This is a genomic window from Paenarthrobacter sp. NEAU-H11, from assembly GCF_050573415.1.
In the GTDB taxonomy this organism is placed as follows: Bacteria; Actinomycetota; Actinomycetes; order Actinomycetales; family Micrococcaceae; genus Arthrobacter.
Genome location: NZ_JBNZGA010000021.1, coordinates 1 through 55,600, shown reverse-complemented (window position 1 = coordinate 55,600; position 55,600 = coordinate 1). Strand labels below are relative to the sequence as shown.

54 protein-coding genes (1 of these 54 cut by a window edge) are annotated in these 55,600 nt (G+C 67.1%); 15 read left to right on the top strand and 39 right to left on the bottom strand.

Annotation, left to right across the window (positions count from 1 at the left end; all coding sequences use genetic code 11):
- Both ACQ3DC_RS19510 and ACQ3DC_RS19505 read left to right on the top strand, forming a co-directional pair.
- Positions 1–3,069, top strand: the 3' portion of a protein-coding gene (locus ACQ3DC_RS19510) for a Pls/PosA family non-ribosomal peptide synthetase (RefSeq protein ID WP_430752993.1). The gene continues 852 nt to the left of window position 1, outside the view; 3,069 of the gene's 3,921 nt are visible here — the last part of the coding sequence; its start codon lies beyond the left edge, outside the window; it ends in the stop codon at positions 3,067–3,069.
- A 34-nt stretch (positions 3,070–3,103) separates the two neighbouring features.
- Complete coding sequence (locus ACQ3DC_RS19505; protein ID WP_430752986.1) at positions 3,104–4,486, top strand: M1 family metallopeptidase; 1,383 nt, start codon at positions 3,104–3,106, stop codon at positions 4,484–4,486.
- Here ACQ3DC_RS19505 and ACQ3DC_RS19500 read toward each other — a convergent pair.
- From ACQ3DC_RS19500 to pheS, 3 genes are read right to left on the bottom strand one after another with little or no spacing between them, the layout of a single operon-like run.
- Positions 4,483–5,151 carry a 4'-phosphopantetheinyl transferase family protein gene (locus tag ACQ3DC_RS19500; RefSeq protein ID WP_321215886.1) on the bottom strand — a complete coding sequence of 223 codons (669 nt, stop codon included), beginning with the start codon at positions 5,149–5,151 and terminating at the stop codon, positions 4,483–4,485. The genes ACQ3DC_RS19505 and ACQ3DC_RS19500 overlap by 4 nt on opposite strands.
- Before the next feature lie 20 nt (positions 5,152–5,171).
- Entirely contained in the window at positions 5,172–7,715 is a 2,544-nt protein-coding gene (gene pheT / locus ACQ3DC_RS19495) for a phenylalanine--tRNA ligase subunit beta (protein ID WP_430752985.1), read from the bottom strand.
- 2 nt (positions 7,716–7,717) lie between these two features.
- Positions 7,718–8,779 (bottom strand): phenylalanine--tRNA ligase subunit alpha, encoded by a 1,062-nt coding sequence (gene pheS, locus ACQ3DC_RS19490; protein ID WP_430752984.1) that lies wholly within the window; start codon positions 8,777–8,779, stop codon positions 7,718–7,720.
- Between the two features lie 197 nt (positions 8,780–8,976).
- On the opposite strand from pheS, the gene ACQ3DC_RS19485 reads away from it, so the two are divergent.
- From ACQ3DC_RS19485 to ACQ3DC_RS19475, 3 genes are all read left to right on the top strand, one after another.
- The gene (locus tag ACQ3DC_RS19485; RefSeq protein WP_430752983.1) at positions 8,977–9,456 is read left to right on the top strand and encodes a hypothetical protein; all 480 of its coding nucleotides are present in this window, start codon (positions 8,977–8,979) and stop codon (positions 9,454–9,456) included.
- A 3-nt stretch (positions 9,457–9,459) separates the two neighbouring features.
- On the top strand, positions 9,460–10,203 hold the full coding sequence (locus tag ACQ3DC_RS19480; RefSeq protein ID WP_430752982.1) for an SIMPL domain-containing protein: 744 nt from the start codon (positions 9,460–9,462) through the stop codon (positions 10,201–10,203).
- Between the two features lie 70 nt (positions 10,204–10,273).
- Positions 10,274–11,407 (top strand): Rv2578c family radical SAM protein, encoded by a 1,134-nt coding sequence (locus ACQ3DC_RS19475; protein WP_430752981.1) that lies wholly within the window; start codon positions 10,274–10,276, stop codon positions 11,405–11,407.
- On the opposite strand, the gene ACQ3DC_RS19470 is transcribed toward ACQ3DC_RS19475, so the two are convergent.
- Positions 11,404–11,853 (bottom strand): (deoxy)nucleoside triphosphate pyrophosphohydrolase, encoded by a 450-nt coding sequence (locus ACQ3DC_RS19470; RefSeq protein ID WP_323057588.1) that lies wholly within the window; start codon positions 11,851–11,853, stop codon positions 11,404–11,406. The two genes, ACQ3DC_RS19475 and ACQ3DC_RS19470, sit on opposite strands and share 4 nt — an antisense overlap.
- 160 nt (positions 11,854–12,013) lie before the next feature.
- On the opposite strand from ACQ3DC_RS19470, the gene ACQ3DC_RS19465 reads away from it, so the two are divergent.
- Entirely contained in the window at positions 12,014–13,222 is a 1,209-nt protein-coding gene (locus tag ACQ3DC_RS19465) for an MFS transporter (protein WP_157238567.1), read from the top strand.
- Between the two features lie 58 nt (positions 13,223–13,280).
- Here the strand turns inward: ACQ3DC_RS19465 and ACQ3DC_RS19460 are convergent, their stop codons facing one another.
- Entirely contained in the window at positions 13,281–14,240 is a 960-nt protein-coding gene (locus ACQ3DC_RS19460; protein ID WP_323057589.1) for a cation diffusion facilitator family transporter, read from the bottom strand.
- Between the two features lie 196 nt (positions 14,241–14,436).
- On the opposite strand from ACQ3DC_RS19460, the gene ACQ3DC_RS19455 reads away from it, so the two are divergent.
- Complete coding sequence (locus ACQ3DC_RS19455; protein ID WP_066274925.1) at positions 14,437–14,712, top strand: GlsB/YeaQ/YmgE family stress response membrane protein; 276 nt, start codon at positions 14,437–14,439, stop codon at positions 14,710–14,712.
- A gap of 183 nt (positions 14,713–14,895) precedes the next feature.
- On the opposite strand, the gene ACQ3DC_RS19450 is transcribed toward ACQ3DC_RS19455, so the two are convergent.
- From ACQ3DC_RS19450 to infC, 4 genes are all read right to left on the bottom strand, one after another.
- Positions 14,896–15,807 carry a TrmH family RNA methyltransferase gene (locus ACQ3DC_RS19450; RefSeq protein WP_430752980.1) on the bottom strand — a complete coding sequence of 304 codons (912 nt, stop codon included), beginning with the start codon at positions 15,805–15,807 and terminating at the stop codon, positions 14,896–14,898.
- Between the two features lie 62 nt (positions 15,808–15,869).
- The gene (gene rplT, locus ACQ3DC_RS19445) at positions 15,870–16,256 is read right to left on the bottom strand and encodes a 50S ribosomal protein L20 (RefSeq protein WP_066274920.1); all 387 of its coding nucleotides are present in this window, start codon (positions 16,254–16,256) and stop codon (positions 15,870–15,872) included.
- Positions 16,257–16,374: 118 nt separating this feature from the next.
- Positions 16,375–16,569 (bottom strand): 50S ribosomal protein L35, encoded by a 195-nt coding sequence (gene rpmI / locus ACQ3DC_RS19440; protein ID WP_009358635.1) that lies wholly within the window; start codon positions 16,567–16,569, stop codon positions 16,375–16,377.
- A 118-nt stretch (positions 16,570–16,687) separates the two neighbouring features.
- Positions 16,688–17,710, bottom strand: a complete 1,023-nt coding sequence (gene infC / locus ACQ3DC_RS19435; RefSeq protein WP_430752979.1) for a translation initiation factor IF-3 — start codon at positions 17,708–17,710, stop codon at positions 16,688–16,690.
- A gap of 385 nt (positions 17,711–18,095) precedes the next feature.
- Between infC and ACQ3DC_RS19430 the strand changes: the two genes are divergently transcribed.
- The gene (locus ACQ3DC_RS19430; protein WP_157238571.1) at positions 18,096–18,482 is read left to right on the top strand and encodes a DUF1844 domain-containing protein; all 387 of its coding nucleotides are present in this window, start codon (positions 18,096–18,098) and stop codon (positions 18,480–18,482) included.
- Positions 18,483–18,648: 166 nt separating this feature from the next.
- On the opposite strand, the gene ACQ3DC_RS19425 is transcribed toward ACQ3DC_RS19430, so the two are convergent.
- The 8 genes from ACQ3DC_RS19425 to ACQ3DC_RS19390 form a co-directional block, all read right to left on the bottom strand.
- Positions 18,649–19,935: an MFS transporter gene (locus ACQ3DC_RS19425; RefSeq protein WP_430752978.1), complete on the bottom strand. Its 1,287-nt coding sequence runs from the start codon at positions 19,933–19,935 to the stop codon at positions 18,649–18,651.
- Between the two features lie 53 nt (positions 19,936–19,988).
- Complete coding sequence (locus ACQ3DC_RS19420) at positions 19,989–20,870, bottom strand: SseB family protein (protein ID WP_430752977.1); 882 nt, start codon at positions 20,868–20,870, stop codon at positions 19,989–19,991.
- A 10-nt stretch (positions 20,871–20,880) separates the two neighbouring features.
- On the bottom strand, positions 20,881–21,627 hold the full coding sequence (priA, locus tag ACQ3DC_RS19415) for a bifunctional 1-(5-phosphoribosyl)-5-((5-phosphoribosylamino)methylideneamino)imidazole-4-carboxamide isomerase/phosphoribosylanthranilate isomerase PriA (protein ID WP_157238574.1): 747 nt from the start codon (positions 21,625–21,627) through the stop codon (positions 20,881–20,883).
- 40 nt (positions 21,628–21,667) lie between these two features.
- Positions 21,668–21,826, bottom strand: coding sequence for a hypothetical protein (locus tag ACQ3DC_RS19410; protein WP_197432389.1), 159 nt, complete (start codon positions 21,824–21,826; stop codon positions 21,668–21,670).
- Positions 21,827–22,612 (bottom strand): imidazole glycerol phosphate synthase subunit HisH, encoded by a 786-nt coding sequence (hisH, locus tag ACQ3DC_RS19405; protein ID WP_321215877.1) that lies wholly within the window; start codon positions 22,610–22,612, stop codon positions 21,827–21,829.
- A complete protein-coding gene (gene hisB, locus ACQ3DC_RS19400; RefSeq protein WP_066274905.1) occupies positions 22,609–23,235 on the bottom strand; it encodes an imidazoleglycerol-phosphate dehydratase HisB in 627 nt (208 codons plus the stop codon). The genes hisH and hisB overlap by 4 nt, the downstream gene beginning before the upstream one ends.
- A 59-nt stretch (positions 23,236–23,294) precedes the next feature.
- On the bottom strand, positions 23,295–24,413 hold the full coding sequence (locus ACQ3DC_RS19395; RefSeq protein WP_321215876.1) for a histidinol-phosphate transaminase: 1,119 nt from the start codon (positions 24,411–24,413) through the stop codon (positions 23,295–23,297).
- A gap of 105 nt (positions 24,414–24,518) precedes the next feature.
- Entirely contained in the window at positions 24,519–24,935 is a 417-nt protein-coding gene (locus ACQ3DC_RS19390; protein ID WP_430752976.1) for a LysM peptidoglycan-binding domain-containing protein, read from the bottom strand.
- Positions 24,936–25,260: 325 nt separating this feature from the next.
- Between ACQ3DC_RS19390 and lexA the strand changes: the two genes are divergently transcribed.
- A complete protein-coding gene (gene lexA / locus ACQ3DC_RS19385; RefSeq protein ID WP_321215875.1) occupies positions 25,261–25,995 on the top strand; it encodes a transcriptional repressor LexA in 735 nt (244 codons plus the stop codon).
- A 33-nt stretch (positions 25,996–26,028) separates the two neighbouring features.
- Here the strand turns inward: lexA and ACQ3DC_RS19380 are convergent, their stop codons facing one another.
- Both ACQ3DC_RS19380 and hflX read right to left on the bottom strand, forming a co-directional pair.
- The gene (locus ACQ3DC_RS19380; protein ID WP_157238577.1) at positions 26,029–28,086 is read right to left on the bottom strand and encodes an ATP-dependent DNA helicase; all 2,058 of its coding nucleotides are present in this window, start codon (positions 28,084–28,086) and stop codon (positions 26,029–26,031) included.
- Positions 28,079–29,662 (bottom strand): GTPase HflX, encoded by a 1,584-nt coding sequence (hflX, locus tag ACQ3DC_RS19375; protein WP_157238578.1) that lies wholly within the window; start codon positions 29,660–29,662, stop codon positions 28,079–28,081. Before hflX ends, ACQ3DC_RS19380 begins: the two co-directional genes overlap by 8 nt.
- 433 nt (positions 29,663–30,095) lie before the next feature.
- On the opposite strand from hflX, the gene ACQ3DC_RS19370 reads away from it, so the two are divergent.
- Positions 30,096–30,719: a class I SAM-dependent methyltransferase gene (locus tag ACQ3DC_RS19370; RefSeq protein WP_421092808.1), complete on the top strand. Its 624-nt coding sequence runs from the start codon at positions 30,096–30,098 to the stop codon at positions 30,717–30,719.
- Here ACQ3DC_RS19370 and dapF read toward each other — a convergent pair.
- The 6 genes from dapF to ACQ3DC_RS19340 form a co-directional block, all read right to left on the bottom strand.
- Positions 30,691–31,635, bottom strand: coding sequence for a diaminopimelate epimerase (dapF, locus tag ACQ3DC_RS19365; RefSeq protein WP_430752975.1), 945 nt, complete (start codon positions 31,633–31,635; stop codon positions 30,691–30,693). The genes ACQ3DC_RS19370 and dapF overlap by 29 nt on opposite strands.
- A gap of 32 nt (positions 31,636–31,667) precedes the next feature.
- Positions 31,668–32,576, bottom strand: coding sequence for a tRNA (adenosine(37)-N6)-dimethylallyltransferase MiaA (gene miaA, locus ACQ3DC_RS19360; RefSeq protein WP_370460358.1), 909 nt, complete (start codon positions 32,574–32,576; stop codon positions 31,668–31,670).
- 3 nt (positions 32,577–32,579) lie between these two features.
- On the bottom strand, positions 32,580–34,139 hold the full coding sequence (gene miaB, locus ACQ3DC_RS19355) for a tRNA (N6-isopentenyl adenosine(37)-C2)-methylthiotransferase MiaB (protein ID WP_430752974.1): 1,560 nt from the start codon (positions 34,137–34,139) through the stop codon (positions 32,580–32,582).
- Between the two features lie 18 nt (positions 34,140–34,157).
- Entirely contained in the window at positions 34,158–34,649 is a 492-nt protein-coding gene (locus ACQ3DC_RS19350; RefSeq protein WP_321215871.1) for a regulatory protein RecX, read from the bottom strand.
- A gap of 135 nt (positions 34,650–34,784) precedes the next feature.
- Complete coding sequence (gene recA, locus ACQ3DC_RS19345) at positions 34,785–35,840, bottom strand: recombinase RecA (RefSeq protein WP_066274884.1); 1,056 nt, start codon at positions 35,838–35,840, stop codon at positions 34,785–34,787.
- Positions 35,841–36,030: 190 nt separating this feature from the next.
- On the bottom strand, positions 36,031–36,255 hold the full coding sequence (locus ACQ3DC_RS19340; protein WP_321215870.1) for a DUF3046 domain-containing protein: 225 nt from the start codon (positions 36,253–36,255) through the stop codon (positions 36,031–36,033).
- A gap of 40 nt (positions 36,256–36,295) precedes the next feature.
- Between ACQ3DC_RS19340 and ACQ3DC_RS19335 the strand changes: the two genes are divergently transcribed.
- Entirely contained in the window at positions 36,296–36,829 is a 534-nt protein-coding gene (locus ACQ3DC_RS19335; protein WP_157238581.1) for a MarR family winged helix-turn-helix transcriptional regulator, read from the top strand.
- Between the two features lie 78 nt (positions 36,830–36,907).
- On the opposite strand, the gene ACQ3DC_RS19330 is transcribed toward ACQ3DC_RS19335, so the two are convergent.
- From ACQ3DC_RS19330 to ACQ3DC_RS19300, 7 genes are all read right to left on the bottom strand, one after another.
- Complete coding sequence (locus tag ACQ3DC_RS19330; RefSeq protein WP_043793869.1) at positions 36,908–37,360, bottom strand: helix-turn-helix domain-containing protein; 453 nt, start codon at positions 37,358–37,360, stop codon at positions 36,908–36,910.
- A gap of 167 nt (positions 37,361–37,527) precedes the next feature.
- A complete protein-coding gene (locus ACQ3DC_RS19325) occupies positions 37,528–38,007 on the bottom strand; it encodes a CinA family protein (protein WP_157238582.1) in 480 nt (159 codons plus the stop codon).
- On the bottom strand, positions 38,004–38,648 hold the full coding sequence (gene pgsA, locus ACQ3DC_RS19320) for a CDP-diacylglycerol--glycerol-3-phosphate 3-phosphatidyltransferase (RefSeq protein ID WP_321215869.1): 645 nt from the start codon (positions 38,646–38,648) through the stop codon (positions 38,004–38,006). Before pgsA ends, ACQ3DC_RS19325 begins: the two co-directional genes overlap by 4 nt.
- A gap of 23 nt (positions 38,649–38,671) precedes the next feature.
- Positions 38,672–41,590 carry a DNA translocase FtsK gene (locus ACQ3DC_RS19315; RefSeq protein ID WP_430752973.1) on the bottom strand — a complete coding sequence of 973 codons (2,919 nt, stop codon included), beginning with the start codon at positions 41,588–41,590 and terminating at the stop codon, positions 38,672–38,674.
- Between the two features lie 134 nt (positions 41,591–41,724).
- Positions 41,725–43,416 carry a ribonuclease J gene (locus ACQ3DC_RS19310; RefSeq protein ID WP_157238584.1) on the bottom strand — a complete coding sequence of 564 codons (1,692 nt, stop codon included), beginning with the start codon at positions 43,414–43,416 and terminating at the stop codon, positions 41,725–41,727.
- A gap of 41 nt (positions 43,417–43,457) precedes the next feature.
- A complete protein-coding gene (gene dapA / locus ACQ3DC_RS19305; protein WP_157238585.1) occupies positions 43,458–44,366 on the bottom strand; it encodes a 4-hydroxy-tetrahydrodipicolinate synthase in 909 nt (302 codons plus the stop codon).
- Positions 44,367–44,504: 138 nt separating this feature from the next.
- Positions 44,505–44,864 (bottom strand): hypothetical protein, encoded by a 360-nt coding sequence (locus tag ACQ3DC_RS19300; RefSeq protein WP_370460360.1) that lies wholly within the window; start codon positions 44,862–44,864, stop codon positions 44,505–44,507.
- Between the two features lie 84 nt (positions 44,865–44,948).
- Between ACQ3DC_RS19300 and ACQ3DC_RS19295 the strand changes: the two genes are divergently transcribed.
- On the top strand, positions 44,949–46,184 hold the full coding sequence (locus tag ACQ3DC_RS19295; RefSeq protein WP_323057599.1) for a heparan-alpha-glucosaminide N-acetyltransferase domain-containing protein: 1,236 nt from the start codon (positions 44,949–44,951) through the stop codon (positions 46,182–46,184).
- A gap of 54 nt (positions 46,185–46,238) precedes the next feature.
- On the opposite strand, the gene ACQ3DC_RS19290 is transcribed toward ACQ3DC_RS19295, so the two are convergent.
- From ACQ3DC_RS19290 to ACQ3DC_RS19260, 7 genes are all read right to left on the bottom strand, one after another.
- Complete coding sequence (locus ACQ3DC_RS19290; protein WP_421092803.1) at positions 46,239–46,718, bottom strand: hypothetical protein; 480 nt, start codon at positions 46,716–46,718, stop codon at positions 46,239–46,241.
- 3 nt (positions 46,719–46,721) lie between these two features.
- The gene (gene dapB / locus ACQ3DC_RS19285; protein WP_421092802.1) at positions 46,722–47,492 is read right to left on the bottom strand and encodes a 4-hydroxy-tetrahydrodipicolinate reductase; all 771 of its coding nucleotides are present in this window, start codon (positions 47,490–47,492) and stop codon (positions 46,722–46,724) included.
- Between the two features lie 96 nt (positions 47,493–47,588).
- Positions 47,589–48,062, bottom strand: a complete 474-nt coding sequence (locus ACQ3DC_RS19280) for a molybdenum cofactor biosynthesis protein MoaE (protein ID WP_321215865.1) — start codon at positions 48,060–48,062, stop codon at positions 47,589–47,591.
- Positions 48,052–48,582 carry a MogA/MoaB family molybdenum cofactor biosynthesis protein gene (locus tag ACQ3DC_RS19275; RefSeq protein ID WP_321215864.1) on the bottom strand — a complete coding sequence of 177 codons (531 nt, stop codon included), beginning with the start codon at positions 48,580–48,582 and terminating at the stop codon, positions 48,052–48,054. The genes ACQ3DC_RS19280 and ACQ3DC_RS19275 overlap by 11 nt, the downstream gene beginning before the upstream one ends.
- Complete coding sequence (gene moaC / locus ACQ3DC_RS19270) at positions 48,579–49,073, bottom strand: cyclic pyranopterin monophosphate synthase MoaC (RefSeq protein ID WP_321215863.1); 495 nt, start codon at positions 49,071–49,073, stop codon at positions 48,579–48,581. The genes ACQ3DC_RS19275 and moaC overlap by 4 nt, the downstream gene beginning before the upstream one ends.
- Positions 49,061–50,338, bottom strand: coding sequence for a molybdopterin molybdotransferase MoeA (locus tag ACQ3DC_RS19265; RefSeq protein ID WP_430752972.1), 1,278 nt, complete (start codon positions 50,336–50,338; stop codon positions 49,061–49,063). The genes moaC and ACQ3DC_RS19265 overlap by 13 nt, the downstream gene beginning before the upstream one ends.
- A 23-nt stretch (positions 50,339–50,361) precedes the next feature.
- Positions 50,362–51,921 carry a molybdopterin-dependent oxidoreductase gene (locus ACQ3DC_RS19260; protein ID WP_430752992.1) on the bottom strand — a complete coding sequence of 520 codons (1,560 nt, stop codon included), beginning with the start codon at positions 51,919–51,921 and terminating at the stop codon, positions 50,362–50,364.
- Between the two features lie 255 nt (positions 51,922–52,176).
- Between ACQ3DC_RS19260 and moaA the strand changes: the two genes are divergently transcribed.
- From moaA to ACQ3DC_RS19245, 3 genes are all read left to right on the top strand, one after another.
- Positions 52,177–53,310, top strand: a complete 1,134-nt coding sequence (gene moaA, locus ACQ3DC_RS19255) for a GTP 3',8-cyclase MoaA (protein ID WP_430752971.1) — start codon at positions 52,177–52,179, stop codon at positions 53,308–53,310.
- Positions 53,311–53,315: 5 nt separating this feature from the next.
- Entirely contained in the window at positions 53,316–53,582 is a 267-nt protein-coding gene (locus ACQ3DC_RS19250) for a MoaD/ThiS family protein (RefSeq protein WP_157238589.1), read from the top strand.
- Positions 53,583–53,883: 301 nt separating this feature from the next.
- The gene (locus ACQ3DC_RS19245; protein WP_430752970.1) at positions 53,884–55,512 is read left to right on the top strand and encodes an HNH endonuclease; all 1,629 of its coding nucleotides are present in this window, start codon (positions 53,884–53,886) and stop codon (positions 55,510–55,512) included.
- Positions 55,513–55,600: the final 88 nt, after the last annotated feature.

Genomic DNA, 55,600 nt, shown 5'->3' with positions numbered 1-55,600 from the left:
GTTGACGGCAGGGAAGTGTGGAACACGTATGGCCCCACCGAGGCCACCGTGGTGGCCTGCGCTGCACCGCTGGGCGGGCCGGGTCCGGTGCGGATCGGCCGTCCGCTGGATGGCTGGGACCTGGCTGTGGTGGACGAGGGCGGGATTCCCGTTCCCGAGGGAGGCGTCGGCGAACTCATCATCGGCGGCGTAGGGCTTGCCCGCTACCTTGACGCGGCCAAGGATGCCGACAAGTACGCGTCGTTTCCCACGCTCGGCTGGGACCGCGCCTACCGCTCGGGGGACCTCGTCCGCTACGAAGCCGAGGGCCTCATCTTCATGGGCCGTGCCGATGAGCAGGTCAAGCTGGGTGGCCGCAGGATCGAACTCGGCGAAGTCGACGCAGCCCTGCAGGCCCTGCCGGGCATCGCGGGCGCTGCTGCCGCCGTCCGGACGACGGCGGCGGGGAACCAGATCCTGGTGGGGTACCTTGCGCCGGCGGGACCTCCTGGGCCCGACCTGGCCGCCGCCCGCAAGCTCCTCGCTGACAGCCTTCCGGCCGCGCTGATTCCGCTGCTGGCCGTCGTCGACTCCCTGCCCACCAAGACCAGCGGCAAGGTGGACCGCCATGCCCTGCCCTGGCCGCTCACCGGCAGCGGCGCCGACGAAGCAGGCCAGGCCCCGCTGAACCTTCCCGATGACGCCCAGTGGATCGTTGAGCAGTGGGGCGCGGTCCTTGGCAGTAACGCAACCAGCCTCGACGCGGATTTCTTTGCGGCCGGGGGCGGGTCCCTTGCCGCCGCGCAGCTCGTCTCTGCGCTGCGGGTCCGCTACCCCACCATCACAGTGGCAGACATCTACGCGACGCCGCGCGTCGGGGCCCTGATCGATGTGGCCCGGCAGTCACTGCCGGACGGCACTCCCGCCGGCCCTGCCGAGGTCCGAACTGTCCGGCCCACGGCCCGGAAGTCGCAGGTTTTCCAGACGTTGATGGGCGTCCCGCTGCACATCCTCGTGGGCATGCGGTGGCTGACCTACCTGATGGCGGCCAATAACCTGCTGGCAGGACTGGCCGGCTTCACCGCCGCAGCCACGGTGTCCTGGTGGTGGGTGGGTGCGTCCTGGCTGGTGTTCGTCAGCCCTGCCGGTCGCATGCTCCTCTCCGTCGCAGCAGCCCGGATCCTGCTCCGGAACGTCAAGCCGGGCACCTATCCCAGATCGGGGAAAGTCCATCTCCGGCTCTGGCTGGCTGAGCAGATCCAGGACCTTGCGGGAGCGGTCAGCCTGGCGAGCGCACCCTGGGTGCCGTACTACGCCCGCGCCCTCGGCGCGAAGATCGGGAGCAACGTTAACCTGCACTCGCTGCCGCCGGTGACCGGGCTCCTGTCGCTGGGCACCGGAGCCAACGTGGAGCCCGAAGTCGACCTTTCGGGATGGTGGATCGACGGTGACAGCGTGCACATCGGAGCCATCCGGATCGGCGCAGGCGCCACCGTGGGGGCCCGGAGCACCCTGATGCCCGGCGCCAGCATCGGCGCCGGCGGCCAGGTGGAGCCCGGTTCGGCGGTCCTGGGCAAGGTCAAGGCGGGCCAGGTTGTGGCCGGCTCGCCGGCAGAACGCCGGGGCAAGGCGAAACAGAACTGGCCGGCCCAGCCGGACACCGGCGCCATGCTTGCCCGGCTCTGGTTTACCGCCTTCGCGGCCGCCAGCGCACTGCTGGCCATGATCCCCTACCTTTCCGCAGGCGCTGCCTGCCTGGTGGCCTTCCTGTTCATCAGGGGCCACAGCTCCCTGTCCGAGGCCTGGCTTCCCCTGCTGGCCTCCCTGCCCCTTGCCGCCCTGGCCTGGTTCAGCGCCAACCTGCTGCTGGTCCTGGGAACCACCCGACTGCTCGGGCTGGGCCTGCGTGAAGGCTACTACCGCGTGCGGAGCCGGATCGGCTGGCAGATCTGGGCTACCGAGCGTGTGCTGGACCTGGCCCGGGACCTCCTGTTTCCCGTCTACGCCAGCCTCTTCACGCCCGTCTGGCTTCGCCTGCTGGGAGCAAAAGTCGGCAAGAACGTCGAGGCCTCCACCGTGCTGCTGGTTCCCAAGATGACCACCGTGGGAGAGGGCGCGTTCCTGGCGGATGACACGATGGTGGCCTCCTACGAGCTTGGCGGCGGCTGGTTGCGGATCGCCCCGGCCAAGATCGGCAAGCGCTCCTTCCTGGGCAACTCGGGCATGACGGGAGCCGGCCGTAGTGTTCCCAAGAACTCGCTGGTGGCCGTGCTGTCCGCGACGCCGTCCAAGGCCAAGTCCGGAACCTCCTGGCTGGGCAGCCCTCCTGTCCGGCTGCGGCGCACGGCCATCGCCTCGGACAGTTCGCTCACCTACCGGCCGCCTCCCAGGCTGAAGCTGGCACGTGCGTTGTGGGAGGCCTGCCGGTTCGTTCCCGTGGCGCTCACTGTGGGCCTTGCCGCGGGCGTGCTGCTGGCCCTGGACTGGCTCGCCGCATCCTTCAACTACGCCGCGGCGGCCCTGCTGGGAGGCATAGTGATGCTGCTGGCCGGTGCCGTGGCCGCGGCCAGTGCCGTGGTTGCCAAATGGCTGCTCATCGGCCGTATCAGGGCCGGGGAACACCCGCTGTGGAGCTCGTTCATCTGGCGGAACGAAGTGGTGGATACGTTCATAGAAATGGTCAGCGCGCCGTGGTTCGCCCGGGCCGCCACCGGCACGCCGGCCCTTGTGTGGTGGTTGCGCGGACTGGGCGCCAGGATCGGCCCCGGAACATGGTGCGAGAGCTACTGGCTGCCGGAAGCCGACCTTGTCACCCTGGGAGCGAACTCCACGGTCAACCGCGGCTGCGTGGTGCAAACGCACCTGTTCCACGACCGCATCATGAGCATCGGCCCTGTTACGCTCGAAGACGGCGCAACGATGGGACCGCACGGTGTCATCCTCCCGCAGGCGCGCATCGGCCACGGCGGAACGGTGGGACCGGCTTCCCTGGTCATGCGCGGGGAAACGGTTCCGGCCGGAACCTACTGGATGGGCAACCCCGTCAGTCCATGGGCCGGCCCCGGCGTTCCTGCACCCCGCCCGAAGTAAGTACCCGCCACGTTTGTGATTGAGGCCCGCGTCCATGAGTCTTCCTGAACCAGCAACCTCCGGACCTGCCGCCGGGACAGCCATCCCGGGAGTGCTGTCCGACCCCTACATGCCGGGCCACGGTAGCGACTCGTACCGCGTGTCCCGCTACGAAGTGGACCTCGACTACCGGATGGCCGCCAACCGGCTCAGCGGCCGTGCCGTCATTCACGCCACGGCGGCCCGGCAGGCGTCCGCCGTCGTCCTGGACCTGGCAGGCCTTCGCGCCGTTAAGGTGCAGCTGAACGGGCGGCGCGTGCGGAGGTTCTCGCAGCGCGCTGAACAACTGGTGGTCCAGCTGGACGCCGGCCTCGCCGTCGGCGAAACGTTCACCCTAGACGTCCGTTATGAGGGCAATCCTGCGCCGCGCCGCGGGCTGTGGGGCGAGGTGGGCTGGGAGGAACTGACCGACGGCGTGCTGGTGGCTGGCCAGCCCAACGGCGCACCGTCCTGGTTTCCGTGCAACGACCATCCGCGGAGCAAGGCAAGCTACCGGATCACGGTAACTACCGACGCCAATTACCGTGCCGTCTGCAACGGCCGGCTGGTAGGGCACAGCACCAGGGCCAGCCGGGAGACCTGGACCTACGAGCAGGAGGAGCCCATGGCCACCTACCTGGCCACGGTCCAGATCGGGCGGTATGAATCCCTGGTCCTTGACCCGGGTGACGCCCCGGGAGGCGTGCTCCAGACCGCGGCCGTCCCGCCCGCACTGGCAGGGGCTGCCCGCCAGGGGCTGCGCCTCCAGCCCGACATGATGCGCACCTTCGTCACGTGCTTTGGGCCTTACCCATTTTCCGAGTACACGGTTGTGGTGGCCGACGATGTCCTGGAAATTCCGCTGGAAGCCCAGACCATGGCCATTCTGGGCCGCAACCACCTCAGCCTGGACTGGGATGCCCAGCGCCTGATCGCCCATGAACTCTCGCACCAGTGGTTCGGAAACTCCCTGACAGTCCGCGGGTGGCACGACATTTGGCTGCACGAGGGGTTTGCCTGCTACGCCGAATGGATCTGGTCCGAGGCGGCCGGGGTGATGACCGCCCAGGACAGGGCGGCCGCGGCCTGGCGCAGGCTTTCCGCCGCCGGGCAGGACCTGCTCATCGGCGACCCCGGACCGGCCCTGATGTTTGACGACCGTGTCTATAAGCGCGGGGCCTTGGCGCTGCATGCACTGCGCATGCATTGCGGGGACCTTGCGTTCTTCACCCTGTTGCAGGAATGGACCAGGACCCACCGCCACGGCTCGGTCTCAACGGCCGACTTCATCCTGATGGCGAACGGCGTAGCGGGCAGCGACGCCGAAGCAGTGCTCCACCCCTGGCTCTTCGAGCTCGCGCTCCCGCCGTTGCCTGCCCCGCGAAGCCGGCGGGGTTAGCCCAAGGCGACGGCGGCGACCAGCGACGCCGGCAGCCCCGTAGCAGCAGACGGCAGGTCCTGTACTCCAGGTTCCTCCAACGCGGCGACCGTGCGGGGATCCACCCGAAGCCCCTCGCCGGTCATTTTGAGCCAGGCCTCCTTCCGGCTCCAGAGCCGGGCACGTTCGCGCAGGAGCGCCTTTCCTTCCAGCCCCGCGAGGGTGAGCTCCTCCGAGCGGGACAACGCCACGGCGTCGAACCCCTCGAAGCCGAGCCGTTCCGGATTTTCGGCGTCCACCCCCAGCCGTTCTCCCCTGCCCGGCGACGTAACCGCGGCGAGCAGCACCCAGTTGCCGGTCCTGGCCATGCTCAGCAACAGGGGCAAGCGCCGGCCCCGGTGCGTGAAGCCCGGCCGGCCGTGGGAGAGTCCGGGTCCGGAGCCGCATTGGGGACAGGAGTAGGAGGACCGCAGCTGCGATGCCGGCAGATCGAGCACGTCGCCCGCAAAACGGCGCAGCGCTGCCCTGCCGGCCAGGAAACGCTGCGCAGCAGCCGGCTCCAGGGCCGCGGCCCGCAGTTCCTCTGCACGTTCAGGGACGAACCCTTCCGGGCCGTCCTGATGCGCCTGCGGGCAGCGGACATCAGTTGTGATATCCACTGCCCGCAGGGCCAGCCTGGCGTCCATGGGACCTGGGTACAGCCCGCCTAGCGCTGGACCGCGCCGAAGCGCTCAGCGGCCAGGGCCACGGCGCTCTCGCGTGCGGCCGACGCCTCGTCCGCCGTCAGGGTGCGGTCGTCGGCACGGAACCGGAGTCCGAAAGCCAGGGACTTCTTGCCTTCCTCGATCCCCTTGCCGGCATAGACGTCGAAGAGCGCAACGTCCTCCAGCAGTTCACCGGCACCCTCGCGGAGGGCGGCCAGCACGTCATCCGCCGGGACCCCGGCGGGAACCACCAGCGCCACGTCCTGGGTAGCCACCGGGAACGTGGAGATGTGCCGCGCCACGATGACATCAGGCGCGGCCTCGAACAGCGCGTCGGCGTTGAGCTCCAGTGCAACGGAGCGTGCAGGCATGTCGGAAGCCGCCAGCAGCTTGGGGTGCAGTTCTCCTGCATAGCCCACTACTTCGCCCGTGCGCAGGGACAACCGGGCGGCACGGCCCGGGTGGAACGCCTGGTGCGCACCCTGGCTGACCACAATGTCCACGCCTAGGACGTCCCCGGCGAGGCGGGCGATGTCCAGCGCGTCAGCCCAGTCCCACGGCCGCGGCGTGTGGCCTGCGGCGGCGGGCGAATCATGGCCCGTGAGGACTGCGGCGAGGTGGAACGGCTGGGCGGGAACGCCGTCGTACAGCGCGTCCAGCACCTCATCGGCAGGCTTGGCTCCGAGCGGCGGGATGGAGTCCGTGCCCATTACCTCTGCCGGCAGGAACACCAGGCCCGATTCGAAGAGTGCCAGGTCCCGGAATCCACGGGAGTGGTTCCGCTTTGCCACCTCAATCAGCCCCGGCAGGATGGAAGTGCGCAGGAAGCCCTGCTCCTCACTGATCGGGTTGGCCAGCTTGACCGCGGTCCGGACGGCCCCCTCTTCAGGCACGCCGAAGGTGTCATTGGACGCCTTGGATACGAAGGGGTAGGCCAGGACTTCGGTGAGGCCGGCATCAGCCAGCGCCTGGATAAGGCGGCGGCGCTGCTGCTGCACGCGCGTCAGGCCGCGGCCGGGAGGCGCCACAGGCAGCGTCGCGGGAATCTGGTCGTAACCCACCAGCCGGGCGATCTCCTCGGAGAGGTCCTCCTTGGTCTCCAGGTCGTGGCGCCAGCTGGGGGCCGTCACGGTCCAGCCGCCGTCGCTCTTCTCCACGGCTGCGCCCAGGTCCTCCAAGGAGGTGACAATCTGCTCTTCGGTGAAGTCGATGCCGATCCGTGCGGCCGCGAAGGCTGCCGGAAGTTCTATCGCCACGGAGTCAGGGGCGGTGCCGACGTCGGTTCCCGCCTCGTCTGCCGTGCCGCCTGCGAGTTCCACGAGGAGGTCAACCACCCGCTGGGCGGCGATGCCGGCCACCTGCCAGTCAACGCCGCGCTCGAAGCGCTTGGACGCCTCGGACGGCAGTTTGTGGCGACGGCGGGAACGGGAGATGGATACCTCGTCGAAGTGCGCCGCCTCCACCAGGATGTTCGTGGTGTCATCGGATACCTCGGTGTCGGCTCCGCCCATCACGCCGGCGATGCCGATGGCGCCGGAGTCATCGGTGATCAGCAGGTCCTCGGCATCGAGGGTGCGTACCTTGTCATCGAGGGTGGTGATCTTCTCGCCGGCCGCGGCACGGCGCACCACAATGTCCCCGGACAGCTTGTCCAGGTCGTAGCAGTGCGTGGGCTGGCCGAGTTCCAGCATCACGTAGTTGGAGATGTCCACCGGCAGGGAGATGGAGCGGATGCCGGCCAGCCGGAGCCGGGACACCATCCACGGCGGGGTGGGCCTGGTGGCGTCGACGCCGCGGACGGTCCGTGCCACGAAGCGGTCGCAGCCGGCGTTCCCGTAGATGGGCGCATCGTCGTTGAGCTTGACGCCATACCCGCCGGAGAGCTCCGCAGGAGCGTTGACGCGGGACGCGGGATCCGTGAAGGTGGTCCCCGTGGCGTGCGCGTATTCGCGGGCAACCCCGCGGATGGAGAAGGCGTAGCCGCGGTCCGGGGTGACATTGATTTCCGCGGCTTCGTCATAGAGGCCCAGCAGTTCCATGGCGTCGGTGCCCACCTCGGGGTCCAGCCCGATGCGGGACAGCACCAGGATGCCGTCGTGGTCCTCGCCGATGCCCAGTTCGCGGACGGAGGCGATCATGCCGGCGGAAAGGTGGCCGTAGGTCTTGCGCGCGGAGATGTGGAAATCGCCCGGCAGCACGGCGCCCGGCAACGTGACCACCACTTTGTCGCCCTCTACGAAGTTATGGGCGCCGCAGATGATGCCCTGCACGCCGGAGGGGTCGATGCCCTTGCCGGTGAGCGTCTGCTCCTGCCCCTCGGGGACAACGCGGACCTGGCACCAGTTGATGGTCTTGCCGTTGGTTTGCGGTTCTTTCACCAGGCTCAGGACCTGGCCCACCACGATCGGGCCCTTGAGGGTGTCCGTGGGACGGTGGACGTCCTCTTCCTCAAAGCCCACCTTGACCAGTTCGGCCATCACGTCTTCGGCCGTCGCTCCGGCCGGTACCTCCGCGAATTCACGCAGCCAGGAAATTGGGATACGCACTGTTAGATCTCCATCCCGAAGTGCTCGCTGAAACGTACATCGCCTTCGATCATGTCGCGCATGTCCCCCACCTCGTTGCGGAACATGAGGGTGCGCTCGATGCCCATGCCGAAGGCAAAACCTGAATAGACGTCCGGGTCGATGCCGGCGGCGCGCAGGACGTTGGGGTTGACCATGCCGCAGCCGCCCCACTCGATCCACGCCGGGCCGCCCTTGGCGCCGGGGTGGAAAATGTCCAGCTCGGCAGAGGGCTCCGTGAAGGGGAAGTAGTTGGGCCGCAGCCGGATCCGGGCTTCGTCGCCGAACATCTGCCGGGCGAAGTGCTCCAGGGTGCCGCGCAGGTCCGCCATGCTGAGCTTCTTGTCGATGGCGAGGCCTTCGAACTGGTGGAACACCGGCGTGTGCGTGGCGTCCAGCTCGTCCGTGCGGAACACCTTGCCCGGGCACAGCACGTAGATGGGCAGCTCGCGTTCCAGCATGGAGCGGACCTGCACCGGGGACGTGTGCGTGCGCATCAGCAGGTGGGCCTCGGGCGGCTCCACGAAGAAGGTGTCCTGCATTTCGCGGGCCGGGTGGTCCGGCTTGAAGTTCAAGGCGTCGAAGTTGAACCACTCCGATTCCACTTCCGGACCCTCGGCGATTTCCCAGCCCATGCCCACGAAGATGTCCGCCACGCGGTCCTGGAGGGTGGACAGGGGGTGCCGGGCACCGGCACGACGACGGCGGGGGGCGGCCGTGACGTCAACCGTCTCTTCCAGCAGGATACGGGCGTCGTTTTCGGCTTCCAGCTCGGCCGTGCGGTCCGCGAGCGCCTTGTTGACCCGACCGCGGGAGGCACCCATCAGCTTTCCGGCCACGGCCTTCTGGTCCTTGGGCAGCTTGCCGATTTCGCGGTTCGCAAGGCTGAGGGGAGACTTCTCGCCGGTGTGGGCAAGCCTCACCGCCTTCAGCTCGTCAAGGGTGGCCGCGCCGGTGATGGCGGCAACGGCCTGGTCTACGGCGGCAGTGATGGCGGCTTCATCCGTGGGGTTCGGGATGGCGGCGCCCGGCAAAGTTTCAGTCATCTACTGTTCTTAGCTACGAGTCGTGGCTGCCGGTGAACGGGACAGCCAGCGCGGTTTCCCGGCGGCGCGTCCATCACTGGCAGGTCATGGATGAATGCCCCAAGTGCAGGGCGTTCAATGACCAGGTCAGGGCACACCGGCGGAACCGGCGGCCACTATCCTCCAGTCTAATTGAACCGTCCGGCTAGCATGGCCTCATGACTGCGCCTCGAAGCCAGGAAGCCCCGGAGGGCCTCACGGCCGCGCAGCGGCTGAGGCAGGCCGCCAACCTGGTCAACGGCAGCACTGTCCTCGGCGTCGCTGTCGCTGTCGCCGCCCGCACCGACGTCCGCAGGGGGCCGCGCGGCATGGTCCTTGCGGGCGGGTACAGTTGGCGGCTGCCGTTCGCGGGAGCGTTCACCCTGGGCAACGTGGTGCTCTGCCGCTGCCCGGCCGACAAGCTGGCGGCGCAGCCGGCCCTGCTGGGCCACGAAGAAGAACACTGCAGCCAGTACGCCTGGTGCCTGGGCTTCCCCTTCCTGCCGCTGTATCTCCTCAGCGCCGGGTGGTCCATGCTGCGCACCGGCAACCCAGGGACCGCCAACGTTTTTGAACGGCACGCCGGACTCGCCGCCGGCGGCTACCCGGTACGCCCCCGCCGCCCCCGGCGCCGGGGACCGTCAGAAGTGGAGGCGTGACCCATGGCAGCGGATTCCGGCAGCGGCGGCGGGGCAAGGGGCGGAGTGGGGGTTCCCGGGTATCAGCCCGGGGCCGTGGATTCCCCTGGAAATGGCTCCCGCGGCACTGAGCCGCGCGGCACTGTCACCGTCACCGGGACCGGCTCGGCGGATGCTGCCCCCGACCTGATGGTGGTCTCCATCGGGGTGGAGTGCCGCGCCGAATCCGTGGAGGCCGCCTACTCCCGGGCCGGCGCCGGCTCCGATGCCGTTGCCTCCGCCTTCCGCCGGCACGGCGTTGAGGATGCCGACATCCGCACTGCGGCCCTGAACGTGCGGGCGGATATGACATGGCGGGAAGGCGAGGGCCAGCGGGTTACGGGGTACGTTGCTGCCAGCACCCTCACCATAAGGTTGCGGGCGCCTGGTTCCGCCTCCGCCGCAATCTCCGAAGCCGTTGGGGCGGGCGGCAACGACGTCCGGCTGAACGGCCTCGAACTCACCTTCAGCGACGACGCCGCAGTCCGGGCACGGGCGCGTGAAGCTGCCTGGCTGGATGCAGCGAGTACCGCACGCCAGTACGCCCAGCTTGCCTCGGCCCGGTTGGGGCGGGTGCTTTCCGTAGTGGACAACGTCCCGGTCCAGGGTCCGGTGCCGCTGGCCCGGATGCAGCGCGCCGCTTCCGTGGAACAGGTCGCCGTGGAGCCGGGGGACTCCACCGTGGCCGCTGCAATCACGGTGGTGTGGGAGCTCCAGGACCTCACGTAGGCGGGCTTCGGCACGCCGGCCGGGCGGGCCGATGCTTGACTTTAGTTCGAACATACATTCGAATAGGGGCATGAGATGGGACGCCCAAGCACTGATGCCCCGGCCGGGAGAAACTGCTCCGGGCACCGCCTCACCCGCCCTGCTCCCGCTGGCCGGCCTGGTCCGCTCGGTCACCACTCCCGAGTTCGCCGGCATCACCTTCCACGAGGTCACCGCCAAATCGGTGCTCAACAAGGTGCCGCCCGGTTCAAGGATGCCGTTCGAGTGGACCATCAACCCCTACCGGGGCTGCAGCCACGCCTGCGTCTATTGCTTCGCCCGGAAAAGCCATACGTACCTGGATTTCGACCCCGGCCTGGACTTCGACAGCCAGGTGGTGGTCAAGGTCAACGCCGCGGAGGTCCTCCGCAAAGAACTGGCCAAGCCTTCCTGGGGCCGCCACCAGGTGGCCCTCGGCACCAACACCGACCCCTACCAGCGTGCCGAGGGCCGTTACCGCTTGATGCCCGGCATCATCACCGCCCTGGCTGACTCGGGAACTCCCCTCTCGATCCTCACCAAGGGGACGCTGCTGGCACGGGACATTCCATTGCTCAAGAGCGCCGCAGCCCAGGTGCCCGTGGGCCTGGGCATCTCCCTCGCCATGACCGATGAAGCACTCTCCGAGGCCGTCGAGCCGGGAACGCCGGGACCCCGGGCACGGCTCAAGCTCGTCTCCCGCCTTCGCGAGGCCGGACTCCCCTGCGGGGTGATGGCCATGCCCATCCTCCCCTGGCTTTCGGACAGCGATGACGCCTTGGATGCTCTTTTCGCTTCATTGGCTGCCGCCGGGGCCACCGGAGTGACCGCCGGAGCCCTCTACCTCAAACCGGGCACCAGGGAGTGGTTCATGAAGTGGATCGCCGCGAACCATCCCGGACTGGCCGGCCGCTACCGCCGGCTCTACGGCTCCGGCTCGTATGCCTCCAAGGAGTACCGCTCCTGGCTGGCCGGCAAGGTCCGGTACTTCAAGGCACGCCATGGCTTCACCAATTCGTCCGGCTTCAGCCACAGGGACCTGGAGGACGACCCCCGCGGCGAGGAGGCTGCCTACCCGGCGGGCGCCATTCCGGCAGCGGCAGGGCATGATGCGGGTAGCTCCATGCCCGGCGTACCCGGGCTGCCGGCACAGGGAGGACCGGCAGAACAGGCAACGCTCTTCTAGGAGCGCGCAGCCTCAGCCTGGACACCCAGGGCGGAAAGAAGCGCCCTGACGATCGGGAAATCGGCAGGTATCCAGGGCAGGCCCAGGACCGCTTCCGGATCAGACAGTGCCACCCACCGCAGGTCATCGTGGTCTTCAAGCGGCCGCGCTTCCCCGCGGGTCACCTCCGCGAGCCACACCCGCATGCTGGCACGGCTGTTCAGCGGCCACCCCTGCGGTGCCCCGGCCGGAAGCTCGGGGCCGAGCCGGACGCCGATGCCGAGTTCCTCGTACAGCTCGCGGGCCAGCGCGGCTTCCGGTTGCTCTCCGGATTCCACCTTGCCGCCGGGGAACTCCCAGAGGCCGGCCAGCTCCTCCGGCGCGCTGCGCCGCGCCACCAGCAGCAGCGAAGGTTCCGCCAGGCTGTCAACGACGGCTCCGCCTACCACCTGTATCAGTCCAGTCACTGGCTCATTCTATGGGGGACAATGGTGGGGCCGGACACACCATTCCTGCAGCGGGAATACCACTCCCCCTTCCCGGGGTTGTTGGCAGGGTCCGGACTTCACCAGCCCCACTGCCGTGGCATCGGTCCCATCACCAGTTTCTACCCCGAAAAGCAGGCCCATGAGCAGCGTCCTCGAAACATCCACGGCAGCCCCCACCCGATCCCCCAACATCGCCATGGCCATCTTTGCCCTCGCCATGGGAGGGGTGGGCATCGGGGTTACGGAATTCACCATGATGGGCCTGCTGAAGGAAGTGGAGCAGGGCCTCGGGATATCAACACCGGAAGCCGGCCACCTCATCTCCGCCTATGCCTTGGGCGTTGTAGTCGGGGCCCCGCTGCTCGCCGCCGTCGGGGCCAAGCTCCCCCGCAAGCACCTGGCCCTCGGGCTCATCCTTTTTTTCGCGGTGGCCAACTTCCTTTCCTTCCTCGCGCCCGACTACGGGACCATGCTGGCCTCGCGCTTCGCCGCAGGCCTGCCGCACGGTGCGTTCTTCGGAGTTGCGGCGGTCATTGCAGCCTCGCTGGTTCCGCCAACCCGGCGCGGGTGGGCGATCTCCATGGTGATGGCGGGGCTCAGCATCTCCAACGTGGTGGGGGTGCCCTTTGCCACCTGGATGGGCCAAACGTACGGCTGGCGGCTGCTGTTTATCCTGGTGGGATTGATAGGACTGCTAACGCTTGCCCTGGTCTGGAAATTCGTCCCGTTCCACCACGCCCACCCGGACGCAAGCATCCGGCGTGAACTGGGAGCCCTCAAGCGCCTGCAGGTCTGGCTCGCCATCCTGATCGGCATCGTAGGCTTTGGCGGCTTCTTCGCCACCTACACCTACATCGCCCACACCATGACACTCGTGGCAGGCATGCCGTCGTCACTGATTCCGATGGTGGTGGCGCTCTATGGCCTGGGAATGGTAGCCGGCAACATCGTGGGCGGCAGGTTCGCTGACAAGTCCGTGATGGGAACCCTGTACAAGGTGCTGCCCGCCATAGCTGTTGCCTTGGTGGTCTACGCCGTGGCCGTCCACTGGCCGTGGTCTGCCTTCGTCATGGTGTTCGTGGTGGGCGCTTCCGGGTCCATGCTGGTCCCGGCGCTGCAGACCCGGCTCCTGGATGCGTCGCCGGACGCGCCGTCCCTCGCTTCGTCACTGAACCATGCCGCGCTCAACGTGGCCAATGCGCTGGGGGCCTTCCTGGGCGGGGTAGTGATCGCGCTCGGCTGGGGTTACGTTGCCCCTGCGCTGGTAGGCGCCGTCCTCGCCCTGTTGGGACTCGGCGTCGCCATCGCCAGCGGACTCCTGGAACGCAAGAAGCCGCTGACCGCCTGATCCTTTGGGACCGGGGCGGCCGGCGGCTTCCGGCCAGCCAGTAGTTACGGAAGCACCGTTACGGCTGCGGGGCTGCGGCGGCAGGCTGCTGGTCCGCCTCTGTGGCATCGGCCCGGTGAAGGTCGGGCTCCAGGTAGATGACCCGGGCGATGGGCACGGCCGCGCGGATCCTCGCTTCAGCAGCGTCGATCTCGCGTGCGATCTCGACCCCCGTGGTGGAATGGCTGATGGCGATCTTGGCGGCCACGAGGAGCTCCTCCGGGCCAAGGTGCAGGGTCTTGAGGTGGATGATGCGCCCGCCGTCGGCTTCGATCGCCGCGGCGATCTTCCCGACGTCGTCCTTTGTTGCGGACTCGCCCAGGAGCAGGGACTTGGTTTCCAGTGCGAGCACGACGGCGATGGCCACCAGCAGCAGGCCGATCATCGCCGTGCCGGCGGCATCCCAGAGTCCATCACCCGTGATGAGCGTCAGGCTGACGCCGATAAGGGCGAAGACCAGGCCCACGAGCGCGCCAAGGTCCTCGAGCAGGATCACCGGCAGTTCAGGCTGCTTGGCGCTCCGCACGAACCTGGCCCAGGACTGCTGCCCGCGGACGTGGTTCGACTCGATGATGGCGGTCCGGAACGAGAAGGACTCGGCAATGATCGCACCCAGCAGCACGGCCAACGGAACCCACCAGAAGTCCCCTTCGATGGCATGCGGGTGCTGGAACTTGTCCCATGCCTCATAGAGGGCGAAGAGGCCGCCGACGCTGAACAGGACGATGGAGACAATGAAGGCATAGATGTAGCGCTCCCGGCCGTAGCCGAAGGGGTGCTCGGGGCTGGCAGCCCGTTTCGCTTTCTTGCCTCCTACCAGCAGAAGGACCTGGTTGCCTGAGTCGGCCACGGAGTGGATGGCTTCGGCGAGCATTGACGAGGAAAGCGTGAGGGCATACGCCACGAACTTCAGGGCGGCGATGGTCAGGTTGGCAGCCAGGGCCGCCACAATCGCCTTGGTACCGCCATGTGCAGCCAAGGGGCTTCACCTCTTTACGTTTACGGTTCAGTTAGGACAATGCGGATCCGGCCCCGGCCCGCCCATAGTCACCGTACCCGCCGCAATGTCCTGCATGCGCCAGCGACTGACCCTAAGCCTGCTGACATTGGCGGGGCCCTATGTTAGCTTGAGCCTCATCGGGACCATCAGATCCCGGCCACTATAAGGAGGAGACATGGGTTTTCTTGCTTGGATTATCCTCGGCCTTATCGTAGGGGCCATTGTTAAGGCCGTCATGCCCGGACGGGTTGGCGGGGGCTGGGTCACCAGCCTTGTTTTGGGTGTAGTGGGCGCCATTGTGGGCGGCTGGATCGGCAGCCTCCTGTTCAACAAGGGCGATCTTGCCTTCTTCGACCTGGGCACCTGGATTCTCGCTATCGTCGGCGGCCTTGTTGTTGCCGGCATCTACGGGGCTATCACCGGACGCGGCAAGGCTACCCGCGCACCCTGATTTGCTACCCTGTTTGAACATCAACAGCAAGGGCTCCGGAAAATCCGGAGCCCTTATATTTTTCAACCAACCGGGTTTTTCAAGCAGCCGGGCAAGGCACTGCTGCCGAGTCCGGGCGGAGAACGCCGACGGGTCCTGCCGTGCAAAGTCCTGCGAGGCAGAGTCCTTCGGGGCAGCGAAAGCCTAGGCTGTCACCCGGGCGGGCAGGTGCTGGGACCGGGCGCTGGCGTACAGGCAGACCGTGGCCGCGGTACCCAGGTTCAGGCTCTCCGCGGAGCCGTACACCGGCACGGCCACCCGATGGTCTGCCAGCGCAAGCTCCTCCTGGGACAGGCCCTGGGCCTCGTTCCCGAAGAGCCACGCGGTGGGCTGCTCCAGGGCATAGGCCGACTCCGGACCTTCACCGGTCAGCCGACGCCGGGCGTTCTCATCCTGCAGGGTGTCCAGGTTGAGGGAACCGTAGCCGTCCGCCGCTAGGATGCCTATCCCCCGTGCCCGGCAGGCCGCAACCAGGCCGCCGATGTCGGCACCCAGCACCACCGGGAGGTGGAAGAGCGAGCCGGCCGTGGAGCGCACCGCCTTGGGGTTGTAGATGTCCACGCTGGAGGATGTGAGGATGACGGCGTCCGCGCCGGCGGAGTCCGCTGCCCGCAGGACGGTTCCCGCGTTCCCGGGGTCACGGACCTGGCACAGCACGGCAATCAGGCGGGGCCCGGCGTCGAGCACTTCTTCCAGCGCCACGTCCAGGAAGCGGCAGACGGCGACGATCCCCTGCGGGTTGACTGTGTCCGCCATGGCCGTGAGGACCTCGTCAGTGGCAAGGCGGGCGTTGACCCCTTGGGACAGTTCCTCAAATTCCGGGAACCGGTCCAGGCAGCTTTGGCTGGCAAAAACCTCCGTGACCACGCCCGGGGCGCCGGCGGCAAGGCGCTGCTGGTGGAGCCTGAGGGCTTCGCGGACCGCCTGGGGCCCTTCAGCCAGGAACAGGCCGCGCTTTAAACGGGCCGGGCGCCCGGCAAGTTTTGCCACGTCCCTCACCCGATCAGCTCGGGGATTGGACAGCGGAAAATCTTGCGGGCGCCCGGTTTCGTTCATATAAGAACTTTAGTGGCTAGGGCCACGGGTTCCTGAACCGTCCCTGGCGGAACAGCCGGCTGCTAGGCAACAACCTTCTTGGCGGAGGTGTCGGCAGGCAGGGAATCCTTGGCAACCTTGACCAGCGCTGCGAAAGCGTTGGCGTCGGAAACGGCCAGCTCGGCCAGCATGCGGCGGTCAACCTCAACCTCAGCGGCCTTCAGTCCCTGGATCAGGCGGTTGTAGGTGAGTCCGTTGGCGCGGGATGCAGCGTTGATGCGCTGGATCCACAGGCGGCGGAAGTCGCCCTTCTTCTTCTTGCGGTCGCCGTAGCTGTACACAAACGAGTGCAGCAGCTGCTCTTTGGCCTTGCGGTACAGGCGTGAACGCTGTCCACGGTAGCCCTTTGCGCGTTCAAGGATAACCCGGCGCTTCTTGTGGGCGTTGACCGCCCTCTTCACACGTGCCACGTGCGTACTCCTTCGAAAATCTGATCCCAAGCATCTACTGCCGGTTTCCCGGCGGCCTGAGAAGGCTTTTTGGTAGGTGACCGGCCACCAGGTGGTGGTCAGTCAAAGAACTTGGAAACTAGATGCCGAGCATCTTCCGGATGACCTTGGCATCGCCCTTGAAGACGATCTTGTCGCCGGCAAGGCGACGGGTCAGCCGTGAGGACTTGTGCTCGAGGTAGTGGCGGCGGTTGGCCTGCTGGCGGCGCAGCTTGCCGCTGCCGGTCAGCTTGAAGCGCTTCTTGGCACCACTGTGGGTCTTCATCTTCGGCATGGGAACCGATCTCCTTACGTATCCGCAGGCTGGGCCTGCGGCTCTCTCGCGCAGCCGCCCCTGCGGGCGGCATGCTGGTTGCTGACTGTCCGGGGACGGAACCCCGGGCAGCTATGAACTAAGTGGTCTTCTTGCCGGCCGGCTTCGGCGCTGCCTTGGGGGAAGGGCGGGCAGCAGGCTTCGGCGCGGCGGGCCTGGCCACCGGCTTCGGCGGAGCAGGAACCGCTGCGGGCTTCGGCGCTGCTGCCGGAGCCGCCGGAGCAGCCGCGGCGGGCTTCTCGGCCACAGCCTTGGGGGCGGGAGCAGCCTTCGGAGCAGCAGCCTTGGGGGCCGCCGCCTTCGGAGCAACTGCCTTCGGAGCCTCCTGCTTCGGAGCCTCCTGCTTGGGTGCTTCCTGCGTCGGAGCCTCCTGCTTCGGAGCTTCCGCGGCCTTGGCGGGAGCTTCGGCTGCAGCAGGCTCGACGACGGCGGCCGGCTCCTGCGCAGGGGCCTCGGCTACTGCCTCAGGTTCGGTCGAGACGGTGAATCCTTCGGGCAGCAGATCCGCCAGGGACTGCGTCAAAGGCGCCTGATCGTCGCCGGACGTGTCAACACGCCCGGAAGCCTTGGCTTCGTTCTGTGCCTTCGCCTCGGCACGCTGGGTGGCGCGACGGGCTTCGGCCTTGGCCTCCGCCTTGTTCTTCAGCGGGCCAACCACCATGACCATGTTGCGGCCGTCAATGCGGGGGCTGGACTCCACAACGCCCACTTCAGCGACGTCGTCGGCGAAGCGCTGGAGGAGGCGGATGCCCATTTCCGGACGCTGCTGCTCACGGCCACGGAACTGGATCATGGCCTTGACCTTGTCCCCGGCGCCGAGGAAGCGCAGTGCGTGCCCGCGCTTGGTCTCGTAGTCGTGGGTGTCGATCTTCAGGCGGAAGCGGATTTCCTTCAGAACGGTGTTCGTCTGGTTCTTCCGGGCTTCGCGTGCCTTAACCGCGGCCTCGTACTTGTACTTGCCGAAGTCCATCAGCTTGCACACCGGAGGCTTCGCCTGAGGTGCAACTTCAACGAGATCAAGGTCGGACTCGGCAGCCAGACGCAGGGCATCCTCAATACGGACGATTCCTACCTGTTCACCTGCAGGGCCGACCAGCCGCACCTCGGGGACGCGGATACGCTCATTGATTCTTGGCTCGCTAATGTTAAAGCTCCTGTTTTTGTTGTGGAATCCGGCAAATAGAGAAGGCCCCCAATTGCCGGAGCAATCGAAGGCCTCTGAAAGATCGGATACAGCTCCCTTACAGGGACTGCACGCACAGTTCCGGCCGATGCCGGTTCCATGCCCAACCAGGTACCCGGCAACCTTGAGTTCCTAAACTTCGGAACAGCGGCTGACGCGGGTGGGAGAGAACTCCGCTTGCAAACTGCATGCCATCTTACAGAAAAAATTCCCGTCAACGCAGTGCAGCGCCGGTGGGAACCTTGATTGTTGGATCAATCTCTGAAATAACGACATCCAGTTGGTCTGTGTCAAGCTTACCAGTATGAGCACCCCAGACAGTAATTCACACGTTTTCGAGCCCGCGCCCGCCGGTCCCGATGTCTCCCGGCAGGTCCGCGACATTTCCGAAGTTCCGGCGATCGAGGTCATCACCACCGCAGCCGTCCATCTGATGAGCGCAGCCGCCGTCAAGCTGGGGCTGGCGGCGGAGGACAACGCCGAGGAGCTGAAGGACCTGGACGAGGCCCGGAAACTGATCACGGCCCTGGCCGGCCTGGTGACCGCGGCCGCGCCCGAGATCGGCTCCCAGCACGCAGGGCCGTTGCGTGACGGCCTGCGGTCGCTGCAGCTGGCGTTCCGCGAAGAGTCGCTGATTCCCGATGCCCCGGGCAAGGGCCCGGGAGAGAAGTACACCGGGGCAGTGAACTAAGGAAGAACCCACCCAAGCGCCTTGCGACGGCGGGACGGCCTTTACGGGTCGTCCCGCCGTCGTCGTTTCCCGGGCAAAGTACCTCCACGGTCCATCGATTGCTCCGTAGCTGCCGTTTGGCGCGGCCAAAAGGACAACTGTGGAGCAACCGATGGAAGAAACTGCGTCAAGCAGCGCGGCGCCGCCGCTGCTGGAGGAACAGCCCGGCAAAGCACAGCAGCACGCCGGCGACCCCCACCGACGCAAACCCTCCGGACGGTCCTGTGCCGTCGATGAAGACGCCCGCGAGCGGCGCACCCAGGGCCACGCCAGCCGTCAGCGCTGAGCCGTACCAGCCCATGGCCTCCCCGCGGCGTTCCTCGGCCACCACGTCCGCCACCTTTTCTGATGCTGATGACAGCACGGGCGCGCACAGCAGTCCCGGCAGGAGCGAGGCGAAGGCCAGGGTCCAGGTGTCATGGGCGAAGCCCATGGGGATCGTCAGTGCCGCCATCCCCAGCAGCAGGACCAGCGGAGAAACGGGACGGTGCATGGCGCCGTACACCAGGCCACCTACCACCGACGCTGCGCACCAGAAGACGAAGACGATGCCGATGTCGCGCTGGTGGCCGCCCGTCTCCAGGGCTGCCACAATTCCCACATCCGTCCCGCTCAGGACCATGCCGGCGCCCGCTGCCACCGCAAAGACCGCGGCCACGGCGGCCGTGAACCATGTGAAGTTGTGCGCAACCTTGCCGCGGAGGCCGGCACGGCCCCGGGCTTCCGCAGGCGCCAGTTCCGCCGCCGCCTCCTGCAAATGCGCGGGGGCGGCGGACACGACGGCGGCCTCTGCCGCGCGGCACTCGTCAGCGCTGGATTCCTTGGATTGCGCAGCACTGCGGGTGGGCGGGTTGAACCACATCAGGAACAGGCCGGCCAGCGACGTGGAAACGCCCACCACGGTCAGGCCCAGCACTGTGAACCCGCTGGTGGCCACGATGGCACCCGCAGCGGGGCCGATCATGAACACTATCTCGGTGGTGATCGCGTCGAGGGCGAAGGCCGTACGGCGCTGGTCGCCGTCGGCCAGAACGCCCAGGGACTGGCGGACCACGCTGAAGATGGGGAGCGTGAGCAGGCCGCCCACAAACACCAGCGGAAGCAGCCACTGGTAGGACACATGCGGAACCACAGACCAAATGACGGTTTCCGAGATCACGGAAGGGATCAGTGCGGTGCGCAGGCCCACGGTGTCCACGCGCCGCCCGCGCCACGGCGCGCCAACGGCCATGCCGATGGTCATGACGGCGGCGGCGGCGCCCGCGGCGGCATATCCCTGGTCCAGGGTGAGGACGATGTGCAGGGTCAGCAGCACGCCGGCCGCGGAATGGGGAATACGGGCAACCATGCCCACCAGCAGCAGCCTGCGGACGGGCCCGACGGCGAGCAACTCCCGGTAGAGAGCGAAATTCACGGTGATCCTCATGTCTGCCGTAGCGGGCCGGGGATCACCCCGCCTTTCTGCGGCTAGCGGTCTGCGCGCCTCAACTTGACCTCGATCGAGTCGACGCGCTCCCCAAACAATACATTCCGCGACCACTGCGCCTGGAGGCCGGCTACGAGTTCCTGCACCCCCGCCGCATCAAGTCCGTCTTCGAGGTAGAGCACCACCTGCAGTTCCGGCCCCGCACCGCCGCCTGCAACCAAGGTTCCATCGGCGGCGCGGGCGGCCACTCCCCTGCCAGGCACCAGCTCGAGGTTCCGGACGGCGGGGAAACCTGCGGCTGCCCGGCCCATCTCCTGCGCGAGCTCCTCGTCCTTGTACGACGGGACCCACCCGTGCTGCTGTGCCAGGGCCCAGACCGCGGGCCGCCGCACCACGAACGTGAACCCGGAGCCCGGATCGAGGACCAGCAGTTCTGCGCCCTCCGCGACGGCGGAGAGCGCCGCACGTGCCGCGTACACCGCAACCGGCCTGGCCCCGGGGTGCCAGGCGGCCAGTGCCGCCGTTGAGGTGAAGGCGGGCATGGCTGTCCTGCCGTCGGCAGCCTTGAGGGTAACCAGGGCCATGTCCGCCTGTTTGTCGGAGTTCAGGCCGTGCGATCCCTCCGCTTCCTCGGCGAGCCGGGCCACGATGGGGATGAACACGCGGGCGGTGGCCAGCGAAGCCACCACGCCGGCTTCATCCCCTGTTCCTTCCCGCAAGGCCGCAACTGCGGCGAGGTAGGCGTCGCTGGCGGTTCCGTCGTCGTTCTCGAAGTTGTGGATTTTGGCATCGTCTCCGGCCAGGCTCCGACCCGCCCAGGGCTGGCCTGCAGAGTCCGCAGCGCCGCCGGCGCCCGCCAGCGCCGCAGCGATGTGCCCCGGCAGCTGGCGCGGGGACGGGGAGCCCGGTTCGTTGCTGGCCATGCCGGGCTGTTTAGCGGCGGCCGGCGACGTCGAGCGCTTCGGGCAGCGTAAAGGCCCCGGCGTAAAGGGCCTTGCCCACGATGGCGCCTTCGACGCCCAAGGGAACCAACGAGCGCAGGACGCGCAGGTCGTCGAGGCTGGAGATGCCGCCTGAGGCAACCACGGGCTTGCCGGTCTTTTCCACCATCTGGCGCAGGAGTTCCACGTTGGGTCCCTGCAGGGTGCCGTCCTTGGTCACGTCTGTGACCACGTAGCGGCTGCAGCCGGCTTCCTCAAGGCGGCCCAGGACGTCCCAGAGGTCCCCGCCTTCCTTTGTCCAGCCCCGGCCGGACAGCGTGGTGCCGCGAACATCCAGTCCGACGGCGATCTTGTCGCCAAAGCGTTCGATTGCCCGGCGCGTCCATTCGGGGTTTTCCAGCGCGGCGGTTCCCAGGTTCACACGGGCAACGCCAAGGTCCAGGGCCGCTTCAAGGGTTTCGTCATCACGGAGACCGCCGGAAAGTTCCACCTTGATGTCCAGCCGGCCCACCACTTCGCGGAGCAGTTCCGCATTGGAGCCGCGCCCGAAGGCGGCGTCCAGGTCCACGAGGTGCACCCATTCGGCACCCTGCTGCTGCCAGTTCAGCGCTGCCTCCAGCGGGGTTCCGTAGCTGGTCTCACTGCCCGCTTCCCCCTGGACCAGCCGGACGGCCTGGCCGTTGACGACATCGACGGCGGGCAGCAGTTCAAGAACCGGCAGGTCGGTTGCGGTGGTCATGTCAATCCTTCGGGTCGGGGTCAGTATGGCCAGCCGCCGGTCAGTTGCCCGGCAGCGTCAGCAGGTAGGCAGCGAGCAGCGACATGCCCGCCAAAACATAAAACGAAATCTGGGTCCAGAGCGGCTTGTGCTGCTGCCTGAAGGACAGGGCCCCGCCCACCAGCAGGCCGGCCAGCCCCATCAGGACGATGGACCACATCTAGGCGGCGCCGTCTTCCGCTGGAGCGCCGTCTTCCGTTGAAGGGACGCCGGCGGGGACCGGGCCGCCCGGAGCCGGCTTCTTGAGGTTCTGCACCCAGTTGCGCAGCAGCCGCGCGCCGGCGTCGCCGGACTTCTCCGGGTGGAACTGGGTGGCGCACAGCGGACCGTTTTCGACCGCTGCTATGAATGGTCCGCCGTGCTCGGACCAGGTGACCAGGGGTGCAGCCATGCGCGGCTGCACAACATCGAAGTTCCATTCCTGCACCCCGTAGGAGTGCACGAAGTAGAACCGCTCGTTTTCGACGCCGGCAAACAGCTTGGATCCCTCAGGCACCTTCACGGTGTTCCAGCCCATGTGCGGCACCACGTCAGCCGGCAGGAGTTCAACCTTGCCGGGCCATTCGCCGATGCCCTCCGCCTCCGTGCCGTGTTCGACGCCCGCCTCAAAGAGCACCTGGAGGCCAACGCAGATCCCCAGGACCGGCCGGCCGCCTGCCACCCGCCTGCCGATGAGGCGGATCCCGTCGACTGCTTTGAGCTCACGCATCACCGTTTCGAAGGCGCCGACACCGGGAACCACCAGGCCGTCGGCGTTCAGGACGTCCTCGGGCTTGGAACTCAGGATGACTTCCGCACCGGCGCGTTCGAGGGCGCGCACGGCGGACCGGACGTTACCGGAACCGTAGTCCAGGACCGTGACGGTGGGCTTGCCTTCCGGCGAGGGGAGTTTCCGGGAGGCCGAGGGATCGATGATGGCGCCGTCCTTCAGGACCTGTCCGCTCACAGCGCACCCTTCGTGGAGGGGATTCCTTCAACGCGCGGATCGGGTTCAACTGCTGCGCGCAGTGCCCGGGCGAAGGCCTTGAACTGGGCTTCGACGATGTGGTGGGGGTCCCGGCCCGCGATGACGTTCATGTGCAGGCAGATGCCGGCGTGCAGGGTGATTGCTTCGAAGACGTGGCGGGTGAGCGACCCGGTGAAGTGGCCGCCGATCAGGTGGTACTCCTGGCCGGCAGGCTCGCCGCCGTGCACCAGGTAGGGACGCCCGGACACGTCGACGACGGCGTGCGCCAGCGCTTCGTCCAGGGGAACGGTGGCTTCTCCGAACCGGCGGATCCCGGCTTTGTTCCCCAGGGCGGTGCGCAGCACTTCACCGAAGGTTATGGCTACGTCCTCCACCGTGTGGTGGACATCGATGTGGATGTCACCGGTGGCTTTGACGGTCATGTCGATCAGGGAGTGCTTGCAGAGCGCCGTGAGCATGTGGTCGTAGAACGGCACCGACGTGTCGATGTCCGAGGTGCCGGTACCGTCAAGGTTGATTTCCACGAGCACGGAGGACTCACTGGTGGCACGTTCCATGCGCGCGGTGCGGGCCGCAGCAACATTCGATCCGGTGGTACTCATGCTTGGGTCCTTTTGGGCAGAAGGGGTGGTTCGAGGCGTCCAGCGCCGGTTCATCCAGTCTAGGCGGGAAGCTTGGCCTGGCGGGCAAGGATGCTTTCAAGGGAGGTGAGGAAAGCTGTGGTTTCGGTCTCAGTTCCGGCTGTGACGCGGAGGTGGCCGGGGATTCCTACGTCGCGGACCAGGACACCGGCGTCCAGCAGTTCCTGCCACACCTGGTGGGGGTCCTCCAGGCCGCCGAAAAACACGTAGTTGGAGTCTGACGCGGCAGGCTTGAGTCCCATCCTGAGCAGCTCGGACACAATGCGGTCGCGCTGCTTCTTGATGTCCTCCACATCCGCCATCAGCGCCTCCCGGTGCCGGAGGGCGGCGAGGGCGGTGGCCTGCGTGATGGCGGAGAGGTGGTACGGGAGACGGACGAGCCGCAGCGCGTCAGCCACTTCGGGGGCCGCCGCCATGTAGCCGAGGCGGGCGCCTGCCAAGGCGAACGCCTTGCTCATGGTCCTTGAGACGATCAGCCGTTCCCGCCCTGGCAGCAGAGTCAGCGCACTGGGCGTTCCGTCATGCGCGAACTCGTGGTATGCCTCATCGACGATGACAATGGACTGGCTTTCTTCGCCGGCCTCGTAGACGGCTTCCACCACGTCCAGCCCGAGGCCGGTTCCCGTGGGGTTGTTGGGTGAGCACAGGAAGACGATGTTGGGCTGCAGCTCCTTGACCTGCCGCGCCGCCGATTCGGCACTGAGACCGTAATCGCCGGCACGCTCGCCCACAATGTATTCCGTGTCCGTTCCGCTGGCCAGCAGGGGATACATGGAGTACGTGGGAGGGAATCCGAGCGCTGTACGTCCTGGGCCGCCAAAGGCCTGGAGTATCTGCTGAAGGACTTCGTTGGAGCCGTTGGCCGCCCAAAGGTTGGATTCATCCAGCCCGTGCCCCAGGTACTCTGCCAACGCCTTCCGCAGGTCGGTGAATTCCCGGTCCGGGTATCTGTTGAGTCCTGCTGCCGCTTCTGACACCGCTGCGCTAATGGCCGCCCTGACGTCAGCCGGAACCCCGTGGGTGTTTTCATTCACGTTCAGGAGGATTGGAACGTCCAACTGGGGCGCGCCATAGGGCGTAAGCCCGCGGAGGTTGCTGCGAAGGGGAAGCCGGTTCAGGCGCTCTAGCTGGTCATTCACCTGAACAGTTTAGTGCCCGGGCCGGACACCGGAAAATGTGACGGTTTCCTGTTCGCTCCCGGCGTGCCGCGCCCTGCCGCCCGTGGAGAGGCAAAATGCCGGGTCCTAACTTGCGGGCACGAACAATTGCTGGCCGGGGAAGACCGCGCCGGCCGGGAGGTTATTGAGAAGCACGATGTCCGCCACGACGTCCCGCGGATCACGCTCCGGTGCGACACCGGCCGCAATGCCCCACAGTGACTCGCCAGGCTGGACCGTGACTGTGACAGTGGGCGTCGTTGCAAGATCCGTCGCAGACTCCGACGCCTTGGCCGGGGCATTGAAAAAGCCTGCCAGCGAAAGGAGCAGGGCAGCGAGCAGGACCAGCGGAATGCCGATCAGCACGATGCGACCGCGACGGGTCAGGCGAAGGGGCGGAAGAGGCGCAGGCCGTCCGGCCTGCCGATTGTCCGCCTGGGACAGGATTTGCTGCACCGAAAGCAGCTGGTGGCGTGAACCCCGCGAAACAGATGTAGCTGACATGATCTGAGCCCTCCTGGACCGTACTGTGCTGCCCGGACGTCCTCCCCTCCGCCCCCGGCCGGACCTTTTCCGACGTAGTCTTCGAATGACCAGGGCAATGAGTAGAACATATATTCGAACTTTGCTTTCTCTGTTTTAGCACCTATCAACGAACATTGTCGAGACTCGCTAGAACAAATGTTTGAAAAAGCAATGCGGCTGGCCTAGCTTTGAACCAAAGAACAACCACCTGGACAGTCGATCAGCAGGGTCTGACATTTAGGGGCGGGAACTTCCAGGGCATGGCCATGGAGAGGGCCGGCGGAACCGAAAGGCATTGGCGAATATGGCAGCAGCAGCCGCCGGGGGCAGGGCAACCGCGCAACCGAAGAGGACCGCCAAGGGCCTGACTCCACGGCAAAAGAAGATCCTCGAAACCATCCAGCGCTCGGTCAACGAAAACGGGTACCCGCCGTCCATGCGGGAGATCGGCGACACCGTGGGACTGGCGAGCCTTTCGAGCGTGACGCACCAGCTTTCCCAGCTGGAGAAGCTTGGCTACCTCCGCCGCGACCCCAAGCGGCCGCGGGCCATGGAAGTCCTGATGCCGCTGACCCTGGACGGCGGAGCCGCAAAGCCGGCAAGCCAGGCGTCCGCCGTCCGTTCACCCGGTGCAGCGACTGTCACCGAACTGCCCACCGCCCTGGACACGGCGATGGTTCCCCTGGTGGGCCGGATCGCCGCAGGCGGCCCCATCCTTGCCGACCAGCTGGTGGAGGACGTGATGCCGCTCCCCAGGCAACTGGTGGGCCAGGGGGAACTGTTCATGCTTCGGGTAGCCGGGGATTCGATGGTGGATGCAGCCATCTGCGATGGCGACTGGGTTGTGGTCCGCCGCCAGCAGGATGCGGCCAACGGGGATATCGTGGCCGCGCTCCTGGATGACGAAGCCACCGTCAAGACATTCCGCCAGCGCGACGGCCACACGTGGCTGCTCCCGCAGAACACCCAGTACGAGCCCATCCTCGGAGACCACGCCACCATCATGGGCAAGGTTGTGTCGGTACTCCGCTCGCTGTAGCAGGGAAACTCCGTCCGCTACAGCGAGACGGCCTCAGGCGTTTTCCCGGGCCAGCCGCTCCAGGGCGGCAATCGCCGTCTTCCGGTCTGTTGTGGACCAGAAGGGCGGCAGCGCCCCGCGCAGGAACCCTGCATAGCGTTCAGTGGCAAGCCGGGAGTCAAGCACGGCCACCACTCCCCTGTCGCCCGTGGAACGGATCAGCCGGCCTGCCCCCTGGGCGAGCCGGATCGCGGCGTGGGTGGCCGAAACCGACATAAAGCCGTTTCCACCTGCCTGGGCTACTGCCCGTGAGCGCGCCGTCATGAGGGGATCGTCCGGCCGCGGAAACGGGATGCGGTCTATCACCACAAGCCGGCACGAGCCGCCGGGGACGTCCACGCCCTGCCAAAGGGACATGGTCCCGAACAGGCAGGTATCGGGCTCGTCGGCGAACTGCTTTACCAGGCCGGTCATGGTGGAGTCACCCTGGCAGAGGACGGTCATCCCCAGCTTGGGGCGCAGTGCCTCGGCCGCTTCCTCTGCCGCACGCCGGGACGAGAACAAGCACAGCGCCCCGCCACCGGAAGCACGGATCAGGGCTTCCAGTTCGTCCAGTGCTTCCGGGGAAGCACCCCTGCCGGGCTTCGGCAGGTGCCCGGCCACGTAGAGGATGCCCTGCTTTGGGTAGTCGAAGGGTGATCCCACGTCCACGCCTGTCCAGCTCGGGGCGCCGTCACCCACCAGGCCCAGTCCGCCCGCGGCAGGTTCAAACGCGGAACCGATGGCCAGCGTCGCGGAGGTCAGCACCACCGTGTGGCCGGCGAAGAGTCCTTCGCGCAGCCTCCCGGCAACGGACAGCGGCGCGATGTTGATCAACGCAGGAGCGGTCTCGTCCGGCGGGGAGAATCCCTGTGCAGGGTCAAAGGAACTGGCACGGGAAAACCACACCACTTCGCGGTTCTCCCGGGCTGCCAGGAGCCGTTCACAAAGTTCCAGGATGAGCAGCAGCCGCGACCGCGCGAGCTGCCTGCCGCCGTCGGCCGTGGCGCTGCTGTCCCCCTTTGAATCCGAGAGGGCAGCCCGGCAGGCGTCCCGCAGCTGGTCCACGCAGTCCAGCTGTTCATCATTGAGCCCGTTCGGGAGCAGCCCGTTCGGCACGCCTGCCAGGGCAAGCTCCAAGTTGGCGGCTGCGGCGTTCAACGCATCAACGGTGATGGCCGTGTGCTTCCGCGCACCGGCGGCAGCGGCGTGGACCATGGCCACCGAGAGCTGGCCGGAGACCGCCCCGGTAACCCTGTCCTGGAGTTCATGGGCCTCATCCACCACCACCACGTCATATTCAGGCAGGACGGCCAGGCCTTCGAACGCGCTGACGGCGAGCATCGCATGGTTGGTGACCACAACATCCGCTTCAGCAGCGTCCTGGCGCGCCAGTTCGCTGAAGCATTCCGCAGCCATGGGGCACTTCTGGGAGCCCAGGCACTCCATGGACGTCACCGAAACCTGCCGCCAGGCACGGTCCGTGACGCCCGGCAGCAGTTCATCCCGGTCGCCGGTGGCGGTCTTCTCCGCCCACTCCCGCAGCCGCACCACCTCCTTGCCGAGCTGGGACGAGGGGCCGCCCACGGCTGCGGCGAAATGCGGGACGCTGGTGTCCTCGCCCAGGCTGAAAAGCTGGCCTTCGGCCGGCTCCTCGCTGGGGAAGCCGCCTTCCAGCTTGTGCCGGCAAACGTAGTTGGAGCGGCCCTTGACCAGGGCCACTTTGACCGGCCTGTCCAGGGCGGGGGTGATGGCCTTGAGCAGCCGGGGCAGGTCCCTGCCCACAATCTGTGTCTGGAGGGCCAGGGTGGCCGTTGACACCAGGGCGGGCTTGTTGCTCTGCAATGCATGCGCGATGAGGGGTATGAGGTAGGCCAGGGACTTGCCGGTGCCGGTCCCCGCCTGGACCAGCAGGTGGTCCCCCGTTTCGATGGCGCGGGCCACCTGCCTGGCCATCTCATGCTGGCCGGCACGGCTTTGCCCGCCCATGCCCGCCACGGCCCGGTCGAGCAGTTCGATCACGAACTGCTCGCCGGCCGTTTCCGTGGCTTCTCCTGCCACGGCCTCAGTCATTGCTGACGAAGGGTTCCAGTTCAGCCGCGAAGCCTTCCCGGACCATCACGACGGCCCTGGTGCCGGCTTCAACGTGGTCGACGCTGATGATCTCGGCGTCGGAGTCGTGAAGCTTGCTGATCAGGTCTCCGCGCTCATACGGGATGAGCAGTTCCAGCTTGACGCCGGGCCGGGGAATGGCGTCGCTGATTGCCTCCAGCAGTTCGGCGATGCCTTCCCCCGTGCGGGCCGAGACCACCACGTGCCGCGGCTCGCGCTGCTTGAGCCGTTCCACCACGAACGGATCAGCGGCGTCGGCTTTGTTGAGCACGATGATTTCGGGCACCTTCCGGGCATCCACCTCGCTGAAGACCTTGCGGACTGCGGCGATCTGGCCCTCGGGATCCGGGTGCGAAACGTCCACCACGTGCAGGATCAGGTCCGCGTCCGCAACTTCCTCGAGCGTGGAGCGGAACGCTTCCACCAGCTGGGTTGGCAGTGAACGGACGAACCCCACGGTGTCGGCCAGGGTGTAGCCCAGGCCGTCCGCGGTTTCCGCTTTGCGGACGGTGGGATCCAGGGTGGCGAACAGGGCGTTCTCCACCAGGACACCGGCGTCGGTCAGGCGGTTCAGCAGCGAGGACTTGCCCGCGTTGGTGTACCCGGCAATCGCTACGGACGGCACGGCATTACGACGGCGGTTGGCCCGTTTGGTCTCGCGGGCCGGCTTCATCGCGGCGATCTCCCGCCGCAGCTTGGCCATCCGTGTGCGGATCCGGCGGCGGTCCAGCTCGATTTTTGTCTCACCGGGACCACGCGAACCCATGCCGGCAGCCGCGCTGCCCACCTGGCCACCGGCCTGGCGGGACATCGACTCACCCCAGCCACGCAGGCGCGGCAGGAGGTACTCCAGCTGGGCCAGCTCCACCTGGGCCTTGCCTTCGCGGCTCTTGGCGTGCTGGGCAAAGATGTCCAGGATCAGGGCTGTCCGGTCGATGACCTTGACCTTGACGATGTCTTCCAGGCCTCGGCGCTGGGAGGGAGCGAGCTCGGCATCCACCACCACGGTGTCCGCGCCGGTGGACGCCACGATGTCCCGGAGCTCCAAGGCCTTGCCCGAGCCGAGGAACGTTCCAGGATCCGGCTTGTCGCGCCGCTGGACCAGCCCGTCCAGGACCTCGGAACCGGCAGTTTCTGCGAGGGCTGCGAGCTCCCGCAGCGAGTTCTCGGCGTCGGCCAGGGTCCCCTCGGACCAGAGCCCGGCCAGGACCACGCGCTCAAGGCGCAGCTGCCGGTACTCAACCTCGGTGACGTCTTCGAGTTCGGTGGAAAGCCCGGCCGTTCGGCGCAGGGCGCGGCGTTCCTCAAGATCCTGCTGGTCGCCGTCGTACGTTGTGTGTTCTTCGTCCAGGCGGGAAATCGCCTGGGCTTTGCCGAGCATTGCCTTCCCGTCCCGGCCCTCGTCACCGCCGCCTGGCGCGCTGAGACTCCTGGCCGGTACGTCCTTGGAGAGAATCCGGTCGATGACAGCTTGGATTTCCGCAGGACTCATGTCCTGGGCGGCTGGATCTGATCCGGTGTTGGGCTGGCTGGTCATGGTCTCCTTTGAAGATTCGGCAGTTCCAGAATAGTGCCGAATGCCGGTGATTGGTGAAGTATTCGCGCTGGGCTGACGGCCTGCGGTCATCCAAGCCTCCTGGCTTGTTGGGCCGGGCGCTGCAGGAGGCGGCGCCGGCGGAGATGCCACGACTCAGATTCGTGGCGGACATGGAAACAGCCGGAAAAACGGCGGGAAGTCCAGCGGAGGCTGACCTTCGAGTGTCGTCCGGCGACCGGAAAACGCGTTCTGCGTTCGGCCCGGTGCACGCAGCGGAAGGTGGGAAAACCTGCATCGCTGGGTGGGACATGGCTTCGGGACGGGCTGGGCCCGTGCCGGCTACTCAAAGATCAGGAACATGCTCTCCAGCGTAGCAGAGGGCCACACGCGGCAGTTTCCCTTTACGCTGCAAGGGGAACTACTCTGGCCAGTTATGGAGTCCGCACATTATTTCAGCGCAACGCCCGCCGGCCCTTTTACCCGCAAGCCGCTGACTGTCGAACTCGCCGGGCAGACGCGCAGGCTGCAGACTTCCACCGGCATCTTCAGCCCGGACGGGATCGACAAGGGCACGGCCATCCTCCTTGCCGAGGTCCCGGCCCCCGCGCCGCAGGGAAACCTGCTGGACATCGGTTGCGGCTGGGGCCCGATTGCCCTGACCATGGGGCTGAAGTCGCCCTCCGCCCGGGTCTACGCAGTGGATGTGAACGAGCGCTGCATCACGCTGACGAACGAGAACGCCGCCGCGCTGGGACTGGCAAACGTCACCGCCAGTACCCCGGAAGCGGTGGACCCGGAGGTGCGCTTTGACACCATCTGGTCCAATCCGCCCATCCGGATCGGCAAGGACGAGCTCCATTCACTCCTGAAGCTGTGGCTGCCCCGCCTCGCGCCGGGCGGTACGGCGTGGCTGGTGGTACAGAAGAACCTGGGGGCCGACTCGCTGCAGCGCTGGCTTGCCGGGGAGCTGGACGACTCCTTCAGCGTCAGCCGCGAATCAACGTCCAAGTCCTTCCGGATCCTGAAGGTCAGGAAAGCGTCCCGGTTGCCACAATAACTGCCGGGCCGCTCAGCTCAACGTGTTCATGGCCCGCCGGGCCGGCGAAGAACTTGACGCCAACCACCCCGCCGGGGACCTGGACGCGCCAGGTGTCGGGGGCTTCCGCACCTGCCCAGTGCCGAATGGCCACTGCGGCGGCGCAAGCCCCGGTCCCGCACGACTGGGTCTCCCCCACCCCGCGTTCATGCACGCGCATAGTGACTGTGCCGACGCCGTCGTGCACCAGGGGTTCCGACGGAACCACGAACTCAACGTTGGTTCCGTGGGCCGGGACAGGGTCGACCACGGGCGCTGTGAACAGGCGGGTTGCCGTGAGTTCCGACAGCTCCGCCAGGGCCACGACAGTGTGGGGGTTGCCCATGCTGACGGAGAGGGCAGGGCGGGGAACTTCCAGGCCTTCTGCGGTGACCAGTGAATCCATCGCCTTGGCTGTGGCTTCCCCGGGGAAAATGAACTCCCAGGGCCCCATGTCCACGGCGTAGTCTTCGCCTGTCCGCACCACGGTCTTGACGCCGGCGCGCGTGCCGATGGTGAGGGCCCCGCCGTCGGGCAGGTCAATCAGCCCCTCCGTGCGGAGGAAGTGGACGAAGACGCGGACGCCGTTGCCACACATCTCGGACAACGAGCCGTCACCGTTGCGGTAGTCCATGAACCATTCGGCGCCCGGGGCCGTGGCGAGCAGCTCACGGCCCTCCGGCAGGAAGCGCGACGGAACGGCGCGGATGAGCCCGTCGCCGCCGATCCCGCGGTGCCGGTCGCAGAGCGCTGCAACGTCGTGGGCGGATATGGTGTGGACACCCTCGGGATCGGCCACCAGGACAAAGTCGTTGCCGGTGCCGTGTCCCTTGGAAAAGCGGAGCCCGCTCAGGGTGCGGAGGGCCGGCTCGGTGGTTTCTGCGAGGGTTGCGTCCATGTTTCCAAGGGTACCGGCCGGGCGGGGCAGCCCTAAATACGCGGCCGTTCGCACAGCGCTGCGGCCTTGGCCACCAACGACGGGTCCTGCCAATCCAGCCAGGAGATGCGGGGATCGGCGCGGAACCAGGTGAGCTGGCGCCGTGCGAACTGCCGGGTGGCCACGATGGTGTCTTCCGCGGCCTCCGCTACGGTCGACGCGCCGTCGACGACCCGGAGGAACTGCGCGTAGCCGAGGGCGCGGGACGCGGTTTTCCCTTGGCGCAGCCCTTGGTTGTCCAGCCGTTGGACTTCCGCGAGCAGGCCGTCGTCCACCATCCGGTGCACCCGGCGGGCGAGCCGGTCGCGGAGCACGTCCCGGTCCACGGCAAGGCCCACCTGGACGGCCGGCTGGACGTACTCGCGCTGCGGCATGAAGGAACTGAACGGCCGGCCGGTGAGCCGGTGGACCTCCAGTGCACGGATGATGCGCCGGGCGTCGGACAACCTCCCTGCCGACACCGGGTCCACTTCGCGCAGGCGCTCCAGCAGCACCGCCTGCCCGTTCTCCGCGAGCTCAGCCTCAAGTTGTTGGCGAACCAGCGGATCCGTTCCGGGAAATTCAAGGACATCCAGTGCGGCCCGCACATACAGGCCGGAGCCGCCGGCCAGGATGGCGCGCTTACCCCGGGCGTGGATGTCCGAGACCAGGGCGCGCGCCTGCTGCTGGAACCGGGACACGCTGGCTTCCTCGGTCACATCCAGGATGTCCAGCAGGTGGTGGGGCACTCCCCGGCGTTCGGCCTGGGTGATTTTTGCCGTGCCGATGTCCATGCCGCGGTAGAACTGCATGGCGTCGGCGTTGATGACTTCGCCGCCAAGTTCCAGTGCAAGGCTGACGGCAAGGTCGGATTTGCCGGAACCGGTGGGACCGACGACGGCGATGACAGGCGGGGAGCCCACCGGTCAGCGGGTGCGGACGGGCAGCGAGGGCATGCCCAGCGAGACGCCCTTGCCGCCGGTACCGGCACCGGGCGCGGGGGCTCCGCAGGAATCCGCCTGGGACCTGTCCCAGGCGTCGCCGGCCCGGGAGCGGCGCAGGCTGTAGTCGGCCAGGGTGGGGTCGGCCACGAGGTGGAAGGCGGCAGCCTCGGTGATGGTGACAGTGACAAGGTCTCCCGGACGCGGAGCCTGGGCGCCCTCCGGGACGGAGAAGTGCACCAGCCGCTGGTCCTGCGAGCGGCCGGACAGCCGGTGGGTTTCCCCGGCTTTCCGCCCGGACTGCGCGGTGACCATGACCTCAACCCTGCGGCCCAGCTGGCGCCGGTTTTCCTCTGCCGCAATCCTGTCCTGGAGGGCGGTAAGCCGTTCAAAGCGTTCCTGCACCACGGCCTTGGGCAACTGGTCCGGCAGGTCGGCCGCCGGGGTGCCGGGGCGCTTGGAATACTGGAAGGTGAAGGCGGTGGCGAAGCGGGACTTCTCGACCACGTCCAGGGTGGCCTGGAAGTCCTCTTCCGTTTCACCCGGGAAACCCACGATGATGTCGGTGGAGATGGCGGCGTGGGGAATCTTTTCCCGCACCTTGTCCAGGATGCCAAGGAACTTTGTGGACCTGTAGGAGCGCCGCATGTCCCGCAGGACCTTGTCCGAGCCGGACTGCAGCGGCATGTGCAGCTGCGGCATGACGTTGGGGGTCTCCGCCATGGCGTCGATGACGTCGTCTGTGAACGCGGCAGGGTGCGGGCTGGTGAAGCGGACGCGTTCCAGGCCTTCGATATCGCCGCAGGCCCGGAGGAGTTTGGAGAAGGCCTGCCGGTCGCCGAACTCGACCCCGTAGGAGTTGACGTTCTGGCCGAGGAGGGTGACTTCGATGGCGCCGTCGTCAACCAGGGCCTGGATTTCGGCCAGGATGTCGCCGGGCCGGCGGTCTTTCTCTTTTCCGCGGAGGGCGGGCACGATGCAGAAGGTGCAGGTGTTGTTGCAGCCTACGGAAATAGATACCCAGCCCGAGTAGACGGAATCGCGTTTGGTGGGAAGCGTTGAGGGGAAGACGTCCAGGGACTCGAGGATTTCGAGCTGGGCCTCGTTGTTGTGGCGCGCGCGGTCCAGCAGGGCGGGCAGGGCGCCAACGTTGTGGGTGCCGAAGACGGCGTCCACCCATGGCGCCTTTTTCAGGATGGTTTCCCGGTCCTTCTGGGCGAGGCAGCCGCCCACCGCAATCTGCATGCCGGGGTTCGCGGCCTTCACCGGCGCGAGGATTCCCAGGTTCCCATAGAGCTTGTTGTCGGCGTTTTCGCGCACTGCGCAGGTGTTGAACACCACGACGTCGGCCTGCTCACCCTCGGACGGTACGTATCCTGCGTCCTCGAGCATGCCTGCCATGCGCTCTGAGTCGTGGACGTTCATCTGGCAGCCGAAGGTGCGCACCTGGTAGGTGCGTGGCTTCTGGGCAGCCGCTTGCGGAGCGTCGGCGGCCGCTGTGCTGGTGCCGGTACCGGAAAGGGGGGAAGGGATGGTCAAACTCACCTGTTAAGGGTACCGGTTTTACCGTTCGCCACTGTCGGCTGCGGCCCGGGACTCCAGGACGTCGTTGACGATCCGGAATGCCTGGGACGGCTGGTAGCCCTTGCGGGCCAGCATGGAGGCCAGCCGGCGTGCAGCCTTGTCCCGTTCCGCCCGGTCCTGAAGATCCGTCCCCGGGCGGAGCTTCCGCTCAACGAGTTGCCTTGCTGCGGCTTCTTCATCTGCGTCCGACAACTGTTCCAGCGCCGCGGCGGCAGTCTCCTGGTCGATGCCTTTCTCCGCCAGCTCGCGCCGGAGTGCGCCCTTTGCCAGCTTCCGCGACTGGGCGCGGCTCCGAACCCACATGTCGGCGAAGTCGGCGTCGTTGATCAGGCGGGCTTCCTGGAACCGGTCCAGCACTGCCTCTGCGACGTCTTCCGGGATGTTCCGCTCTGCAAGCTTCTGTGCGAGCTGCAACCTGCTCTTGGCTGAGGCTGTTAGCTGCCGATAGACGATGGACTGCGCAACCGACACCGGATCAGGCTCGGTATCCCCTGCAACGGGAGAGTCCGGAGCCGGGCCGTCCTGGAGGTCATCGGCATACGAAGCGGCGCGCCGCCCGCCGGCTCTGGACCGGCGGGGGCGCGCATTTTCAGGGCTGGTCAACGGTTAGAACCCGTCAACGGCCTTCAGCTTCGGGGAATCCTTGGATTCGGGCTCCGCAGGCTTGACGCCGACACCAAGCTTTTCCTTGATCAGGCGCTCGAGTTCGGCGGCCAGTTCAGGGTTGTCGCGCAGGAACCGGCGCGAGTTCTCCATGCCCTGGCCCAGCTGGTCGCCATCGTAGGTGAACCAGGAGCCGGACTTCTTGATGATGCCGTGCTCCACGCCCATGTCGATGATGCCGCCCTCGCGGGAGATACCCTGGCCGTAGATGATGTCGAACTCGGCCACCTTGAAGGGCGGGGCCATCTTGTTCTTGACGATCTTCGCCTTGGTCCGGTTACCGACCGAATCCGCGCCTTCCTTGAGGGTCTGGATGCGGCGCACGTCGATACGGATGGAGGCGTAGAACTTCAGGGCCTTACCGCCGGTGGTGGTTTCGGGGGAACCGAAGAAGACGCCGATCTTTTCACGGAGCTGGTTGATGAAGATGGCGGTGGTCTTCGTCTGGCTCAGGCGGCCGGTGATCTTACGCAGGGCCTGGCTCATGAGCCGTGCCTGCAGGCCCACGTGGCTGTCGCCCATGTCGCCTTCAATTTCGGCACGGGGCACCAGCGCCGCGACGGAGTCGATCACGATAACGTCCAGGGAACCTGAACCCACCAGCATGTCCATGATTTCGAGGGCCTGCTCGCCGGTGTCCGGCTGGGAGACCAGGAGGGCGTCCGTGTCCACACCGAGCTTGGCGGCGTACTCAGGATCGAGGGCGTGCTCGGCGTCGATGAAGGCGGCGATGCCGCCCAGTCGCTGGGCGTTGGCCACTGCGTGCAGGGCAACGGTGGTTTTACCGGAAGATTCCGGGCCGTAGATTTCAACGACGCGGCCCCGGGGAAGGCCGCCAATTCCCAAGGCAACGTCCAGGGCGATGGAGCCTGTGGGGATGACCTCGATGGGGGCCCGGACTTCATCGCCGAGCCGCATGACCGAGCCTTTACCGAACTGCTTGTCGATCTGGGCCAGCGCTGCTTCGAGCGCTTTTGCACGATCCGGGGCTGCCGCCATGGTTCACACCTCTAATGCTTTCTCGCTTTGGAGTGGCCTCAGCGGCCGTTTATTGGTCATCTCTGACGCTAATGGGACCCACTGACATTCCGGCCGGATAACGGCGGCTATGTGGATAACCCGCTATGAAAAGCATAGCTTTACCCGAACAGGTATTCGAACAGGAGCGCGGCGTGTCAGGAGAATCAGGCTAGTTCGCGCGGGGCTTGAGGTCCCGGCCCAGCCTGCGCTCGGCGGGAACGTCCTGGACGTCGCAGACTGCCAGCCACACCTTGCGGGGTTCCACCCCGGCAGCCAGCGCCTGGTCCGCAGTGCGCCCGCCCACCCCGGCCAGCACAAGCGTGCTGCTGAGGACCCGCGAGTACCCGGCGCCGAATTCGTCGTCCATAAGCCGCCAATAATCGCTGATTCGCACCAGAAAAGTCTCTCACGATCCGCACCCTAGAATTGTTGCCATGAGCAGCTCCCCCGACGTCCCCTCCCTGCAAGGCCGCCACGACGAAGCCACCGTGGACGCCGCGTTGCAGAACGTGGAGCACCAGATCAGCCTCTTCTGGCGGCGCGCCCGGGCCATTTCCAACCAACTCTCCCGCCAGGTCCATCCGGACATGGAGCCGGCCGCCTATGGCCTGCTGACGGTGATCCGCAGGGAGGGCCCGATCAGGCTCACCGACCTGGCCATGAACATTGGCGTGGGCAAGCCGTCCGTCAGCCGGCAGATTGCGTTCCTCGAGAGCCTGGGACTCGTGTCCAAGGAGGCGGATCCGCTGGACGGGCGCGCCCAGGCCATCCGGCTCACTCCTAAGGGTGAGGAAAAGATGCACCAGGTCCAGGATGCCCGGCGGCAGGTGTTTCGTGAACGCCTGGGCGAATGGCCGGTGGAGGACCTGGAAGAACTGGCCCGGTACATGGCCAAATTGAACTCCACGTACGAGCGTGACGGGTTCCCGAAGGACGGGCCGGCGGCCGCCCCTGCGGAAGACACGTAGGCGGATACGACTGAAGCCCCCGGCACGGCCGGAGGCTTCAGTGTGTCTTGTTTCCAAGGCCGCCTTGCGGCGGCGCGCTTACCGGGCGCCGGAAAGAAGGCCGGTGGAAAGTTCGTCGTTGAGTTCAGTGTTCAGGTCGCGCTCAAGGTCGCGGCCATAACGCTGGGAGAACTCCTGCGGAACGGTGTCCGGAACGGCAACGCCTTCGGCAACTGCCACACGGTCGCTCACTTCGCGGAGCATGCTGGACAACGGGACATCCAGCGCCGAGCAGATCGAAGAGAGGAGCTCGGATGACGCTTCCTTCTGGCCGCGCTCCACTTCACTGAGGTAACCCAGGGAGACACGGGCGCTGTGCGAGACTTCACGGAGCGTACGCCCCTGACGCTGGCGGACATCGCGCAGGACATCACCGATTTCGTGACGAAGTACAACCATCTTGCGCTCCTTCTGTTCGCTCTTAGCCTGATCGGCGAGGCCCACATCCTTCCAGCGGACAACGCCGTTAACGGATACGGGCTGCTTTACCATCTGTATCGCCTTGCTCCCTCATAGGTCAGGTCCGCGGTGGCGCGAACCGTCGTGGTCATTTCATCCTAGGCGCCTCCGCTATCCGGAAGCGACACAATGTAATAACTAATCGGTACCGGCTTTTGTTCCCGCCAACTTTACATCCGGGTAACTTCGGCCGGCCGGGTTCACCGGGACAGGGCCTCCAGAAGCCGTTCCAAGGCAGCCCCGCAGGCCTGTCCGCGGATTTCGGCACGGTTGCCGGCGAAGGAATACTCGAAGGCTTCCGTCCCGGCGGCGGTGGCTATGCCTACATACACGGTTCCCACCGGCTTTCCGTCGTGCTCATCCGGCCCAGCAACGCCGGTGGTGGAGACGCCGATGTCAGCGCGCAGGACTGTCCGGGCTCCGGCCGCCATGGCTGCGGCGACGCCGGGGTCGACGGATCCGACGCGGGCCAGCAACTCGGCCGGGACGTCCAGGACCGATTCCTTGACCGAATTCTGGTAGGCAACCACCCCGCCCTGCAGGATCCCGGAGGCGCCGGGCGTGTCGGCAAGGACTGCGGACACCATCCCGGCGGTCAGGGATTCTGCGGCGGCCACGGTGCGTCCTGTGTCGAGGGCTTTCCTGACTGCTTCCGCGGACAGATGGTGGAGGTTGGTCATGCCGGCTCCTGTCCTTTGCTGCTGCGTGCCTGCAGCTTTCCCTTCGCCCGAAGGCGCAGTGCCTCCATCACGTACTGGATGCCGGTCCAGACAGTGATGGCCACGGCCGCCATCATGACGGCGAACGCCACCCAGGCCAGCCATGGAGCGAAGGCACCCAGCGGCAGGAGGTACAGGAAGATGGCCGCAGTCTGCACAACGGTCTTGAGCTTTCCGCCCCGCGAAGCAGGGATGACGCCGTAGCGGATCACGAAGAAGCGCAGCGCGGTGATGCCCCACTCGCGGACCAGGATCACCAGTGTGGCCCACCATGGAAGTTCGCCCAGCACCGAGAGCATCACCAGGGCGGAACCGGTGAGGAGCTTATCCGCGATGGGATCGGCGATCTTGCCGAAGTCCGTCACCAGGTTCCGGCTCCTGGCGATATCGCCGTCGAGCTTGTCCGTGTAGATGGCGACGGCGAACGCCGCGACCGCCGCCCACCGCCACGGCCCGGACGCGCTCTGCAGCCCCGGGGCGTCCGCGATAAGGAACCACACGAAGAACGGGACCAGCGCGATGCGGATCATGGTCAGGATATTGGGAAGGTTCCAGACCCCGGCACGGCCTGGGCCGGCCGCGGTGGCATCGGTGCTAGTCACGTTCCTAGGCTACAGTCTTTGGGCTAGCGCCCGGTGAGGGACCAGGCATCTTCGGAGCCGTCCTCGTCGTCGTAGCCGCCGGGCGGGGAATCCGAGCCGTCGTAATATTCGGCACTCTGCTTCCGCTGGTCGAGGTCCGCCGCCACGAGGTCTTCCGCGTATCCGCCCCGGGCGATGTTGGCGTTGGCGTTGTCGCTCAGGGCTGCGGTCTGCGAGTCCGGCGCAGCGGGTGCGTCCTGGCCCTTCATGGCCGCCAGGACGGGGGCAAGATCGTCCGGTTTCACCAGGACGTCACGGGCCTTGGACCCTTCGGACGGGCCCACCACGCCCCGGGATTCCAGCAGGTCCATAAGGCGCCCTGCCTTGGCGAAGCCGACGCGGAGCTTGCGCTGGAGCATCGAGGTGGAGCCGAACTGCGTGGTGACCACGAGCTCGGTAGCCTGCAGCAGGACCTCGAGGTCGTCCCCGATGTCGTCATCGATCTGCTTCTTCGGCGCCTCCGCGGCCACGTCGTCACGGTAGCTTGCCTGGAGCTGTCCCTTGACGTGCTCCACCACCTTGTGGATTTCGGACTCCGTCACCCAGGCGCCCTGGACGCGCATGGCTTTGGACGCGCCCATCGGCAGGAAGAGCGCGTCACCCTGGCCAATCAGCTTCTCGGCACCCGGCTGGTCCAGGACAACGCGCGAGTCCGTGACGGAGGACGTGGCAAACGCCATGCGGGACGGAACGTTGGCCTTGATCAGGCCGGTGACGACGTCCACGGAAGGCCGCTGGGTGGCCAGGACCAAGTGGATGCCTGCCGCCCGGGCAAGCTGCGTGATGCGGACGATCGAGTCTTCAACGTCGCGCGGGGCAACCATCATGAGGTCCGCGAGCTCGTCCACGATCACCAGCAGGTAGGGATACGGCCGGATGACGCGCTTGGAGTCCACCGGCGGCTGGACCTTGCCGGCCCGCACCGCCTTGTTGAAGTCGTCGATGTGCTTGAAGCCGTAGTTGGCGAGGTCGTCGTAGCGCGCGTCCATTTCGCGGACCACCCATTGCAGTGCCTCGGCGGCCTTTTTGGGGTTGGTGATGATGGGCGTGATCAGGTGCGGCACGCCCTCGTAGGCGGTCAGTTCCACGCGCTTGGGGTCCACCATCACCATGCGCACCTCGTCAGGGGTGGCGCGCATCAGGATGGACGTGATCATCGAGTTCACGAACGATGACTTGCCGGCACCGGTGGCGCCTGCCACGAGGAGGTGGGGCATCTTGGCGAGGTTGGCTACGACATAGCCGCCCTCCACATCCTTGCCCACGCCCATCACCATGGGGTGGTCCGTCCGGCGGGCGTTCTGGCTTCGCAGGACGTCGCCCAGCGAGACTGTCTCGCGGTCCGTGTTGGGGATCTCAATGCCGATGGCCGATTTGCCCGGGATGGGGCTGAGGATCCGCACGTCGCTGGAGGCTACGGCATAGGAGATGTTCTTGGACAGCGCGGTGACGCGTTCCACCTTGGTTCCGGGGGCGAGTTCGATCTCGTACCTGGTAACGGTGGGGCCGCGGCTGAAGCCGGTGACGGTGGCGTCGACGTTGAACTGCTGGAGGGTGTCAGTCAGGGCAGCGACGACGGCGTCGTTGGCTTCCGTGCGCTCCTTGGGGATGGAGCCGGGCGTCAGGTAGTCCGATGCCGGGAGCGTGTACGTCACGTCGCCGGCGAGGGACAGCTGCTCGGTGCGCTGCGGAATGGGAACCGGCGGCGGGGCGGGCGCCACGGGGTTGGACGGCACTGTGGGGGCGGCTGCCGGTTTGGCAGCGGCTGCGGACATGCCGGGGGTGATCATGGGGATGGCTTCGGTTGCGTTCTCCCCCGCCGGAGCCGCTCCCTGCGCCGCGCTGCCCAGGCCCTGGGCAGCTTTGATCTTCTCGACGGCGATCTCCGCCTGGGTGGGCCGCCGGACTCCCGGCGCCGGGCGGGCCGCCGCGCCTCCCTTTGCGTCATCGTCGTCGATCACCGCGTGCTCGAAGGCTTCGTCCCCTACATAGCCCTCCAGTCCGGCGTCGGCATCCTCCTCGTCCTTGCCGAAGAAGCGGCGCTTCTTCTTGGGGGCCTTGGACGCTGTGGCGGGCGCGGTCCGTTCCAGGTAGCTGCGGTCATGGGCGTCCCGGTCCTGGTCATCCAGCAGGTCAATGCCCATCAGGTGCTCGTAGCCGGCGCGCAGTCGGCGCGGAATCGCGGTGAACGGAGTAGCCGTAATGATCAGCAGGGAAATGAAGGCCAGCAGCGAGTAGAACACGACTGGAACGGCGGGATGGATGGCGGCCAACGGCGACGCAGCGAGGAAACCCAGCATGCCCCCGGCCTGGCGGAGGCCGTCGAAGCCGTCGGCGACGGTGGGCTGTCCGCCGAGGATGTGGGCCAGTCCGCAGCCGGCGAACGTCATGATCAGGAAGCCGATGCCCACCCGGTTGTTGCCCCGCCCGTCCGAGGGCTGGCGGAAGAGCCGGAACGCGCAGACAAACAGCATCAGCGGAAGAAGCAGGGAGATCCACCCGAAGGTGCCGTTGACCACGGCGTACACCGCGTCCGGGAACCAGCCCGTCAGGCCCCACCAGGCGAAGGTGGCAATAAAGATGCCAAGGGCCAGGTTGAACAGGGCGGCGCCGTCACGGCGTTCTTCCGCGGGGAGGTCGCTGACGTCGTGGCCGATGCGCCGCACGCCTCCGCCCACCAGGTGGCCCACTCCCAGCCAGGCTCCGCCCACCACGCGCAGCAGCCACGGCTGGTGGTGCTCGACGGCGGGAAGCTGGCGGGTGCGCGCGGTGCTGGAAGAGCCGCCGGCACGCCCCGATTTGGCGGCCGTGGAGCCTGAACCGCGGCCGGAGGAGCTGCCGGTTTTGCTTCCGGCGCTGCCCCTGCTGGAGCCATGGGGCGCGGACGTAGTACGAGTGGCCATACCAGCCACGGTACCCGAGTTGGGCTGGTTTTCCGGGGATTTGGACCCCCTGGTCCGCCGGTTCGCGGCCCTTAAACGCGTCCGGCCCGCGGCCCCGTCGGACGGGAGCGCGGGCCGGAGCAGGCAGGCTGGTGTCAGGCCTCGAGCACCACGGGGATGATCATCGGCTTCCGGCGGAGCTTGCGGTTGACCCAGGTGCCCACCACGCGGCGGACCACCTGCTGGAGCTGGTGGCTGGTGTGGTCCGCGTGGTTGAGGACCGCCTCCTCCAGCGCCGCGTTGATCTTGGGGATGATTTCGTCGAACACGGAGTCGTCCTCCGCCACGCCGCGGGCGTGGATCTCGGGGCCGGATACCACCTTGCCGGTGGCGCGGTGGATGACGGTGATGATGGAGATGAAGCCTTCGTCGCCGAGGATCCTGCGGTCCTTGAGGTCGGCGTCCGTGATCTCGCCGACGCTGGAGCCGTCCACGTAAACGAAGCCGACTTCCACCTGGCCCACAACGTCAGCCCGGTGGTCCTTCAGGTCGATGACGGTGCCGTTGTCCGCGAGGATGACGCTGGCTTCGGGCACGCCGGACTCGATGGCGATCTTGCCGTTGGCGATCAGGTGGCGGGTCTCACCGTGCACCGGCATGGCGTTGAGCGGCTCGAGGATGTTGTAGCAGTAGAGAAGTTCGCCGGCGGCGGCGTGGCCCGAGACGTGGACCTTGGCGTTGCCCTTGTGGATCACGTCGGCGCCGAGCTTGAGCAGCCCGTTGATGATCCGGAAGACTGCGTTCTCGTTGCCGGGGATGAGGCTGGAGGCAAGGATGACGGTGTCGCCGTCGCCCACCACCACGCGGTGGTCGCCGTTGGCCATCCGGGACAGGGCTGCCATGGGCTCACCCTGCGAACCGGTGGACATCAGCACCACGCGGTTGTCCGGGAGGTTGTCCACGTTCTTGATGTCCACGATCAGGCCCGGCGGGACGTCCAGGTACCCGAGCTTCTCGGCAATGGCCATGTTGCGGACCATGGAGCGGCCCACGAAGGCCACCTTGCGGTTGTGCTTGGCAGCTGCGTCCAGCACCTGCTGGACCCGGTGGACGTGCGACGAGAAGGACGCCACGATGATCCGTTTGGTGGCCTGGCCGAAGAGCCTTTCGAGCGTGGGCCCGATTTCCTTCTCGGCAGTGGTGAAGCCGGGGACGTCGGCGTTGGTGGAGTCGGACATGAAGAGGTCCACGCCCTCCTCGCCGAGCTTGGCGAAGTGCCGGAGGTCGGTGATGCGTCCGTCCAGCGGCAGCTGGTCCATCTTGAAGTCGCCGGTGTGCAGGACGGTGCCGCCGGCGGTCCGGATGAACACGGCCAAAGCGTCGGGAATGGAGTGGTTGACGGCCACGAACTCACACTCGAACGGGCCGAACTTTTCGATCTGGCCTTCCTCGACCGTGAGGGTGTACGGCCGGATGCGGTGCTCCTGCAGCTTCGCCTCGATCAGGGCGAGGGTCAGCTGCGAGCCCACCAGCGGAATGTCGTTGCGGCGGCGCAGCAGGTACGGAACGGCTCCGATGTGGTCTTCGTGTCCATGGGTGAGGACAACGGCCACGATGTCGTCCAGCCGGTCCTCGATGTAGGAGAAATCAGGCAGGATCAGGTCGACGCCGGGCTGGGTCTCCTCGGGAAAAAGGACACCGCAGTCCACGATGAGCAGCTTGCCGTCGATTTCGAACACGGCCATGTTCCGGCCGATCTCCCCCAGTCCGCCCAGCGGAACAATCCGGAGGGTTCCCTGCGGCAGGCGGGGAGGGGTGACAAGGCCGGTGAGGGCAGTTTGGGTCATATTGCACTACTTTCCAGGCGGAAGGGTGCTGGTCTTACTCCTCAGGAAAAGACCAGCCCCGCTTCCGCCAAATCCCCGCGGATGGTTTCGATCTCGGCTTCGTCCGGCTCCACGAGGGGCAAACGGACAATCGAGTTGGGCAGGACTCCCTGCCATTTAAGAATCTGCTTGGCCGCAACGGCCCCCTGGACCCGCGTCATGGTGGCCCGGACCACTGGCAGGAGTTCAAAGTTGATCTTCCGGGCAGTGCTGAGATCGTTCGCGTTGACGGCGTCGATGAGCTCGCGGAAGCGGCGCGTGGCCACGTGGGTTGTGACGCCCACCAGGCCGACGGCGCCAAGGGCCATCCACGGAAGGGTCAGTCCGTCGTCGCCCGAGTAGAAGAGGAGGTCCGTCTCGGCCATGACGCGCGTGGCGGCGACGAAGTCGGCCTTGGCGTCCTTGACTGCCACGATGTTCGGGTGCTGCGCCAGCCGGATCATGGTGTCCGGCTCAATGGCGATGGAGGAGCGGCCGGGGATGTCGTACAGCATGACGGGCACGTCGACGGCGGAGGCCACCGTTTCGAAGTGGGCGCGGACCCCGGCCTGGCTGGGCTTGTTGTAGTAGGGCGTCACCAGGAGGAGGCCGTCGACGCCGAGGGCCGCCGCCTGCCGGGAAAGGTGCACCGAGTGGGCGGTGTCGTTGGTGCCCGTGCCGGCGATGATGGCAGCGCGGCCGCCGACAGCGTCCTTGACGGCGCGGAACATGCCGAGGTTTTCCTCGTCGGTGAGGGTGGATGTTTCGCCCGTGGTTCCGGTGACCACCAGGCCGTCGCAGCCGTCATCCACCAGCTTGCTGGCCAGTTCAGCGGCCTGCTCGTAATCCACTGCGCCGTCCTTGGTGAACGGTGTGACCATGGCGGTCAGAAGAGTACCAAGGGCAGGGAGATGCGCGGAATTGTCAGCCATGGAAAAAACGTTACCCTGTCAGCGGCTGGTTAGGACAATGCCGGGAGCGTGATGCACGTCAAACAGGCGGCCGCGCACCTCGGCGCCAGCGGCTCCTCCCCCTTCCCCGGCACCTCCCCCGCACCGCATTCGGGGCAGTCAGGGAGCGTGCCGGCCTGCGGAGCGGGGCGCCCCTGCCGGCGGGCCGCAATACCGTCCGACGGCGGCCTGCCGCAGCTCCTCCGCCCATGAGGCAAGCCGCTGGGCGGCCCGGACATAGTGGAACAGTTCCACCGGGGTCAGTGCGTCAAGGTCCGCTTCCGCGAGGCGGCGGGCCAGCTCGGGCCCCTCGGGCTGGGCTGCAAGGCTGATGCCTTCCTGCTCCCATTCGACATCCTCGGGCGGCCGGCCCGCCACCAGCTGGCGGAACAGGAAGTCAACAACCCCTGGACTCATGGCCTTCATGAGCCCTGCATTGCCGGACTCATGGGCGGGAATTCCGGATGATGGAGTGTGCATGCAGCCCATATTATTCGAACACATATTCGAATACAAGGAGTTTCCTGACAGCTCCGGCACAGCCAGGTATGAGACGATCTGGTCATGACGTCCCGTACCCCGGCAAGAACGTCCCGCAAGACTGCCGGGCGGCCCGTTACGGCGCGGCTCCACGGCATCGACGCTGCCCGTGGCCTGGCTTTGCTGGGCATGATGGCCACCCACCTGCTTCCCACCTTCGAGTCGAACGCGGACCTGACCCCCACCTGGATTGGCCTCACCTTCTCGGGCCGGGCTGCGGCACTGTTTGCGGTACTTGCGGGGGTGGGCCTGGCCTTGTCCACCGGAAAGCACAAGCCGCTGCAGGGCCCTGACCTGGCCGCCGCCCGCCGCGGCGTTGCCCTGCGCGCCCTGGTGATTGCCGCCGTCGGACTTTCCCTGGGCGGGCTGGAAGTCAACCTGGCCATCATCCTGGTCCACTACGCGGTGCTGTTCCTGTGTGTCCTGCCTTTCCTGGGAATGGCGCTGAAGCAGCTCTGCGCCTGGGCCGGCGGCTGGGTCCTGGGGTCACCGGTGCTGGCATACCTGCTGCGCCCGTGGCTCCTCGCCGCCCAACCGCCGATGCAGCTGGGCCACAACCCCTCCTGGGAGGACCTCTCAACACCGGCAAGCCTGCTGGCGGACCTGTTCTTCACCGGCTACTACCCTGTGTTCCAATGGCTTTCATACCTGCTCGTCGGACTCATCGTGGGCAGGCTGGTGCTGGGCAGGGCAATGGTCCCGGTGGTGCTGCTGGTAGGGGGCACTATCGTCGCAGTCCTGGCCAAGACCCTGGGTGTTACGGCAATGGAAAGCTGGGGCGGCCGGGCTGCACTGGAGGAGCTGCTGAATTCACCGGGGTATCCACTGGAGAGCATCCTGCAGGTGAACTTGACGGGTATCCCCCAGGAGGGGTCCTGGTGGTGGCTGGCGTCCGCCGCACCGCACTCGGCCACCACCTTGGACCTGCTGCACACGTCGGGCGTGGCTGTGGCGGTCATCGGGGCATGCCTGCTGCTGGGCCGGCTGGCCGAGTGGGTGGACCTGGACCTGCTGCTGCCGCTGCGCGGTGCGGGAGCGATGACCCTGAGCCTCTACGCAGTCCACGTCTGGGTGGTCTCCGGTTTCTACCTCAAACCGCTGCCGGCCGGCTGGACGGAGGACGGAATGTACTTCGCTCATGCCGCCACCGCAGTAATTGTGGGCATGGTGTTCGTGCTGCTGAAGTGGCGGGGGCCGCTGGAATGGCTGGGACATGCCGCGAACCGGGCGGGCCGGGGCGAGCCTCGGTCCATCCGGTAACTGTGCTCAGCACTAGCTGTGCTCAACAAGCGGGCACCGGGCGGCCGGGGGCTCCTAGGCGGGAACGTTCCCGCGGAAGAGCTTGATGGCGTCCCGCATGGAAGCGCGGGCGCGTTTCCGGTCGCCGGCGGCGTCATAGGCGCAGCTCAGGCGGAACCAGGAGCGCCAGTCATCCGGAGCCGCCTCAGCCTCGGAACGGTACTTCTCGAACTCGGCATCCGCGGCTGTCCGGACGATCCGGCCGGCCGGCGTGCGGGGCAGCTCGTCCACCGGCAGTCCGCCCTCCGCCTCCAGGACCTTGGCCATCTGCTCCGTGCGGGCACCGAACATCAGCTCCCGGATCAGGGCCCATGCACCGATGGCGGGCAGCACCAGGTACGCCGCACCGATAGCCTGCGCCGCTAGGTTGCTGTCCGTCAGCAGGAGGATGGAGCGCTGGAAGGATACCACCAGGTAGAAGACCAGCAGCAGGGTTACTGCTCCCACCCAGATCTTGGTGCGGTTCTTCCGGAAGCCGGCCAGCAGCCCGTTCATGGCCTAGAGCCCCAGGTCCAGGTAGCCGTCCAGGCCTACGGTCAGTCCGGGGTGTGTCGCCACGTTGCGGACGCCCAGCAGGACGCCGGGCATGAAGGAGGCGCGGTCGAACGAATCGTGGCGCAGCGTCAGCTGCTCGCCGGAACCGCCCAGCAGGACTTCCTGGTGCGCCACCAACCCCCGGAGGCGCACGCTGTGGACCCTTACGCCGTCAACGTCGCAGCCCCGTGCTCCGGCCAGTTCGCTGGTGGTGGCGTCCGGGCTGGGCGGCACCTGGGCCGCAGCGCGTTCGGCGGCGATGAGCTGGGCGGTGCGGACCGCCGTGCCCGAGGGTGCGTCCACCTTGTCCGGGTGGTGGAGCTCGATGATCTCGACTGATTCGAAGTACTTGGCGGCCTTGGCGGCGAAGGCGGAGGCCAGCACCGATCCGAGGGCGAAGTTCGGTGCGATCAGGACACCTGTCTCCGGATGGCCGGCCAGCAGGCTTTCCAGCGCGGACAGCCTGCCCGCGTCCCAGCCGGTGGTTCCCACAACAGCGTGGATGCCGTGTTCGACGGCGAACCGGACGTTCGCTTCGGTGCTTTCCGGAACTGTCAGGTCCACCACGAACCGGGCACCGGCAGCCGTGATCTGGTCCAGCGAATCGCCGCGTCCCAGGGCCGCCACCAGCTTCATGTCCGGTGCGGCTTCAATGGCTTTTACGGCTTCGGCGCCCATGCGCCCGTTCGCGCCCAGCACGGCAACGGGCAAGGGAGCAGGGAGTTGTTCGGTCATGCCGTTAAGCCTACCGGTGGGGCCGCGCCGCACAGGAACCAGGGACTGTGCGTTACCTCGCAGGAAGCATGGTGCCGGCCGGCACCAGCGGACGCCTCAGCTGCCGGCGCCGACCCACTCCACCGTGCCGTCAGTAAAGAACTGTTCCTTCCAGATGGGCACCTGTTCCTTGATCCGGTCCACCAGCTCAGAGCACACGGCGAAGGCCTGGCCCCGGTGGGCTGCGGACACCGCGCACACCAGCGCCGGATCGCCGATCTCCAGCATGCCGATCCGGTGCGCCGCCCAAATCCGCACCGGCTGCGGGGGCACGCTGCTGTCTCCGCTTCCGGCGGCCTGTTCCCCGGCAAGGCGCGCGACGACGTCGGCCATCACCTGGTGTGCCGTGGGATGCGCGCTGTAGCTGAGCCGCTCAACCGGCTTGCCGCCGTCGTGGTTCCGCACCACGCCGCTGAAGCTGACCACTGCCCCCGCAGTGTCGCTCTCCACTGCCGCAATGGCCTGGTCAACGGAGATTGGCTCCGCGCTCAGGACGGCGTTGACTACCTCGAAAACTGCTTCAGTGCCCATGTCCGCCTTCCAGCTGGTCGCAGAGGTGCCCGATCACGGGGTCCAGGACGGTCAGTCCGTCCATGACCCCTTTGGGTGATCCGGGCAGGTTGATGATGAAGGTACTGCCGGCCGCGCCGGCATAGCCGCGGCTCAGGGCCGCCAGCGGGGTCTTCGCGGCACCGGCGCGGCGAACTGCCTCCATGATGCCGGGAATCTCGCGGTCCAGCAGCGGAAGGGTGACGTCCGGGGTGCGGTCGTCCGGGCTGAGGCCTGTCCCGCCGCTGGTGATGACGACGGCGGGGTGCTGGGTGAGGAGCGCGCGGATGGCTGCGCCCACGGGCTCGCCGTCGGGGACCACCATGGCCGGGAACACGTCGAAGCCGTGTTCGGTCAGCCAGTCCGTAATCACGGGGCCGGTTTCGTCGTCGTAGATGCCGGCCGCAGCGCGGGTGGAGGCGATCACGACGCCGGCCTTCCGGCCCTGCACGTCGCCGTGCCGGTGCGGCTCGGGAGCATTGATGGTGCCGGGAGTAGTCACAGTGCCCAGTCCCCGCTCTTGCCGCCGCTCTTGGCCAGCACCTTGATGTCCGTCAGGACAGCGTGCTTGTCCACCGCCTTGATCATGTCGTAAACGCTCAGCGCCGCAACGGAGACTGCCGTGAGGGCTTCCATCTCCACGCCGGTGACGCCGCGGGTCTTCACGGTGGCGAGGATCGAAACCGTCGCGGCGCCAAGTTCGAAGTCCACGGTGACCCTGGACAGCGGAAGCGGATGGCACAGCGGTATCAGTTCCGGGGTCTTCTTGGCCGCCATGATCCCGGCAACCCGTGCCACGGCCAGGGCGTCCCCCTTGGGCAGTCCGCCCGAGCCGAGCAGGTCCATCACCTCCGAGGTGGTGTGGACCGTGGCGGTGGCGGTGGCCTCGCGGGTGGTTTCGGCTTTGGCGGACACGTCCACCATCTGGGCGCTGCCGTCCTGGCGCAGGTGCGTCAGCGCGGCCGGGGTTTGTTCTGCATTCACAGCATCCATACTTCCACCTCCGCACCGGCCGCGAGCGCGGCCACTCCTTCGGGGACGTGAACCAGCACGTTGGAACCCGCGAGCGCGTGCATCAGGTGTGAGCTTTCCCCGCCCTGCAGCTCCACCGTCCCGTCGGACTGCAACGTTCCCCGGCGGACCTGGTGCTTGTGTTCGGGAGACGTGAGCGGGTGGGCGAGGCGGGCGCGGAGGGGCAGGCGGGGTGCGGGCGTTCCCAGCAAACCCGCAAGCACCGGGCGGAGGAACATCTCGAAGGACACCAGGCAGCTGACAGGGTTGCCGGGGAAGCCCAGGAAGGGACGCCCGTCGAAGCTGCCGATCCCCTGCGGGCCCCCCGGCTGCATTGCCACATGGAGGAATTCCACCGGCTGGTCCTCCATGGCCTGCCGGACTACCTCGTAGGCGCCCTTGCTGACCCCTCCGGTGGTGACGATAAGGTCCGCCGCGCTGCCTTCGGCCCGCAGCAGCGCCCGCAGCGCGTCCGGGTTGTCCGTGGCAATGCCTGCCCGCCGGACCACCAGCCCCGCCTGCGTCATGGCCGCTTCCAGCAGGGTGCCATTGGAGTCGTAGATCTTGCCGGCGGGGAGCTCCTGGCCGGGCTCCACCACCTCGTCGCCGGTGGTCACCAGCAGGACCGTCACAGCCTTGTAGACCGTCACGTCCGGGATCCCCAGTGCCGCCAACAGTCCCAGCTGGGCCGGCCCCAGGAAAGTACCGGCTGCCAAGGCCGTCTCCCCGGCAAGGACGTCGCTGCCTGCTGCGCGCACAAACGTTCCGGGCGCTGCCGGGGGCAGACGCACCGTTGCTTGTTCCGCTGCCTGCCCGGCGGGCGGCAGGAACCGGTCCGGAACGGCCCGCTCGATGGGGACGACGGCGTCGGCTCCGTCCGGGAGCATGGCTCCCGTCATGATCGGCGCGGCCATGCCAGGCTTTAGTCCGTCCGGACTGGCACCGGCGGGGACGGGAGGCATAACACGCAGCTCTCCGCCGCCGTCGGGCAGGTCAGCGGAGCGGACGGCGTAGCCGTCCATCTGGGAGTTGGGGAAGGGCGGCAGGCTGATGGGAGCCGGGATGTCGCCGACCAGGCCCCGGCCCAGGGCCTCACGCAGCGGCAGGCGCTCCGTCCGCTCCGGTGACCGCAAGGGCCGCAACAGATCTTCGACGGCGGCCACATGGCCAGCCGCGGACCGTGCGTGGTGCGGGGAACGGTGCAGTGCCTGGTCTACAGGCGTTCCATGCGGTTGCGGGCTGGTCATGGTTCCGCCTTCAGTGTCAGCCTTCAGGGTTTCACGTCCACTCTAATGGTGTGGAGCCCGGTGGCTCCGTTGGGGGCGGCAGGGCGGCTCTGCTCGTCCTGGACTTGGCCGGAAAGGTCCGTTGCCCTGACCTGGATTTCGTATTGCCCTTCCGTCAGGTCCAATCCCAGCTTCCACTGGTACCAGGTGTCCCGGGAGATTCCTTCCGCCAGTTCAGCTTGCTGCCACGGGCCCCGGTTCACCCTCAGCTCCACCTTCCCGATGCCGGTGTGCTGCGCCCAGGCCACGCCTCCGAACAGCACCCTTCCCGCCTTCACGGGGCGCCCGCCACGCGGCACATCGATCCTCGAGGAGGTCTTGATGGGACCCCGCTCCGACCAGCCTCGGGGTGTCCAGTAGGCGACGTCATCCGCGAACCTGGTGACCTTGAGTTGGGTGACCCATTTGGTGGCGGAGACGTAGCCGTAAAGTCCGGGCACCACCAGCCGCACGGGAAAGCCGTGCTCAAGGGGCAGCGGCTCGCCGTTCATTCCAATGGCGAGCAGCGCATCCCTGCCGTCGCTGAGCACCTCAAGGGGCGTTCCTGCGGTCCAGCCGTCGGCGCTCCTTGACAGGACCATGTCCGCGCCGGGCCGGGGGCCTGCCAGTGCGAGGAGCTCGCGGACCGGCCAGCCGAGCCAGCGCGCATTGCCGATAAGGTCGCCGCCCACGTTGTTGGACACGCAGGCGAGGGTGACATGGCGTTCAACCAGGGGTTTGGCCAGGAGATCGGCGAAGGACAGCTCAACCTCCCTGTCCACCATTCCCGTGACCCTCAGGACCCAGGTGGCGGGATCGACGGCGGGAACGGACAGTGCGGTATCGATGCGGTAAAAGTCGGCATTCGGGGTGACCAGCGGGGTGATGCCCTCGACTCCAGCCTCGGCAGTTGCCGGTATGGCCGGAGCCGCTGACGCGGGAGCCGGCAGGGCCACGCGGCCCCGGGCCTCGCTGACGACGGCGGCGGCACCGCGCCAGGCTGCCGCGAGCACGCCGCCGACTGCCGTGAATGCTGCTCCCCCGGCCAAAGCCTGCAGGAAGCGGCGGCGGGCCGGGGCGGGGGTTGCTAAGGCGGGCTCCGCGGCTGGGGCGGGCTCCGCGGCTGGGTCGGGCTCCGCCGCCTGGCTCCCCCACTCCTGAAGCATGCGGACCAGGAACCGAAGCAGGACGACCGCAACGACGGCGGTGAACACCGCCAGGCTCATTGCGTTGGCATTGGCCTGGGCACGGGTCAGGACGGCCGCAAGGCCGGCCAGGCCAAAGACGCCAACCATGGCGGCGCCGGCGTAGCGCCGCCGGTCCTCCAGGACTCCTGCCAGCGCGGCGAATCCGGCGATGACCAGCGCCATGCCCGCCAGGAGGGCAACTTTATCCGCTGTCCCGAACAGTGCCACAGCCCAGTCCTTGACACGGGGAGGAACGGCATCGATGACGGCACCGCCCACAGCAGTCACAGGTGACAGCGACGGACTGAACACCGCTGCCAAGAGTTCCCCCAGGACCAGGGCGCTGCCCACCGCAACCGCACCCGCCGCGGCTGCCAGCCACGCGCGGCGCCATAGCGCCTGCCCATGCCCGTTCCGCTGCTCGCGCCCACGTCCACGCCGCAGGGAAGGCGCCGGGCGCTCCGGAAGCCGTGTCCCGCCGTCGTGCGTTGCCTGCCCTGGCTGGGAGCTGTCCACATCTCCAGCATAGATTCGCCGGATACCCGCGTCCCCGTTGCCGGCCACACATTCTGTTTGCCCTGCCCGCACCGTCCCGGGTGTGATGCAGAGCCCATCGTGGCGTAGCCTGAGTCCATGAGTGTCCAGCTAGGCATGCCGCAGCCACGGGAGGAAGCGGGCGCAGCGCTGCCGTCCGTCCCGGCGGCCCGCCCCGCCGGCGCTGCTGCCGGACTCGTGGACCGGTACGGCCGCCGGGCCACGGACATGAGGCTGTCCCTGACGGACAAATGCAATCTCCGCTGCACGTACTGCATGCCCGCCGAAGGTTTGGAATGGCTCGCCAAGCAGGCAGTGATGTCCGCGGAGGAAATCGTGCGGATCGTGCGGATCGGCGTGGACCAGCTGGGTGTGCGCGAACTGCGCCTGACCGGTGGCGAACCGCTGGTGCGGCACGACCTGGTTGACATCATTGCCTCACTCCGCCGGAACCATCCCGGGCTGCCCATTTCAATGACCACCAACGGTGTGGGGCTGGCGAAGAAAGCCGCTGCATTGAAGGCGGCCGGCCTGACCCGGATCAACGTGTCCCTGGATTCGCTGCACGAGGAAACCTTCACCCAGCTGACCCGCCGGCCGTTCCTGGACCAGGTGCTGGCCGGGGTGGATGCCGCATGGGCGGCAGGTCTTGGCCCCGTCAAGCTCAACGCCGTCCTGATGCGCGGTATCAACGATGCCGAGGCGCCGTCATTGCTCGCATGGGCGCTGGAGCGCGGCTACGAGCTGCGGTTCATCGAGCAGATGCCGCTCGACGCAGACCATGGCTGGACGCGTCGGAACATGATCACGGCCGCCGAGATCCGTGGGCTGCTCTCGTCCGACTTTGTCCTCAGCCCCGACCCCCGCGCCCGTGACGGCGCCCCGGCGGAGCGCTTTGAAGTACGACGGCGGGAGGCGGGGTCTGTTTCCGACGTTTTGTCCGGCCCGGCCCTGGGCACGGTGGGGATCATCGCCTCCGTGACGGAACCGTTCTGTTCAGACTGCCGCCGGACCCGGATCACCGCCGAGGGCAAGATCATGAGCTGCCTGTTCTCCCGGGAAGAGATTGACTTGCTGGGGCTCCTGCGTTCGGGAGCCGGCGACGGCGAACTCGCCCAGCGCTGGCAGGACGCCATGTGGCTTAAGCCCAAAGCCCACGGAATGGACCACGTGGGACTCGATGCTCCGGACTTCGTCCAGCCGGACCGCAGCATGAGCGCCATCGGGGGCTGAAACTTTTGAACGTACGTTACTTCGCTGCCGCACGCGCTGCCTCCGGCGTCGAGGAAGAGCGCTTCAACCTGGCGGCGGGTTCCACTGTTGCGGATCTCTTGGAGGCTGTCCTGGCAGTCGAGCGCCCTGAACCGCCCACCGGCACTCCTCCGCTGCCCCGCATCCTGTCCCGGAGCAGCTTCCTCCTCAATGAAGTCGCCGTGCGCGATCATTCGGTTGTGTTGAAGGCCGACGACGTAGTGGATGTGCTGCCTCCGTTCGCCGGGGGCTAGATGATCGAGTCCTACCGGATCTAGTGGTCGTAGGCGACCAGGTAGCGTCTGCGGTGTCCAGCTCGGCGGGACACGCCACTCCGCGTTCACTTGGACCCGCACCCACGAGCACACCCGCACCCACACGCCCTAAAATGTCGGTGCCTCGATGGATGATATCCACGTGGACACAGACACGACAGGTGAGATGATCAGCGCTACGGCGTTGTTTCCTGCCGTCCATGCTGCGCACGTCCGCCCGTCAGCCGCTCCCAGACTTGGGCCCGGACAGAATGTCAGTGCCTCAATAGATGATGCTGATATGGGAAACGGCGCGGGCACGGCACCAGCGATGGAGGGCATTCAGGCCTCCACCTCCCGCCTGAATGCGCTGTTTCTCGAAGATTCCGCCCTGGAAGCCGGCGGTGGTGCCGCCGCCGGGGTTGATGTGCTGCAGCGCCGCTATGAGCTCCGCCTGGAGCGGATGGCCGTGGCGAAGCAACTCGAGGCGCAGATCGCCGCCGTAAAGGCCGGGGACGCGGCAGAGGCCGTCGGAATCCAGCACGCCATGACCCCGCCGGACGCGCCCGTGCACGAACGGACTTACGCCGAGATGTCGGCGGTTGAGGAAATCGCCGGGGTCCTGGCCCTCAGCTCCCCCGCCGCCGGGGCCCTCGTCACCCAGGCCCGCCAACTTGCCACCCTGCCCTTGGCCATGGACGCCCTGGCGGCCGGGACCATCACTTGGCAGCACGCGAAAATCCTCGTCGACGAAGCCGATGCCCTCGGCCCTACCGGCGCGGCCGCCCTCGTTGCGCACTTCCTCGACCCCGACGCACCTAAGCCCGCCCGCGGAGCCGCCGCCGGTGAACTCGTACCTAACCGGTTCCGCGCCAAGGTCCGCGGCTGGCGTGAACGCCACCACCCCGAGACCCTGGAGAAGCGCCACAGCAAATGTGCTGCGGACCGGCGGATGGAATACGCCCCGGACCGCGACGGCATGGCCTGGCTCTCGCTCTACCTGCCCGGCAGCACCGCATCCGCCATCTGGAACCGCACCACCGCCCTCGCCCGCGGACTCCAAGGCCCCAATGAGCCCCGGACGCTCACGCAACTGCGGCCAGACGTCGCCGCCCACCTGCTCCTCAGCGCGGGACCAGCCCTTAGCCACGCACAGGAAGGCACTCCAGGTAAAACCGGCACGGCGGAACACAGCACTGTAGAGGGCACCGACGCCCCTGTAGGGCTGGCTTTCCTGTCCGTCAATGACCAAGCAGATGCCGCAACCATCAGCACAGATGCCGCGGGACCAACTGTCGGGGATGCCTCTGCCGGCGCTGCCACTGACGTCAACAGCGCGTGCGCCGATCTTGCCGACGTTCCGGTGCCCAATGCGGACGTCCTGGTCACCGTCCCGGTGTTCTCACTCCTCGGCCTCACCGACGAACCCGCAAACCTGGACGGCTACGGGCCCATCCCCGCTTCCATGGCCCGCAAACTCGTCGCTGACGGCGCCGCCTCGTTCCACCGCGTCCTGGTGGACCCGCGCGACGGTGCGCCACTGGAAATCGGCCGCACCAGCTACCGTCTCACCAAAGCCATGAAACAAGCACTCCGCCTCCGCGACGGAAAATGCACCTTCCCCGGCTGCAACAACCGGACTTCGGACAACGAGGCAGACCACCTCCAGGCCTGGCACCACGGCGGAACCACCGGAATCAGCAACCTGGCCCAACTCTGCCCCAAACACCACCGCCTCAAACACAACAGCCGCTGGAAACCCACCCCCGGCACCAAAACCCAGCCACCCGGCTGGACCTCACCCACCGGCCGCCACTACAAGCCCGAACACCACGACTGGGAACCACCCCACTGGCCGCCTGGACTCCTTGCCGCTGAACCCCCGGGGCTCCGGGACTGTCTGAATAACGGTGTGTGGAGTCCGGCCTGATCCGAAAGGAGACGGCCGTGTCAGAGTCCACGTCCGAGATGGCAGGGGTGATGATCGATCCTGTGACGGGAGAGATCATCGATCAGAA

What these genes read in the sequence shown, in the direction of transcription:
- ACQ3DC_RS19505 (WP_430752986.1), top strand. Translation starts at nt 3,104, where the DNA reads ATGAGTCTTCCTGAACCAGCAACCTCCGGACCTGCCGCCGGGACAGCC.
- ACQ3DC_RS19500 (WP_321215886.1), bottom strand. Translation starts at nt 5,151, where the DNA reads ATGGACGCCAGGCTGGCCCTGCGGGCAGTGGATATCACAACTGATGTC.
- pheS (WP_430752984.1), bottom strand. Translation starts at nt 8,779, where the DNA reads ATGACTGAAACTTTGCCGGGCGCCGCCATCCCGAACCCCACGGATGAA.
- ACQ3DC_RS19485 (WP_430752983.1), top strand. Translation starts at nt 8,977, where the DNA reads ATGACTGCGCCTCGAAGCCAGGAAGCCCCGGAGGGCCTCACGGCCGCG.
- ACQ3DC_RS19480 (WP_430752982.1), top strand. Translation starts at nt 9,460, where the DNA reads ATGGCAGCGGATTCCGGCAGCGGCGGCGGGGCAAGGGGCGGAGTGGGG.
- ACQ3DC_RS19475 (WP_430752981.1), top strand. Translation starts at nt 10,274, where the DNA reads ATGAGATGGGACGCCCAAGCACTGATGCCCCGGCCGGGAGAAACTGCT.
- ACQ3DC_RS19465 (WP_157238567.1), top strand. Translation starts at nt 12,014, where the DNA reads ATGAGCAGCGTCCTCGAAACATCCACGGCAGCCCCCACCCGATCCCCC.
- ACQ3DC_RS19455 (WP_066274925.1), top strand. Translation starts at nt 14,437, where the DNA reads ATGGGTTTTCTTGCTTGGATTATCCTCGGCCTTATCGTAGGGGCCATT.
- ACQ3DC_RS19450 (WP_430752980.1), bottom strand. Translation starts at nt 15,807, where the DNA reads ATGAACGAAACCGGGCGCCCGCAAGATTTTCCGCTGTCCAATCCCCGA.
- rpmI (WP_009358635.1), bottom strand. Translation starts at nt 16,569, where the DNA reads ATGCCGAAGATGAAGACCCACAGTGGTGCCAAGAAGCGCTTCAAGCTG.
- ACQ3DC_RS19430 (WP_157238571.1), top strand. Translation starts at nt 18,096, where the DNA reads ATGAGCACCCCAGACAGTAATTCACACGTTTTCGAGCCCGCGCCCGCC.
- ACQ3DC_RS19420 (WP_430752977.1), bottom strand. Translation starts at nt 20,870, where the DNA reads ATGGCCAGCAACGAACCGGGCTCCCCGTCCCCGCGCCAGCTGCCGGGG.
- priA (WP_157238574.1), bottom strand. Translation starts at nt 21,627, where the DNA reads ATGACCACCGCAACCGACCTGCCGGTTCTTGAACTGCTGCCCGCCGTC.
- ACQ3DC_RS19410 (WP_197432389.1), bottom strand. Translation starts at nt 21,826, where the DNA reads ATGTGGTCCATCGTCCTGATGGGGCTGGCCGGCCTGCTGGTGGGCGGG.
- hisB (WP_066274905.1), bottom strand. Translation starts at nt 23,235, where the DNA reads ATGAGTACCACCGGATCGAATGTTGCTGCGGCCCGCACCGCGCGCATG.
- ACQ3DC_RS19390 (WP_430752976.1), bottom strand. Translation starts at nt 24,935, where the DNA reads ATGTCAGCTACATCTGTTTCGCGGGGTTCACGCCACCAGCTGCTTTCG.
- lexA (WP_321215875.1), top strand. Translation starts at nt 25,261, where the DNA reads ATGGCAGCAGCAGCCGCCGGGGGCAGGGCAACCGCGCAACCGAAGAGG.
- ACQ3DC_RS19380 (WP_157238577.1), bottom strand. Translation starts at nt 28,086, where the DNA reads ATGACTGAGGCCGTGGCAGGAGAAGCCACGGAAACGGCCGGCGAGCAG.
- hflX (WP_157238578.1), bottom strand. Translation starts at nt 29,662, where the DNA reads ATGACCAGCCAGCCCAACACCGGATCAGATCCAGCCGCCCAGGACATG.
- ACQ3DC_RS19370 (WP_421092808.1), top strand. Translation starts at nt 30,096, where the DNA reads ATGGAGTCCGCACATTATTTCAGCGCAACGCCCGCCGGCCCTTTTACC.
- dapF (WP_430752975.1), bottom strand. Translation starts at nt 31,635, where the DNA reads ATGGACGCAACCCTCGCAGAAACCACCGAGCCGGCCCTCCGCACCCTG.
- recA (WP_066274884.1), bottom strand. Translation starts at nt 35,840, where the DNA reads ATGGCGGCAGCCCCGGATCGTGCAAAAGCGCTCGAAGCAGCGCTGGCC.
- ACQ3DC_RS19335 (WP_157238581.1), top strand. Translation starts at nt 36,296, where the DNA reads ATGAGCAGCTCCCCCGACGTCCCCTCCCTGCAAGGCCGCCACGACGAA.
- ACQ3DC_RS19330 (WP_043793869.1), bottom strand. Translation starts at nt 37,360, where the DNA reads ATGGTAAAGCAGCCCGTATCCGTTAACGGCGTTGTCCGCTGGAAGGAT.
- ACQ3DC_RS19325 (WP_157238582.1), bottom strand. Translation starts at nt 38,007, where the DNA reads ATGACCAACCTCCACCATCTGTCCGCGGAAGCAGTCAGGAAAGCCCTC.
- ACQ3DC_RS19315 (WP_430752973.1), bottom strand. Translation starts at nt 41,590, where the DNA reads ATGGCCACTCGTACTACGTCCGCGCCCCATGGCTCCAGCAGGGGCAGC.
- ACQ3DC_RS19310 (WP_157238584.1), bottom strand. Translation starts at nt 43,416, where the DNA reads ATGACCCAAACTGCCCTCACCGGCCTTGTCACCCCTCCCCGCCTGCCG.
- dapA (WP_157238585.1), bottom strand. Translation starts at nt 44,366, where the DNA reads ATGGCTGACAATTCCGCGCATCTCCCTGCCCTTGGTACTCTTCTGACC.
- ACQ3DC_RS19300 (WP_370460360.1), bottom strand. Translation starts at nt 44,864, where the DNA reads ATGCACACTCCATCATCCGGAATTCCCGCCCATGAGTCCGGCAATGCA.
- ACQ3DC_RS19295 (WP_323057599.1), top strand. Translation starts at nt 44,949, where the DNA reads ATGACGTCCCGTACCCCGGCAAGAACGTCCCGCAAGACTGCCGGGCGG.
- ACQ3DC_RS19290 (WP_421092803.1), bottom strand. Translation starts at nt 46,718, where the DNA reads ATGAACGGGCTGCTGGCCGGCTTCCGGAAGAACCGCACCAAGATCTGG.
- dapB (WP_421092802.1), bottom strand. Translation starts at nt 47,492, where the DNA reads ATGACCGAACAACTCCCTGCTCCCTTGCCCGTTGCCGTGCTGGGCGCG.
- ACQ3DC_RS19280 (WP_321215865.1), bottom strand. Translation starts at nt 48,062, where the DNA reads ATGGGCACTGAAGCAGTTTTCGAGGTAGTCAACGCCGTCCTGAGCGCG.
- moaC (WP_321215863.1), bottom strand. Translation starts at nt 49,073, where the DNA reads ATGGATGCTGTGAATGCAGAACAAACCCCGGCCGCGCTGACGCACCTG.
- ACQ3DC_RS19265 (WP_430752972.1), bottom strand. Translation starts at nt 50,338, where the DNA reads ATGACCAGCCCGCAACCGCATGGAACGCCTGTAGACCAGGCACTGCAC.
- moaA (WP_430752971.1), top strand. Translation starts at nt 52,177, where the DNA reads ATGAGTGTCCAGCTAGGCATGCCGCAGCCACGGGAGGAAGCGGGCGCA.
- ACQ3DC_RS19245 (WP_430752970.1), top strand. Translation starts at nt 53,884, where the DNA reads ATGGGAAACGGCGCGGGCACGGCACCAGCGATGGAGGGCATTCAGGCC.